At 47.7% G+C, this 57,671-nt stretch carries 57 protein-coding genes and 1 pseudogene (2 of these 58 only partly in view); 15 read left to right on the plus strand and 43 right to left on the minus strand.

Going from position 1 to position 57,671, the window contains the following annotated elements; genetic code table 11:
• A pseudogene (locus OXN82_RS06500) lies at positions 1–913 on the minus strand (nucleotidyltransferase family protein); it reaches 184 nt to the left of the window's first position.
• Positions 914–960: 47 nt separating this feature from the next.
• Between OXN82_RS06500 and pyrC the strand changes: the two are divergent.
• The gene (gene pyrC / locus OXN82_RS06505) at positions 961–2,259 is read left to right on the plus strand and encodes a dihydroorotase (RefSeq protein WP_321211093.1); all 1,299 of its coding nucleotides are present in this window, start codon (positions 961–963) and stop codon (positions 2,257–2,259) included.
• Here the strand turns inward: pyrC and OXN82_RS06510 are convergent, their stop codons facing one another.
• Positions 2,260–9,636, minus strand: a complete 7,377-nt coding sequence (locus OXN82_RS06510; RefSeq protein ID WP_321211094.1) for a hypothetical protein — start codon at positions 9,634–9,636, stop codon at positions 2,260–2,262.
• Positions 9,637–9,848: 212 nt separating this feature from the next.
• On the opposite strand from OXN82_RS06510, the gene OXN82_RS06515 reads away from it, so the two are divergent.
• Entirely contained in the window at positions 9,849–10,031 is a 183-nt protein-coding gene (locus OXN82_RS06515; RefSeq protein WP_321211095.1) for a CooT family nickel-binding protein, read from the plus strand.
• A 155-nt stretch (positions 10,032–10,186) separates the two neighbouring features.
• Here OXN82_RS06515 and mcrA (OXN82_RS06520) read toward each other — a convergent pair whose 3' ends face one another.
• From mcrA (OXN82_RS06520) to OXN82_RS06580, 13 genes are all read right to left on the minus strand, one after another.
• On the minus strand, positions 10,187–11,848 hold the full coding sequence (mcrA, locus tag OXN82_RS06520) for a coenzyme-B sulfoethylthiotransferase subunit alpha (protein ID WP_013296302.1): 1,662 nt from the start codon (positions 11,846–11,848) through the stop codon (positions 10,187–10,189).
• Positions 11,848–12,645, minus strand: coding sequence for a coenzyme-B sulfoethylthiotransferase subunit gamma (gene mcrG, locus OXN82_RS06525; protein WP_013296303.1), 798 nt, complete (start codon positions 12,643–12,645; stop codon positions 11,848–11,850). Before mcrG (OXN82_RS06525) ends, mcrA (OXN82_RS06520) begins: the two co-directional genes overlap by 1 nt.
• 15 nt (positions 12,646–12,660) lie before the next feature.
• The gene (gene mcrD, locus OXN82_RS06530) at positions 12,661–13,146 is read right to left on the minus strand and encodes a methyl-coenzyme M reductase operon protein D (RefSeq protein ID WP_013296304.1); all 486 of its coding nucleotides are present in this window, start codon (positions 13,144–13,146) and stop codon (positions 12,661–12,663) included.
• A 19-nt stretch (positions 13,147–13,165) separates the two neighbouring features.
• Positions 13,166–14,497: a coenzyme-B sulfoethylthiotransferase subunit beta gene (mcrB, locus tag OXN82_RS06535; RefSeq protein ID WP_147671468.1), complete on the minus strand. Its 1,332-nt coding sequence runs from the start codon at positions 14,495–14,497 to the stop codon at positions 13,166–13,168.
• Positions 14,498–14,947: 450 nt separating this feature from the next.
• On the minus strand, positions 14,948–16,186 hold the full coding sequence (gene mvhB, locus OXN82_RS06540) for a polyferredoxin protein MvhB (protein ID WP_321211096.1): 1,239 nt from the start codon (positions 16,184–16,186) through the stop codon (positions 14,948–14,950).
• 23 nt (positions 16,187–16,209) lie between these two features.
• Positions 16,210–17,628: a F420-non-reducing hydrogenase subunit MvhA gene (gene mvhA, locus OXN82_RS06545; protein WP_321211097.1), complete on the minus strand. Its 1,419-nt coding sequence runs from the start codon at positions 17,626–17,628 to the stop codon at positions 16,210–16,212.
• On the minus strand, positions 17,629–18,555 hold the full coding sequence (gene mvhG / locus OXN82_RS06550; protein ID WP_321211098.1) for a F420-non-reducing hydrogenase subunit MvhG: 927 nt from the start codon (positions 18,553–18,555) through the stop codon (positions 17,629–17,631).
• A 12-nt stretch (positions 18,556–18,567) separates the two neighbouring features.
• Positions 18,568–18,993 (minus strand): hydrogenase iron-sulfur subunit, encoded by a 426-nt coding sequence (locus OXN82_RS06555; protein WP_013296309.1) that lies wholly within the window; start codon positions 18,991–18,993, stop codon positions 18,568–18,570.
• A gap of 168 nt (positions 18,994–19,161) precedes the next feature.
• Positions 19,162–20,679, minus strand: a complete 1,518-nt coding sequence (hmdC, locus tag OXN82_RS06560; RefSeq protein WP_013296310.1) for a 5,10-methenyltetrahydromethanopterin hydrogenase cofactor biosynthesis protein HmdC — start codon at positions 20,677–20,679, stop codon at positions 19,162–19,164.
• Between the two features lie 114 nt (positions 20,680–20,793).
• Complete coding sequence (locus tag OXN82_RS06565; protein WP_013296311.1) at positions 20,794–21,204, minus strand: hydrogenase iron-sulfur subunit; 411 nt, start codon at positions 21,202–21,204, stop codon at positions 20,794–20,796.
• A 10-nt stretch (positions 21,205–21,214) separates the two neighbouring features.
• Positions 21,215–22,363, minus strand: coding sequence for a Coenzyme F420 hydrogenase/dehydrogenase, beta subunit C-terminal domain (locus OXN82_RS06570; RefSeq protein WP_321212171.1), 1,149 nt, complete (start codon positions 22,361–22,363; stop codon positions 21,215–21,217).
• A complete protein-coding gene (locus OXN82_RS06575; RefSeq protein WP_321211099.1) occupies positions 22,359–23,384 on the minus strand; it encodes a molybdopterin-dependent oxidoreductase in 1,026 nt (341 codons plus the stop codon). Before OXN82_RS06575 ends, OXN82_RS06570 begins: the two co-directional genes overlap by 5 nt.
• 3 nt (positions 23,385–23,387) lie before the next feature.
• Entirely contained in the window at positions 23,388–23,747 is a 360-nt protein-coding gene (locus tag OXN82_RS06580) for a hypothetical protein (RefSeq protein WP_321211100.1), read from the minus strand.
• Positions 23,748–24,358: 611 nt separating this feature from the next.
• On the opposite strand from OXN82_RS06580, the gene hmd reads away from it, so the two are divergent.
• From hmd to OXN82_RS06625, 9 genes are all read left to right on the plus strand, one after another.
• Complete coding sequence (gene hmd / locus OXN82_RS06585) at positions 24,359–25,393, plus strand: 5,10-methenyltetrahydromethanopterin hydrogenase (RefSeq protein ID WP_321211101.1); 1,035 nt, start codon at positions 24,359–24,361, stop codon at positions 25,391–25,393.
• Between the two features lie 115 nt (positions 25,394–25,508).
• Positions 25,509–26,537: a 5,10-methenyltetrahydromethanopterin hydrogenase cofactor biosynthesis protein HmdB gene (hmdB, locus tag OXN82_RS06590; protein ID WP_321211102.1), complete on the plus strand. Its 1,029-nt coding sequence runs from the start codon at positions 25,509–25,511 to the stop codon at positions 26,535–26,537.
• A gap of 119 nt (positions 26,538–26,656) precedes the next feature.
• Complete coding sequence (locus OXN82_RS06595; protein ID WP_321211103.1) at positions 26,657–27,136, plus strand: DUF3236 domain-containing protein; 480 nt, start codon at positions 26,657–26,659, stop codon at positions 27,134–27,136.
• The gene (locus tag OXN82_RS06600; protein ID WP_321211104.1) at positions 27,133–27,897 is read left to right on the plus strand and encodes a DUF1188 domain-containing protein; all 765 of its coding nucleotides are present in this window, start codon (positions 27,133–27,135) and stop codon (positions 27,895–27,897) included. The genes OXN82_RS06595 and OXN82_RS06600 overlap by 4 nt, the downstream gene beginning before the upstream one ends.
• A gap of 171 nt (positions 27,898–28,068) precedes the next feature.
• Complete coding sequence (locus OXN82_RS06605) at positions 28,069–28,737, plus strand: Nif3-like dinuclear metal center hexameric protein (RefSeq protein ID WP_321211105.1); 669 nt, start codon at positions 28,069–28,071, stop codon at positions 28,735–28,737.
• Between the two features lie 90 nt (positions 28,738–28,827).
• Positions 28,828–29,466 (plus strand): ThiF family adenylyltransferase, encoded by a 639-nt coding sequence (locus tag OXN82_RS06610; RefSeq protein WP_321211106.1) that lies wholly within the window; start codon positions 28,828–28,830, stop codon positions 29,464–29,466.
• On the plus strand, positions 29,463–29,942 hold the full coding sequence (locus OXN82_RS06615) for a FeGP cofactor biosynthesis protein HcgF family protein (RefSeq protein WP_321211107.1): 480 nt from the start codon (positions 29,463–29,465) through the stop codon (positions 29,940–29,942). Before OXN82_RS06610 ends, OXN82_RS06615 begins: the two co-directional genes overlap by 4 nt.
• A 67-nt stretch (positions 29,943–30,009) precedes the next feature.
• The gene (gene sufC / locus OXN82_RS06620) at positions 30,010–30,765 is read left to right on the plus strand and encodes a Fe-S cluster assembly ATPase SufC (protein ID WP_321212172.1); all 756 of its coding nucleotides are present in this window, start codon (positions 30,010–30,012) and stop codon (positions 30,763–30,765) included.
• Entirely contained in the window at positions 30,747–31,979 is a 1,233-nt protein-coding gene (locus OXN82_RS06625; protein WP_321211108.1) for a SufD family Fe-S cluster assembly protein, read from the plus strand. The genes sufC and OXN82_RS06625 overlap by 19 nt, the downstream gene beginning before the upstream one ends.
• A gap of 128 nt (positions 31,980–32,107) precedes the next feature.
• On the opposite strand, the gene OXN82_RS06630 is transcribed toward OXN82_RS06625, so the two are convergent.
• From OXN82_RS06630 to mcrB (OXN82_RS06715), 18 genes are all read right to left on the minus strand, one after another.
• Entirely contained in the window at positions 32,108–32,374 is a 267-nt protein-coding gene (locus OXN82_RS06630) for a PRC-barrel domain-containing protein (protein ID WP_010876775.1), read from the minus strand.
• Positions 32,328–32,957 (minus strand): TIGR00454 family protein, encoded by a 630-nt coding sequence (locus OXN82_RS06635; RefSeq protein WP_321211109.1) that lies wholly within the window; start codon positions 32,955–32,957, stop codon positions 32,328–32,330. The genes OXN82_RS06630 and OXN82_RS06635 overlap by 47 nt, the downstream gene beginning before the upstream one ends.
• 2 nt (positions 32,958–32,959) lie before the next feature.
• The gene (locus OXN82_RS06640; protein WP_321211110.1) at positions 32,960–34,444 is read right to left on the minus strand and encodes a methanogenesis marker 14 protein; all 1,485 of its coding nucleotides are present in this window, start codon (positions 34,442–34,444) and stop codon (positions 32,960–32,962) included.
• 107 nt (positions 34,445–34,551) lie between these two features.
• Positions 34,552–34,983 carry a universal stress protein gene (locus OXN82_RS06645; protein ID WP_237779312.1) on the minus strand — a complete coding sequence of 144 codons (432 nt, stop codon included), beginning with the start codon at positions 34,981–34,983 and terminating at the stop codon, positions 34,552–34,554.
• A gap of 5 nt (positions 34,984–34,988) precedes the next feature.
• Positions 34,989–35,945, minus strand: coding sequence for a calcium/sodium antiporter (locus OXN82_RS06650; RefSeq protein ID WP_321211111.1), 957 nt, complete (start codon positions 35,943–35,945; stop codon positions 34,989–34,991).
• A 184-nt stretch (positions 35,946–36,129) separates the two neighbouring features.
• Positions 36,130–37,062 carry a tetrahydromethanopterin S-methyltransferase subunit H gene (gene mtrH, locus OXN82_RS06655; RefSeq protein WP_321211112.1) on the minus strand — a complete coding sequence of 311 codons (933 nt, stop codon included), beginning with the start codon at positions 37,060–37,062 and terminating at the stop codon, positions 36,130–36,132.
• 15 nt (positions 37,063–37,077) lie between these two features.
• On the minus strand, positions 37,078–37,338 hold the full coding sequence (gene mtrG, locus OXN82_RS06660) for a tetrahydromethanopterin S-methyltransferase subunit MtrG (RefSeq protein WP_013296330.1): 261 nt from the start codon (positions 37,336–37,338) through the stop codon (positions 37,078–37,080).
• Entirely contained in the window at positions 37,338–37,544 is a 207-nt protein-coding gene (gene mtrF / locus OXN82_RS06665) for a tetrahydromethanopterin S-methyltransferase subunit F (RefSeq protein ID WP_013296331.1), read from the minus strand. Before mtrF ends, mtrG begins: the two co-directional genes overlap by 1 nt.
• A 12-nt stretch (positions 37,545–37,556) precedes the next feature.
• Positions 37,557–38,273, minus strand: a complete 717-nt coding sequence (gene mtrA, locus OXN82_RS06670) for a tetrahydromethanopterin S-methyltransferase subunit A (RefSeq protein ID WP_321211113.1) — start codon at positions 38,271–38,273, stop codon at positions 37,557–37,559.
• Positions 38,274–38,285: 12 nt separating this feature from the next.
• Positions 38,286–38,588, minus strand: a complete 303-nt coding sequence (locus OXN82_RS06675) for a tetrahydromethanopterin S-methyltransferase subunit B (protein ID WP_147671450.1) — start codon at positions 38,586–38,588, stop codon at positions 38,286–38,288.
• 12 nt (positions 38,589–38,600) lie between these two features.
• On the minus strand, positions 38,601–39,404 hold the full coding sequence (gene mtrC, locus OXN82_RS06680) for a tetrahydromethanopterin S-methyltransferase subunit MtrC (protein ID WP_321211114.1): 804 nt from the start codon (positions 39,402–39,404) through the stop codon (positions 38,601–38,603).
• Positions 39,404–40,105, minus strand: coding sequence for a tetrahydromethanopterin S-methyltransferase subunit D (gene mtrD / locus OXN82_RS06685; RefSeq protein ID WP_160322964.1), 702 nt, complete (start codon positions 40,103–40,105; stop codon positions 39,404–39,406). The genes mtrC and mtrD overlap by 1 nt, the downstream gene beginning before the upstream one ends.
• Positions 40,106–40,993 carry a tetrahydromethanopterin S-methyltransferase subunit E gene (gene mtrE / locus OXN82_RS06690; protein ID WP_160322963.1) on the minus strand — a complete coding sequence of 296 codons (888 nt, stop codon included), beginning with the start codon at positions 40,991–40,993 and terminating at the stop codon, positions 40,106–40,108.
• An 83-nt stretch (positions 40,994–41,076) separates the two neighbouring features.
• Positions 41,077–42,729, minus strand: a complete 1,653-nt coding sequence (mcrA, locus tag OXN82_RS06695) for a coenzyme-B sulfoethylthiotransferase subunit alpha (RefSeq protein WP_321211115.1) — start codon at positions 42,727–42,729, stop codon at positions 41,077–41,079.
• Positions 42,730–42,748: 19 nt separating this feature from the next.
• Positions 42,749–43,498 carry a coenzyme-B sulfoethylthiotransferase subunit gamma gene (mcrG, locus tag OXN82_RS06700; RefSeq protein ID WP_160322961.1) on the minus strand — a complete coding sequence of 250 codons (750 nt, stop codon included), beginning with the start codon at positions 43,496–43,498 and terminating at the stop codon, positions 42,749–42,751.
• Between the two features lies 1 nt (position 43,499).
• Positions 43,500–44,096 (minus strand): methyl-coenzyme M reductase I operon protein C, encoded by a 597-nt coding sequence (mcrC, locus tag OXN82_RS06705; protein WP_160322960.1) that lies wholly within the window; start codon positions 44,094–44,096, stop codon positions 43,500–43,502.
• Positions 44,097–44,534: a methyl-coenzyme M reductase operon protein D gene (gene mcrD / locus OXN82_RS06710; RefSeq protein WP_147671445.1), complete on the minus strand. Its 438-nt coding sequence runs from the start codon at positions 44,532–44,534 to the stop codon at positions 44,097–44,099.
• 31 nt (positions 44,535–44,565) lie between these two features.
• The gene (gene mcrB, locus OXN82_RS06715; protein ID WP_160322959.1) at positions 44,566–45,897 is read right to left on the minus strand and encodes a coenzyme-B sulfoethylthiotransferase subunit beta; all 1,332 of its coding nucleotides are present in this window, start codon (positions 45,895–45,897) and stop codon (positions 44,566–44,568) included.
• Between the two features lie 306 nt (positions 45,898–46,203).
• On the opposite strand from mcrB (OXN82_RS06715), the gene mmp10 reads away from it, so the two are divergent.
• Both mmp10 and OXN82_RS06725 read left to right on the plus strand, forming a co-directional pair.
• Entirely contained in the window at positions 46,204–47,451 is a 1,248-nt protein-coding gene (mmp10, locus tag OXN82_RS06720) for a methyl coenzyme M reductase-arginine methyltransferase Mmp10 (protein ID WP_160322958.1), read from the plus strand.
• Positions 47,448–48,740, plus strand: a complete 1,293-nt coding sequence (locus tag OXN82_RS06725; protein WP_160322957.1) for a methyl-coenzyme M reductase glutamine C-methyltransferase — start codon at positions 47,448–47,450, stop codon at positions 48,738–48,740. The genes mmp10 and OXN82_RS06725 overlap by 4 nt, the downstream gene beginning before the upstream one ends.
• On the opposite strand, the gene OXN82_RS06730 is transcribed toward OXN82_RS06725, so the two are convergent.
• The 10 genes from OXN82_RS06730 to OXN82_RS06775 all read right to left on the minus strand — a co-directional run bounded on the left by OXN82_RS06730 (position 48,737) and on the right by OXN82_RS06775 (position 56,543).
• Positions 48,737–49,897: a cation diffusion facilitator family transporter gene (locus OXN82_RS06730; RefSeq protein WP_321211116.1), complete on the minus strand. Its 1,161-nt coding sequence runs from the start codon at positions 49,895–49,897 to the stop codon at positions 48,737–48,739. The genes OXN82_RS06725 and OXN82_RS06730 overlap by 4 nt on opposite strands.
• 101 nt (positions 49,898–49,998) lie before the next feature.
• Positions 49,999–50,895: an ATP-binding protein gene (locus tag OXN82_RS06735; protein ID WP_160322955.1), complete on the minus strand. Its 897-nt coding sequence runs from the start codon at positions 50,893–50,895 to the stop codon at positions 49,999–50,001.
• Positions 50,892–51,770 carry a P-loop NTPase gene (locus OXN82_RS06740; protein ID WP_160322954.1) on the minus strand — a complete coding sequence of 293 codons (879 nt, stop codon included), beginning with the start codon at positions 51,768–51,770 and terminating at the stop codon, positions 50,892–50,894. The genes OXN82_RS06735 and OXN82_RS06740 overlap by 4 nt, the downstream gene beginning before the upstream one ends.
• A 162-nt stretch (positions 51,771–51,932) precedes the next feature.
• On the minus strand, positions 51,933–52,187 hold the full coding sequence (locus OXN82_RS06745; protein WP_321211117.1) for a NifB/NifX family molybdenum-iron cluster-binding protein: 255 nt from the start codon (positions 52,185–52,187) through the stop codon (positions 51,933–51,935).
• 1 nt (position 52,188) lies between these two features.
• The gene (locus tag OXN82_RS06750) at positions 52,189–52,986 is read right to left on the minus strand and encodes an Mrp/NBP35 family ATP-binding protein (protein WP_160322951.1); all 798 of its coding nucleotides are present in this window, start codon (positions 52,984–52,986) and stop codon (positions 52,189–52,191) included.
• Positions 52,987–52,998: 12 nt separating this feature from the next.
• A complete protein-coding gene (locus tag OXN82_RS06755; RefSeq protein ID WP_160322950.1) occupies positions 52,999–53,346 on the minus strand; it encodes a NifB/NifX family molybdenum-iron cluster-binding protein in 348 nt (115 codons plus the stop codon).
• A gap of 15 nt (positions 53,347–53,361) precedes the next feature.
• The gene (locus OXN82_RS06760; protein ID WP_160322949.1) at positions 53,362–53,931 is read right to left on the minus strand and encodes a DUF134 domain-containing protein; all 570 of its coding nucleotides are present in this window, start codon (positions 53,929–53,931) and stop codon (positions 53,362–53,364) included.
• 131 nt (positions 53,932–54,062) lie between these two features.
• A complete protein-coding gene (locus tag OXN82_RS06765; protein WP_242451241.1) occupies positions 54,063–55,019 on the minus strand; it encodes a metallophosphoesterase in 957 nt (318 codons plus the stop codon).
• A gap of 94 nt (positions 55,020–55,113) precedes the next feature.
• The gene (locus OXN82_RS06770; RefSeq protein ID WP_013296346.1) at positions 55,114–56,028 is read right to left on the minus strand and encodes a methanogenesis marker 7 protein; all 915 of its coding nucleotides are present in this window, start codon (positions 56,026–56,028) and stop codon (positions 55,114–55,116) included.
• Positions 56,013–56,543 carry a hypothetical protein gene (locus tag OXN82_RS06775; RefSeq protein WP_321211118.1) on the minus strand — a complete coding sequence of 177 codons (531 nt, stop codon included), beginning with the start codon at positions 56,541–56,543 and terminating at the stop codon, positions 56,013–56,015. The genes OXN82_RS06770 and OXN82_RS06775 overlap by 16 nt, the downstream gene beginning before the upstream one ends.
• Positions 56,544–56,612: 69 nt before the next feature.
• On the opposite strand from OXN82_RS06775, the gene comB reads away from it, so the two are divergent.
• Both comB and OXN82_RS06785 read left to right on the plus strand, forming a co-directional pair.
• Positions 56,613–57,266, plus strand: a complete 654-nt coding sequence (gene comB, locus OXN82_RS06780; protein ID WP_321211119.1) for a 2-phosphosulfolactate phosphatase — start codon at positions 56,613–56,615, stop codon at positions 57,264–57,266.
• 16 nt (positions 57,267–57,282) lie between these two features.
• A protein-coding gene (locus OXN82_RS06785; protein ID WP_321212173.1) for a TraB/GumN family protein crosses the window boundary here: on the plus strand, positions 57,283–57,671 show its 5' portion. The gene runs 304 nt beyond the window's last position; 389 of the gene's 693 nt are visible here — the first part of the coding sequence; it begins with the start codon at positions 57,283–57,285; its stop codon lies beyond the right edge, outside the window.

The raw sequence follows: 57,671 nt of genomic DNA on the forward strand, positions 1-57,671 counted from the left end.
GATGGGGGTATGGCCTCCTCGACCTCAGCAAGTGAACGGTATGGTCTTTTCCTTACGATTGCAGATGCTGTTAAATCATCCAAGAGGTTGAGAACCTTAAGTTCATCAATTTCAAGCTGTTTGCGTTTCTGAGTATCCCTGTCGAGAGCCTCAGATCATGCAGGGGTGCCCTTCCCTCCGAGATTTCCCTTTCAAGGACCTCAACCGTCTCAGGGGGAAGCATATGTGTGACTTCACCAATTTCGCCCCTGGATACTGCATCCCGTATTCTGGTTCCGCTCACACCCTCAAGTCTCCTTATGAACATGAACCTGTTTCTGAAGTTGAATCCAATCCTCCCGAGGGCCCCCGCAAGGGATGCTATGACATAGTTGTCCTCCTCAAGTTTACCCTCAAGTACGGTCTCAGAGGTGTCAAGGTCCACTATCCTGTAGGGCCTTGGCACAACCCTGTGGCCCCTTCTGATCCTTTCAAGGACCTCATCAAATCCATCAACCGGCCTGTAGCCGCGGGGTATCCAGTCAGTATCGAGGGCCCTGAACATCCTCGCAAGGCAGAGGGAGTACTGACCTGAACCCATAACACCCATTGGGGGGCCCTCCACCACTATATCAGCCCCCGCCCTGATGGCTATCTCTGCCCTTGCCTGGCGGGTCATTATGTAGGGTACGCCCCTTCCACTCCTCTCAAGGGGCCCCGGTATGATAGCCACAAAGAGGGCGTCTGGTCTGAGCTTCCTGGCCTCCAGCATGCAGTGCCTGTGGCCCCTGTGAAAGGGTGAGTACTCTGTGAAGTCTGCCATGATGCCGGGTTCAGATGCATGGTCACCGTATTCCGGTTTATTAATAGCATCCGCCCTGATGAGTTCAAGGTCCCTCTCAATTACACTCCCTAGAAATTTCTCTGAAGGCATGTTAATTAATATAAAGCCGGGGGTAAATAATTTAAGTGGATGATAGCATGCCAGTTGACCTCTTCATTGAGAACTGCAGAACCGAGAGGGGAACCTTCAATATAGGTGTTGATGATGGTAAGATAGTGAAGATAACCCGTGGGAGAATTGATGCATCTGAGAGGATTGACCTTCGGGGTTATCATGTGCTCCCTGGGCTCATAGATGCCCATGTTCACTTCAGGGACCCTGGGCTTGAGTACAAGGAGGACTTCAGGACAGGTTCAATGGCCGCAGCTCATGGAGGCTTTTCAACAGTTATCGACATGCCCAATACACTTCCACCCACCGACACAGCATCTGAGTTCAAGAGGAAAATAGAGATAGGTGAGCGTAAGAGCATAGTTGACTTTGGCCTGCATGCGGGTTACTCTGACCCCTCAGAGATTGGGAAGATACTCGTATATGGTCCAGCATCATTCAAGGTCTTCATGGAATCCACCGGGGTCATGGAACTTGACCTCCTCTTTCAGAGGTTGAGGGAAATCGGCTCATCTGTACCTGTAACCGTCCACTGTGAACACAGAGAACTAATAGAGCATTCATTAAAGGATCTTCAGAGAAGCAATGACCCCTTCACCTATTCACTTGCAAGACCGCCCCTTGCAGAGGAGGTCTCAGTTTCAGAGGTCCTTGCAGTCTCACACCATCACCAGCACCCTCTGCATGTATGTCACCTCAGCACCAGAAGGGCCCTTGAACTCATTGAGCCATTCAGGGGGCATGTGACGTGTGAGGTTACACCCCACCACCTCCTCCTGAACTCCAAGTACCTTAAGAGGTTCGGTACCCTTGCAAAGACAAATCCTCCCCTTAGACCAGCTGTTGAAGGTCTATCTCCATCACTCCTGGATCGTATCGATATCATTGGCACTGACCATGCGCCTCACACCATCCCTGAGAAGGAGGAGGGTGTCTGGGATTCCCCGCCAGGAATACCTAACCTTGAGGTTGCACTTAAACTTCTACTCACCATGGTAGCGGAGAAGAGGATATGGCTTTCAACCATCAGGAGGATGCTCGCTGAGGGGCCCGCGAGGATCTTCGGGTTGAGATCTAAGGGATTCATAGTTGAGGGTATGGATGCAGATTTCACCGTTATTGATATGCGGCGGGAGGGTGTTATAAGAGGTGATGAATTTTACAGCAGAGCTCATTACACTCCCTTTGAGGGTTTCAGGTACCGCGGGGAAGCCGTGATGACCCTGGTTGGTGGGGAGGTTGTTATGGATGATGGTGAGGTCTTTAAACGCAGTGGAAAATACATAAAATCCGTTTATATAGAAAAGGATGAGAAAAGGATATGATTATCCTCTTCTTGAAATTAATGAACCCGCTGCCACAGTTATAACCCCCATAACAAGTGCAAATATGGGGATTCCTGTTGGTTTCATTGGAATTTTATGATGGGGGACTGGTGATGGTCCTGGTCCTGCTTTATCTGTGACATCTATTTTAACGTATGAGGTATCGTTGGTCTCTACTTGTGAACTTGAACTCACAGTTGCCGTGTTGATAAAGGCCCCTCTCCTCACCATCTGAACTATAATTTCAAGGATGGCTTTTTGACCCGCTGGAAGATCACCTATGACCCATGTTCCAGCTGCATGGTTGTAGGATCCTGCTGTGGCTCTGGAGGATATGTACCTCATTGAGTCAGGAAGTATGTCCCTGACTGTGGTGTTTAAAGCCGTGTCTGGGCCACTGTTTATTACTGTGATGATGAACTTCACATTCTGTCCCAGGCGTACTGCTCTCCTGTCAGCTGTCTTCTTAATTTTAAGATTAGATGCTGGCTTGACTGTAATAGTTGCAGTGGCGTTCTTATTAGGATTCGGGTTGTATACATCACTGGAAACATTCGCCACATTATCTATGCTGATGTTACTTATCACAGCCCTAGCTACGATATCCAAGGTTGCTGTTTCATCTGCAGCCAGATCTCCTACCGTCCATTCCCCTGTGCTATTGTCATAACTTCCCCTACTTGCACTGCTACTCACAAATTCCAATCCAACCGGTAACAGGTCAGTTACCCTAACATTCACACCAGCATCCGGCCCATTGTTCGTGACAGTTAAAACGAATTTAACAGTGTCCAGGTAATCCACAAGCGTCTGGTTAGCAGTTTTAGTGATGGCAAGATCCGCTGCCGGTGACACAAATACAGTCACATTATCCCTGTTATTTGTCAGGTTCTGATCGTATACATCACTGGAAACATTCGCCACATTATCTATGCTGATGTTACTTATCACAGCCCTAGCTACGATATCCAAGGTTGCTGTTTCATCTGCAGCCAGATCTCCTACCGTCCATTCCCCTGTGCTATTGTCATAACTTCCCCTACTTGCACTGCTACTCACAAATTCCAATCCAACCGGTAACAGGTCAGTTACCCTAACATTCACACCAGCATCCGGCCCATTGTTCGTGACAGTTAAAACGAATTTAACAGTGTCCAGGTAATCCACAAGCGTCTGGTTAGCAGTTTTAGTGATGGCAAGATCCGCTGCCGGTGACACAAATACAGTCACATTATCCCTGTTATTTGTCAGGTTCTGATCGTATACATCACTGGAAACATTCGCCACATTATCTATGCTGATGTTACTTATCACAGCCCTAGCTACGATATCCAAGGTTGCTGTTTCATCTGCAGCCAGATCTCCTACCGTCCATTCCCCTGTGCTATTGTCATAACTTCCCCTACTTGCACTGCTACTCACAAATTCCAATCCAACCGGTAACAGGTCAGTTACCCTAACATTCACACCAGCATCCGGCCCATTGTTCGTGACAGTTAAAACGAATTTAACAGTGTCCAGGTAATCCACAAGCGTCTGGTTAGCAGTTTTAGTGATGGCAAGATCCGCTGCCGGTGGCACAAGTATTGTGGCGTTTGCTTTGTTGTTTGTGGTGTTAGTGTCTGTTATGTTGGCTGTGACGTTTGCATAGTTTATTATTGTGGTATTTGTTGTGTTGATTTTGACTGTTATGTTTAGTGTGGCTGTTTCGAGTGGGTCTAGGGTTCCGATGAACCATATGCCCTGGTCTTGGTCGTATATTCCCTTTGATTTTGTGTTGTTTATGTAGATGACTGTGTTTGGTAATGGGTCTTCTACTATAACATAGTTTGCGGTGTCTGGTCCGTTATTTTTAACTTGTATAGTGTAGGTTATGATTTCAAGGTAGTTTGGTGATGTTTTGCTTGGGATTTTTTGGATTTCGAGGTCTGTTCCGAGTATGTGTATGGTTGCGTTTGTTGTTCCATTGTAGAGTCTTTCTTGGCTTATTTCACCGGGTAGTGAGGTGTAGGTTATGTTTACTGTGTTTGTAAGGTTTTTTGCTGCGAGTGATGGGTCGTTGTCTATTGTGGTTGTGAATATGATGGTTGCTTCCTCTCCGAGTTGCAGGATGGGACCTTTGTATATTATTTTGTTTGGTTGTATTGTGATGTTCCATCCTGGTGGGAGTGAGATTGTTTCGTTGTAGTTCATGCCGGTTGGTAGGATGTCTTCTATTGTTATGTCGTAGGCGTTTGATGTGCTTGTTGTGTTATGATTTATTTGTATGGTCCATGTGCATGTGTCTCCTGGGTTTAGGTTTGTTGTCCCGTTTTTTTGGATATTTAGCATTGGTTCTATTATTTTTATTGAGGCTGAGGCTGGTGGGCTTGTTATGTTGTGTGTGCCGTTGTAGTATGTTATGGTGGCGTTGTTTGTGAGTATTTTGTTGTTAATGTTTTCTGGGATGTTTAGTACTGTGATGTTGTATAGTATTGTGATGGTTCCTGGTGCTGTTGCGTTGACTTCTCCGAAGTTTATGGTCCATTTGTTTCCTGTTTGGATTGGTGTTGGGGTTGGATACTGGACTTGGATGTTTGGGTCTATGTTGTATGTGAAGTTTGATGGTTCCAGGCCTGTGGGTATCATATCGTTAACTGTTAGATTTTCTGTGCGGCCTATTGGGATGCTTATGGTTATTCTTTGGGTTGATGTGTTTCCTATGGGGCTTTCTTTGAGGTTTGAATTGTCTATGAATGTTTTTGTTATTGTTGGGGCTGTTACTTGTAGTGCTATGGTTGAATTACCTCTTAGGTTGTTTATTCCACCGTCACCGGTTCTTTCGCCTGTTCCTGTTCCTGGATCGCCTGGAGTTGTATTATTGGTGCCATGGGGTCCTGGGAGGCTTGTACCCTTAGCTTCCATTGTATTTTGTATGGTTGAGGAGAATATGGCGTCTTCTCGGAGGTCTGCTGTGAATGTTATGTTCACGTTTTGTCCTTGTAGTAGACGGTCAATATATGCTGTGAGATTATTGCCTGTGAGGTTGTAGGTTACATTTATTGTGGGGTTGCTTTTTGTTATTGTGATGTTTCTTATGTTTTCAAACCAGGGGTTTATGTTGTCAGTTATGTTTAGATCATATATTGGTGCTATGTTTGTTCCCAGGCTGTTTCCTATTGTTAGTGTGAATTTCACTGGACTTCCTGGTGTTATTATTGTCTGGTTACTTGTTTTGTTAACATAAAGTGCGGGTAGTCTTACTGTAAGGCGTGGGGCTGATGAGGATGTGTTAAGGTTAGTGCCAGCATCATTTTTATAATCCAAGTATGCTGTGTTGGGTATTGACCTTCCGGCTGTGTTGTTACCATTATTTTTCACTACAACTTGTATTAGAAGTCTTATTGTCTCATTTAATCCCTGTGGGTTGTTGTTTGTCACATTTCCGAGGTAGAATCTTAGAGGGCTTAGGGTGGTTTCATTTATGCTCTCAAAATTGTTTATGCCTGAGAGGGTGAAGTTAAAGTTGTCTGCGGTTATATTTCCACTGCTTCTGCTTATGAGTGACCTGCCTGGTATATATTCAATGTATCTTGTGTCTATGGGATCTCTTATTGTTACTTCTGCTGTCACACCAGCTGGTATCGTTATATCAATCCTATAGGTTACAACTTCGCCTATGAATACATTGTTACCTGTTGAGTCTGGCTCTGATGTTGCATTAACAGCTTTTGATATGCTGGGGGCTAAGGTTCTTAATGTGGTTGTGGCTGAAGTATTATAGATTCTGTTGTCGGTTCGTGGAACTGTTGAAGAATCCAGGGAATCATATGTTGCGTTAACCCGGTTGGGGAATGTTGAATTAGATTTAACATTATCCTTTATTGTTACATTAAATTCGAAGATGAGATTCTGGCCTGGGTTTATGGTACCTCCAATGTATTCAACTGTGCCATTGGCTGGATTGTAATTGTAACTGAAAGCTGGTGGTGTGGTAACTTGTGTTACTGTTGTGAGGTTGAAGGCTGTTGAATTCAGCACATCCCATAAATAGACATTGTATGCTGGTGAAAGACCATTATTGGTAACATTGAATCTTATAGTGACGGTCTGCCGCCCCCTGGCAGGGTTAGGTGTTATGGTCTTTGTAATGTTAAGTATCGGTTGGAGTATGTTAAAATTATAATTGGTGGTTATGGGATTTCCTGGGTTAGCATACCAGTTAAGGTTTACAGTGTTGGTTTTCCCTATTATTGGCTGATGTGGATTTGAACTATTGTTCTCAACGCTTGCATTAATATTTAGCCTGAAGGAGTCTGTGCTATTATCATTGTCCAGGTATACTATTGTGGTTCCATTAAAGAGGAATGTGATGTTATTCCCGTTTATGGTTACAGTAGGGGTTGGGAGAGTGCCATTAAATCCTGTGGTGTTGAGTTCATATGAATTATATTTAAGGCCGGTTGGTAATGTTTCAATTATTGTGAGGTTGTTTGTTTCACCTTCTGGTAGTGTTATGGTGATCTGGAATGTTCCCTGTTCTCCGATGGTAAGGTTATTGCCAGATGTCCCGGGGTCTGTGCTTGATATCAGCTCCTTTTTCATGGTTGGATCTGCTATGGTTACAGTTGCATTATCCTCATATAATGATTGGTCAGCGACAAAATTCGGCCCAGTTGGGGTTGATGCATAATAGGTGATCAGGCCAGTGTTATTTATAACTTCTCTTGGGTTCACATTATCAGCGAGTTTAGCTGTGAAGGTTACTATTATGGTATCATTTCCACTTGGGGTTTCATCTGTTTGTGGTATCATTTCAATGTTTATCCCTGTGGTGAAAAGATCTCCTGTGTATGTTACTGGGTTTCCGTTTCCGTCTGTTACACTGATGAGCTGGGGATTTATTAATTTTGGTGTTAGGTTATCTTTGATGGTTACATTATAGGCGTTCCGGTGGCCTATATTTTCTATTATTATCTTGTAGGTTATTGTGTCCCCTGCATCTGCACCTATAAGATCCCCGTTTTCTATGATACCTGAGCCTGTAGTGCTGTTAACATTTTTGGTGATTGTGAGTTTCGGTTCTTGGGTTATAACCTGTTGTATTTTATTATCTGTGAATGATTCGCAGGGACTGTTATAGTATGTGATTTGCATTTGATTTGTAAGGTATAATTCATCAGCGAATGGTTCGTCTGTGGCTGTTACAGTGAATAGTATATGTGCTGTTCTCTCTTGCTGGTCTGTACTATTTATGGGTCCGTATTTGAAGATCAGCATGTTATTTGTGGCGTTTACTTCGAGTTCTGGTGGTCTGCCAAGATAGGCTGTTAGATTATCATCTAATGCTATACTCCATTGCCCTGGACTTGGCATGTTACTTTGCCCTGCATAACTGGTTATCTGATCTGCCTTGAAGAATGGTATTGGGAGGAAGTCTGTTATTGTCAGGTTGCAAATATTTGTTGTGGGTATAATGACCCATAATGAGAATGTTACATTGTCTCCAGGCCTTACCCTGGGTGGGTTGATGTTTGTGTTTCCATTTATGGCGTATATTCTTTTTTCAGGTGCTGGGGCGTTTATGGTGACTGTTGTGCCGCTGGGATCTGATACCGTGTTGTTGTTATGTGAAAGTTTGGCATTAACCTGAACATTATTAGATGTTGAATCCCTGGATTTGAGGTTTGGGAATCCGCTTGGATAATGCGCAGGGTTTTCATAGGCGATATCAATTGTTGTCCTGAATGTTATCGTACCTGTTGTAGGTCCCCTGTTTTCGCTTCTGTTCTCATATAATCCTCCTGTAAGCACCTCATCCAAGCCAATGTCTTTTAATTGCCCGGAAACATTGAATGTTATGGTCCATTCTCCGGTTGCATTATTATGGGTTACATTATAATTTTCTGGTTTGAATGGTGTGCTTGTAGTGTCCCCAGCCTCTGTAATGTTAAGTATTGGTGTGAAGGTTTCGAGGAATGATTGTCCATCACCAACAACATCTGTTATTATCACATCTTTTATCTGGAAGTAATCTGATAACTGGAAATTTAGTGTGTACTCCAGTGTGTCTGTTGGCCTAGTGTATCCTCCATTTATATCTTTTACTGTTTTCTGTATTGGTAATGATTTGAGGTATACTGTATAATTTGAATTTGAACTTACCGTGGTGTTATTGTATGTTCCTGTTCCTGTTACATTGTTGGTTGCGTTGACTGGGGCTCCCGTGTCAGGATCTAGGACTGGATTTGTTGTGTTGTCGAATTCTGGGGCGTAAACCCTATATTTTATGTTTTTGTCAACGCCTATCACTCCAGTTATTGAGGGGAATTTTATTGTTATGTTTCCACCAGGGATTGTTGTGGAGGGTGTGTTAATGACCTCTCCACCTGCAGTGTCAAGCAATTCTATAAATTGTATGTTACAGGGAAGATAATCTGTTATTGTTAAATTTTCTATTGTGGCGCCATCTGCCACGTCCACTTCTATAATGTAATCAAATGGATAGTTTGGACCTGTTGCAGTTTCATCCTCATGCAGAACAGCCCTTTTATTGATCCTTATTACCGAGGGGATGATGGTGATATTTTTTGCTTCACCATAGATGGGTGGGTCGACTGTTGGATCATCAAGGGGGTCATTACCAAACCGGAATATCGGTAGCGCTGTTATATTAAGTGGCAGACCTACTGTTGCATTCAGTGCCATTTTCAGGTTTGTTATCATCTCTGCAGGGGGCTGTTCAGGGGCAAAACTGCCAAATGGGTATTCTATGACAAGGAGACTATAACCTGGAGGACCCAATGTAATGTTTCTTGTGAGGGGATCCAGAAGTTCACCTGAATCCGGGAATATTCCAACATTTACGTATTTTGTCGGGAATCCCAGGTAGCTTGAATTCAGAAAAGTTATCTGTGGGGGGAGTATGAGTTCTACTATGGGTCCAAAGCCTGGTGTAGTGCCATTGTTATCAAAATCGACGTTTATCTGGAAGTTCTCGTTTATGAATGATTCTGAGGGTCCTGTGAGCGTAACTGCCGGCTGTCCAAGTGATAGGTCAACCTTTATGGATGTTTCATTATTTATTTCAATAACCTTAACACTCTCAAGATGTCCTCTGTAGCGTGCATGAAGGGTCACTGTCTTTGATGGGGTAACATTAAGTGTGTATGACCCATGAGAATCCGTTATATTGCTGATGACATGTCCTCCATCTGTATGTGCAGTTACATTAACCCCAGCGATGGTTTCGTTTAAGTTTCTACAGTTATAAACAGTTCCATAAATAATAATATCCGAAGAATTTTGATCATCAAAGGCGTATGTAGTGCCTATCAATGAGAACAAAACAAAAACTGCCGCTGAATATAGTAAATATTTATTTACCAATTTATTCATCCCCACTTTCAAATATATCTACGTAAACCTGTTTAATGTCTTGTTCTGGGATATTTATAAAATTAATTGTATTAATGTGTATATAAAAATTTCCATTTTTTTTTATCCGCAGCTAAGCCCGGATCTACCGCTTAATTACATGATTAATAATGAAAAAATTTATATTGGAAAATCAATATACTCCCAAACTCAATACCAATGGAGGCCATGATATGTGTGAATCAAACCTATACTCTGTGGATGGAGACCTCCTAATGGAGGATGTTATACTCATCGAGGTCCTTGAAGATGGAATTAAAGCAACCGATGTCCTCAACTCAACGAAGAAGTTTGAAGGAAAACTCACAAGGCTGGACCTCGATAAACACAGAATTTACATAAAGCAGAAAAAATAACCTTTTTCTTAAATATATTATTCAATAGATCCACCAACCAGGTCAGGTTAAACAACAGAAACAGGAAATTGGTTTTTGAAAAATTTCTAAATACAGAATTCTCTATCAGTAACTTCTGAAACCTGTTTTTAAAAATAAAAGGTTTTATGCTGGAATTATTTTCCAGCTGGTATGATGAGGTCCCTTTCACCCTCTGGCATGAACTCCCTGAGGGCACCTGCTGCGATTGACTTCCTTGGTGATGTGAAGTCAAAGGCGAGGTCCTTATCTGCAAATGCAACCTTTATGAGTGGGTTTGTACAGAAGGCGTCTCCCCTTGCAGCGTGTGGTGCCTGGGCTATACCTGCGTACTCTGGCTGGTGACCCACGTTCATGGCGTAGTTTGGATAGTTAGGTCCACGGAGTTCGTGTATGAGACCCTCGTCGCTCCTGATTGAGAGGGAGTTGGATGCACCGCACTGGTCCTGCAGGTCGTATCCGTAGAATCCGAGCCTGCTGTGGGCCTCCTTGTGGAGTATCTGGCTGAGGTACCATCCGTTGATACCTGCGTTTGAGTTTCCGGTTGCAAAGGCTGTTGAACATCCTGCTGCTGCGGCTGCAACAGCTGCCCTCTGTGATCCTCCGAAGTGGTCCTCCAGGAGGGTTGGGTATTCCTCGTACTGTTCGAGGCTGTAGAGTGTGACCTCTGTTGAGATGTCCCTGACGACATCCATTGTTGGTTTAGTTCCGCAGATGCCGTACTTGTCATCCACGTACTCCATACCGTAGTAGACGAAGTCGTCAAGGATGTCGTCGGTGTAGGCTGCTGTTGCGTACTGGGTGAATCCGACACCACCTGACATGTAGGATCCGAGCCAGACCTGGTCGTAGAGTGCTGCTGCACCTGCTATGACCTCAAGTGAAACGTTTGCAGGGTCATCTGAAACCCTTGAGGTCTGGACTATGTCTGCGAATGTTCCGAAGGCAACTCCACCTGGCTCGTTTGGTCCCCTTGCCCTCCTTGCAGGCATTATTGTACCCATCTCGATAACGTCTGCGTGTTTTGCGGCGTATGAGAAGTCAGCGATCGCAGCTTCACCTGCACAGAGTTTGTAGGCGGATATGAAACTCATACCGATCTGCATTGCAGACCATCTTGAGACTGTACCGCCGTCACAGGTCCTCACGACTATTGTTGGGACCCTGTTAACCTGGTATGTCCTGTTTCCAATGTAGCTTTTGAGCTGCTCGGCCTGCTCTTCAGGGAACTCCTTGTTTATGTCTATGAGTATCCTCTTGTCCAGTTCATCTGCCAGGTTGTCGTCTCCTGTGAAGATCTTGGCGTAGCAGTCCTCCACGAGTCCCGGGTGGACCTCCACCATGTGCTCCTGGACCACGGCACCGCCTGGGAGTGCGTGGTTGATTGCCTCCATGTACTCGTTGATTGTCTCAGGGGTTACCTCCACACCCAGCCTCTTCTCAAGGACGGCGTGTGCGGTGTCCATACCCACTATAACTGTCCTTTTTATGTCGTCCACCATCTGCTGGATGGCTGCGTTGTTCACGAAGTGGAGGTCGTCACCTTCAACGTAGGCGTCTGTTCCTGAAACCCTGTATGCCATGAGTTTCCTCTGACCCAGTGGCACACCTATGTCAGGGTTGTAGAATGGTATTCCGCCCCTCTTCTCTGCTGCCTTCTTGGCGTACTCTGTGAATTCTTTTTTACGTGCGGACTGTTCCCATCCGCCGAAGCAGTAGAAGTTTGTGTATTTTTCGTCAGGGTCTTCCCCCTCAAACTTCTTCTTTAAAGCCTTAAGGAATAGTTTCTTTTCATCCATTAATCATCACCTAGCCTTTTTCTTAGGTCATCCTTGAATACGTCCATACCGAATCCGCCCAGGGTACGGCCGGTGTGTATGTTTTCAACAACCTCAATTGCCTCTTTATCATCCCTCATAGCGATGTTGTCCTTCCTGTAGATTGTGGTGATCTTCTTGAGTTCATCCTCACCGAGGGGCTGGCCCATGTCCACTGGCTCGTCAAGGGGCCTTCCTACCTGGTCCTTGACGTAGACCACATGGCCCTTCTCCTCATCGAAGACGTACCTCTGGAGGGCGTCGAACATTAGACCGTTTTCATCGAGCCTCAGGGAGTGTCCGTGAACTGTTGCACCCCTTATACCGGTTGTTGCAGGGTCAAAGAGCTCGGTTTCCACCAGTTCCTTTGAGACTCCCTCAAGGTCAAGTTCCCTCATCTCAATGACCTGCCTTCCTGAGAGCGTACCTGTGTCAACACCACGGTACCTCCACATGTAGGTCCTTGCCCTGTCATAGGGCTGGGCAGGTGCATTGTACATGGAGTCTGCAAACTGGATGTACCTGACCCTCACACCTTCCTTTGCACCCTGTATGGGTTCAACCATGTCCCTTACGATGTCCTCCTCGAAGTCCATCTCATCCAGTGGTGGGTGCACTGACTTGTAACTTTCACCGGGGTTTCTGTGTCCCAGGACCTTGACCAGGTCCTCGTCTGATACTTCCCTTAATTTACGGAATTCGTAATCAGGGTCCATGTGTTTTCTTCTGTTTTCAGCTATCTGGGTTTCTCCAGGAGTGTACTGGGCTTTGTAAGACATATCATAACCTCACAATCATTTTATGTTAATAACGGTGTCCTTCACCCTTGAACTTGGATCAGCCATACCTATTATCCTGGGGTCGATTTTGTCCTCAAAGTTGAGACCGTATTTGAGGTAATCGGATATGGTGATGTCCTTCTTTGTGAAGGCACCTATGAATAGCTTATAGGGACAGGGGAGCACTTCCCTCAGGATTTCATCGATTTTCTCCATGTTATCCTCCAGGGCCTCCGGGAGTATCCCGACTATGAGCTCTCCGACCTTAACGCGGAGTTCAACCTCCTCTCCACGCACCCTTATTCTTCTCCGGTCACTGTGTTTAACCTCTGTGCCCCTTGCAGGTCCATAGTAAACCCTGTCGGGTATCGACGGTCCATGAACCAGTACCCTGACTATACCCTCAAGGGCGTAGATGCTGTTCAGCAGTTTCTCAACGGTTTCCGGTTTCAGGAGCCTCTGGGGAAATATCTTCACATCGACGAATCCTGTTTCTGGCATTTCAACTCCCCGTTTAAGCCTATAACTGGTCCTTTACCTCTGCAGCACCTTTTGCAACGTTGACTATTGGTTCTCTGAAGTAGTCTATTTCGCTGTAAACTGATCCTATGAGTCCTGATGTCTTTTCAACTGAGAACATCTGTGTTCCTGCGTCAAGACACATGGCTGCAGCCACGCATGGCAGTGCGAATCCCTTACTGTGCCTTGTTACGACGTGGTTTCCGTGGAATATACCTGGACCTCCTCCGCCGTAGATGGAGTGGCTAAAGAATGAGAATCCTACTGCTGTACCCATGGCCCTTCCGAAGTCCACGCCTGGGAGTCCTGTCTCGTATTCAAGTATGTCGTTGTAGTAGAGCACTGTTGATGCAACGCCCTGGGCTGCCCTTGCTGCTCCCACGTTGACTATTGTTGCTGCGAGGAGTCCTGTTGCTGCGTATGCATTCCAGAGTGCCCAGTCGGCTGGTTCGTAGACCTTGTAGCCTGAGTTCATCTCCCTGGCCACTTTAACGACTCCGTCCTCAACTGCCCTTTCCACCAGTGATGCTATCACTGTACCGACTGTGCCCTTACCGTTCTCCTTAACCAGGTCAAAGAGAAGGTTGTTGGCGTTGAGTCCCTGGTATGCAAGTCCAAGGAGGTGCATCCTTTCGAATGCCCCGACAGCGTCACCTGTTTCGAACATTGCTGTCTGTTCGAGTATGGATGATAGTGCTGATGCGTTGAGTGTGTTCTTTCTTGTGATGGCGACGACGTGGTTTGCCATTATGTTCCTGAGACCGTATCCGAGTCCCTCAAGGAGCACAGGTGGTCCGAGCAGTGTTGAGAGGTTGGCTCCTGTGAAGTCCACTGTCTGTGGGTATCTTCCCATTACCGCTGTTTTAACTGCGTTTGCATCGAACATGTCCACATCGAATTCGTCGATGATTGCCTGTACAACGGCTGCCCCTGTGACCAGTGCTGAGACAGTGTAGTCTGCTGCTACACCCATCCTTGTTGTTGGGACCTGCACCAGGATCTGCTGGCCGTTGTTTATGAGGCGTATGTTTGTGTCGTCGTCCTCTGAGGTCTGGACGAGTTTTTTGACCTTTTCAGCGATTGCCTCTGCGTTTTCAACGATTGGCAGTTCAACTTCCCTTCCGGGGATGAAGTTGGACTTTCCTCCAAGGGCTGCCTTTTTGAGGCTTCCCTCGATTCCGGCCAGGTTCACTGCAACTGACCTTTTCACGTCGCTTACCAGGTTTGCTATTGTCGGGTTTTTAAGGGGGCTTATGGCTTCAAGAGGAACATCCTCCTCAAGGAGCTTACCATCTGCCCCATAGAGATCTATTCTGTCTTCATACATTGGCATGGTATTCACACCTCTTGGTTTTTATTTGTTTATTAATAAAATTTATTAATTTATTATTAAATGTGAGGGGGTTATGGAATCAGGGTTTAAGTGACTTAAGAGGGTTTCATGGTTTTAACAGTGTTCATCTCAGGTTCGATGTCTCTAAATGGACCTTCAGGTTATACCGAAGTTCATCCTCCAACCTCCAGAGCATAGCTCATTATAGAACAAGCCATACTGCACATATCGGTATTAATCTGTATTAATCCAGATATAACCGCTTATGCTTCGTTTTCTGGACATCTATGACTCTATTGAATAAGAAAGAAGGATAATATAAATGTTTTCAAAAGAAAAAAAAGAAAAATTTTAAATATGAAAAATAATTTTTCATAAAAATATTATCCGGAATAATAATATATGGCATGTAAAGTCAGGATCATCCTGAAAACAAAAAAAGAAGTGGGTTTATTTCAGTGACAGTGCACCCTTTGGACAGGCCGGTATGCACTGGTCACAGAGTATACAGAAACCCTTAAGTGGAACCTTCTCATCGGTGAGTTTCAGCATGTCGTATGGACAGGCCTCTATACAGTCACCGCACTGATCACAGAGGGCAGGATTGTACTGGACCCTCTTCCTCTTGACAACCTCACCATCAATGACCTTGTCCATATCCACAAGGCTGAGGGCTCCCTTTGGACAGGCCATGGTACATGCACCGCAGCGTGTGCACATGGCAAACGATGGTTCCTCATCCACCTTCTCATTATCAGGTAGCTTCATACCCTCCTTCGTTACAACCCTTATTGCATCGTTAGGGCAGATGTTGGCACATGCACCGATGAAGTCACATTTTCCTTCATCCCAGACAAGGCCCTCCTCACTTGCAGGTTTGGCGGGTCCGAGTTCCACCTCAAGGTCTATGGCATCCACTGGACAGAGCTGTTCACATAGCCCGCAGGCTGTACAGATGGCTGGAAGTTCGACTGTAAGGTTTGATGACTTTGGAACTATGAAGTCACCCGGGCATGCTTCAACACAGGTGTTACACCCGATACATGCCTCTTCATCAAGTTCAAATTTCTTGATCTCCTTGGACCTCTTCTCTGGTTTCCTGCCTGAGATAAAGACAGCGTTCCATGGGCAGGTCTGTGCACATACACCACACTTTATACAGGTGTCCTCATCTATCTCAATGACACCGCCAACCTCTTCAAGGGTTATGGCGTCCACCGGGCATTCAGGGACACACATTCCACAGCCGACACAGTCAGCGATGAATATGGGTCCTTCGATTTCCAGCTCAACCTTAGCTGGTTCCTTGATGCCCTCAACGCCTATGACTCCAACAGGGCATATGTCAACACACTTCTGGCACATGACACAGAAGCCCTGAAGTGGTATCTTTTTAACCTTGCCCTCTTCAAGTTTCAGGGTCCGGGGAGGGCAGACCTCCACGCAGTCCCCGCACTCGTTACACTTATCAGGGCTGAAGACTATCCTGCCCTGTGTATTACCTGCCTCATCAACCACAAGGTCCTCGAGTTTGAGGGCCCCTGTTGGACAGGTTGCAACACATTTGGGTTCCCCGCCGCAGATGTCACAGTAAATGACATCTTCAGGTGTTACCTTAATGGCTGCAGTTGGGCAAGTCCCCTGACAGGCCCCGCACCTTATGCAGTCCTCTTTATTGACAACTATCATTTTACCACCTTTCTCTGGTGAAATCAGATCCTTTTAACAAGGTCGCCTTCACTGTCGTAAACTTCCAAGGTGGCAAGTCTCATCTGACTGTCAATGGTGTGTGTTGCGCAGGAGAGACATGGGTCGTAGGCCCTTATAACCATCTCCATGAGGTTGAATATCTTATCATCCACTTCAACACCTGGCTTGATGTAGTCCTGGGCAACCTTCTGGATACCCATCTCCATGGCAGGGTTGTTCTGGATTGTTGCAACCACGATGTTTGCCCTGGTGATGAGTCCGTTTTCATCACAGGTGTAGTGGTGTGTGAGTGTTCCCCTTGGTGCCTCAACTATACCCACACCGTCGCCGGCCTGCCTTTCAAGTGAATCAGGGAATTTTTCTCCTGATAGGTCTCCTTCAAGTGCATCGGCTGCACATTCAGCGCATGCGAGGATTTCTATGAGTCTTGCCCAGTGGTACAGGAGTGTCTGCTGTGCGTATCCAAAGTTGTCCTGGAACTCCTTGAAGTAATCCTGTGCCTTTGGAGCTGCATCAGGCATCTTGTCTGCGACGTTGAGCCTTGAGAGTGGTGAGACACGGTAGACACCGTCAGGGTAGCCGAGGTCCTTTATGTATGGGAATTTGAGCCAGGAGTATGGTTTAACGTGTTCAGCGATGGTGTCAGCGTAGTCTGCTGGTTTGAACTCCCTGAACATGTTTCCTTCCTTGTCCTTTATCCTCACTATACCATCGTAGACATCCCATACACCGTCCTTGACAAGACCTGTGTGGTATGTCTCGATGTTACCCAGTGAGTTCACGAGGTCAATGTTCTCCTCGAATATTGGAACTGCAAGTTCCAGGGTGGCCTCTGCAAGTTCAACGTTCCTCTGGGCCTTCTGAAGGAGGTCCTTCTGTGTTTCATCGTCCAGTTCTGTTGATATACCTCCTGGTGTTGAGGAGGTTGGGTGAATTGGCCTTCCGCCTGTGGCCCTGACAAGCTCCAGAGCATTTTTACGTAACTCTATGGCCTGAAGAGCAACATCAGGTGCGTCCTTTATTATCTGGAAGACGTTCCTTGTCTTCCTGTCCTTACCTGCTATGAAGTCAGGGGCTGCAAGGAAGTAGAAGTGCAGACCATGGGAGTGCATGTATGAGCCCCAGTTCATGATCTCCCTCATCCTGTAGGCTGCAGGGAGAATGTCATCGGGTTCGAATCCAAAGCAGGCGTCAACAGCCTTTGCGGCTGCCAGGTGGTGCTGCACGTCACAGATACCACAGATCCTTGGAACTATCCTTGGGGCTTCCTCAATTGGTCTTCCCTGGAGGAACTTTTCGAATCCACGGAATTCCATGACATGGAGCCTTGTGTCCTCAACATTACCTGCATCATCAAGGTGTACGGTAATCTTGGCGTGACCTTCAATACGGGTCACAGGTTCCATTGTGAGTTTAACCATCTATTTACCCTCCTTCTTTATTTTCATTGGTATGAGTGCTGCCGGAAGTGTGAATGTGTAGAATGTTCCAACAATGTCATCCAGCTGTTCAGCCACTTCCTCAGGGTCGACGGTTTTGTCCTCTTCGACCTTGTAGTCAGAGGCTATGGCACTTATCATCTTGGCACCCTGGTCCTCGACACGTGCTGTTGGACCGTAGCAGCCACGGCATGGTATGGCTATGCTCGGGCACTCTGCACCACAGATTGATATGGTTGCTGGGCCCATGCAGATGAGTCCCTGTGGTATGAGACAGAGGTCATCCTCTGGTTTACCAACCTCGAACTGCCTCTTTATGAAGTCCATTGCAAGGCCTTCTGGTGGTTTTTCCCTTGGGCAGACCTCACAGAGGTTTGTGCTTGGCAGCTCTATTTCTTCGCCCTTGAGGAGTGCTAGAACAACCTCAGCGACAACATCAGATCTTGGTGGGCATCCTGGAACTTCGAAGTCAACATCTATGACTTCACCCAGTGGCTTAACCCTTCCCTCAAGGTGTGGTACCTCTTCGGATGGGATGACGCCCTCCTCGTTTGGTGTTGTTATGGAGTTGATGTAGGCTTCCTCTATGACCTCATCCTTGTCCCAGAGGTTCCTGAGACCTGGTATGCCGCCGTATACAGCACATGTACCGTAACTTATGACAAATTTGGCCTTTTCCCTGAGCTCCTCTGCAAATTCCCTGTTCTCATCGTTTACGATTCCGCCCTCAATGATAACAACATCGAGTTCAGGGATTTCATCGTATTTTGTGTCCATTAAAACAGGGCTGAATTCAAAGTCAGCAAGTTCCATGACATCCAGAAGTGCTTCGTGTAAGTCTGCAATGGACAGGTGGCACCCGGAGCATCCTCCAAGCCACATTGTTCCTATTTTTGCCTTTTCAGCCATTTAACATCCTCCTTATGCTTCAGCTAGCTGTTTTTTGATTGGTGATGGACCAAGGGCCCTTATCCTGTCAACCATCATCTTGACGGTTTCAGCGAATTTTTCACCCTCTGATGCGGATATCCAGTCGTGGTGGATCCTTTCCCTGCCAATTCCAAGCTCATCTGCCAGTTTGTAGATCAGTCTCATTCTCCTGTCGAGCTTGTAGTTTCCTGCGTCGTAGTGGCAGTCACCGTGGTGGCATCCTGTTACGAGAACACCGTCAGCGCCTTCCCTGAATGCCTTGAAAACAAACTGTGGCTCTATCCTTCCTGAGCACATCACACGGATAACCCTAATGTTTGTAGGGTACTGCATCCTTGCTGTTCCCGCAGTGTCCGCTCCACCGTAGGAACACCAGTTACAACAGAACATCACAATTTTTATGTCATCTTCAGCCATAGAGTTTCCTCCTTGCTTGGGTTGTACTTATAATTGTACTTGGTATATGGTTTAGGAGTGGCAAGTATAAAGGTTACTTATGAAACAATTTCGAAAATTTTATATGTGTGGTTAAAATTTTTATTATTTTTAATACTGCCATCCCCCCATTAAACCGTTAAATGACGTTCATACAAGGGTCACAGCGTCTCTGAATTTCCCAGAAATTTTTGCAGCGATCTCCGGGATGGTTGTGGACACTATGGCTGAATCAGAATCCCTGTATGCATCCGCGTCACTGGAACCGCCGCATCGGACCTCGGTTTTAATTTCTGATCTGAGGTTGTCCACGCTAACCCATTCAACCCACGGGTCGCTGTCCACAAGTACGAATTCATCCACCATTCCATCAAGTTTCTTTGCAATCACCCATGATACGAATCTTGCGCCGAAGATTGCCACTGTTCCATGTATGTCGCCGTTTCTGGTCATCTCAGCAAGCGTATCCACGTCCCTCTCTATATTCACCCTTTCATAGAGTGGAGTTGAGGGGAGGCATGCCCAGTGGGCGTCACCCACATATGTATGCCCGATGGTTTCTGGATAAACATTCTCTCTTCCTGAAGCCTTCACTGCAGCTGCAAGGGCCTCAAGCTGGGGCTTCTGTACTGGAACAGGTGTTAGAGCAGCCTCAACCTCCTCCCTCATTATCTTCATGACCCTTGGGAGGCCAAACTTACCCCTTCTTGCTGTGCCTGGACTGTAACCACACATGTAACCATGGTGGTTCTTTGGGAATCCTGTTATTATGGCGTTCAGCCCTGCCCTTAGTCCTATGCGGCACTCGTCCTCATATGCACCGTTGGTTGCAACAATTCTGCCTGGTGTGAGGATCCTTGCTGCAGCAACGGCCCCTGCAAAGGCGTCAAGTCTATCAGATGCAAGGTTGAAGGGGCCGCCCTCCAGTACGAAGACATCGACACCCATATCAAGTCCTGCCTCAAAGCCAGATATGAGGTCATCGTATCCGTCTCCAACGAACATTATGGCCTCAACACCCTTACCATGCTTTCTAGCAAGTTCAAAAACCTCGCGTGCCTCATCAAGGGGTGCTGCATGGGTTTCAGCCCCCTGAACCGGTGTCAGGTTAACCGCCACAGAGGAGGCGAGTTCAACCCATTCGTCCCTGTCAGGCAGGCCCTCCCTTTCCTTTTCAAGGAGTCTTGAATGTATTCTTTCGCGGGGACAACCCTCAAATGGGGGTCCCTCAAGGTAACACTGTCCTCCGCATCCGGTTATTGATCTGGGGAACCTCATGGGACCGTATCTTCCAAAGTGGTCAAGGTCCAGGGGGACCTCTGTGGTCTCCCGCACCTCCCTCATGAGCTCCACAGGCCTCATACCGTAGTTCTCGGCTATATCTGCGAATGCATAGGCACATACGTGTATTGTTGCACCTATCGTGTCTGAAAGGATGCAGTTTCCAATAAGGTCCATCCTCTCAAGGTCAGATGCGCAGGTGCCCACGATGATCTCTGTGAGGTCACAGCCCAGGGGGAACCTCTTGAAGGTGGCCCCCAGCTTAATCTTATCCTCCCTTGAAAGGTCAGAAATTGCATCCACCACCTCGGTGACATCCCTGTCCATTTTCATGATTTCCCATGCAGCTTCAGGATTATCCACTGCTTCCCTGATGATATCGTGCATATTGTTTCACCTTTTAGGTCACTGTGATTCACTCTGATACTGGATGTTATAAATTTTGACAAAAATTATGGGTTAATAAGAAAATGCTGCTTTAACCCATAATTTTAATACCCGTTATTTTCCTGCCCTCTTCAGTGGCCCAAGGTATTTTACAGTCTCATAGAACTCCTGCATTGTCTTCTGAAATTTTTCACCCTCCGATGCCGATATCCACTCCCACCTGAATCTTTCCTTATCTATGCCAAATTCAGGGAGTATGTCCTCAATGAACCGGGCCCTTCGTTTCCATTTGTAGTTACCTGAATCATAGTGGCAGTCCCCTATGTGGCATCCTCCCACAAAGACGCCGTCTGCACCCTCACTGAAGGCCTTTAGTATCATCGAGGCGTTGACACGGCCTGAACACATCACCCTTATGATACGGACGTTGGGTGGGTACTGCATCCTCGCTGTTCCCGCGGTGTCTGCTCCGCCATAGGAGCACCAGTTGCAGCAGAATCCAACTATCTTTGGCTCGAAACTCATCATATCACCCCTAATCCTTCTCCCCGCTGTACATTGGGGGCAGTTCTTGGCTCACCCCTGCTGTGAATCCTGTTCTGTCACGGTATTTTTTCTGTATCCTGTGGTAGATCCTTGCAATGGGTATGTCCATGGGGCAGGCATCCTCGCACTGGCCGCAGTTTATACAGCTGAACCCCATGTGGGAGAGCCTCACTCCCTGGAATGTAAGGGGGTCAGGTGCCTTTTCATCTGATTCCATGAGGTAGTCATTTTCAAGTTCACATTCCCTGCAGAAGCATACCGGACAGGCGTCCCTGCATGCAAAGCAGTTTATGCAGCGCTTCCAGTACTCACCCCATTCATCCAGTGAGGGGTACTCCTCATCAAGGTATTTATCCTGAAACTTCCTTGCCATGCTGATCATTGCATTTTCGATTTTCTCCCTTATCTTCACCATCTTCTCAGAGGGTTCCCTCACCTCAATGTATCCGCTGCTGCGGGCACCTTCAATGATCTCCTGACCTCTTTCAGTGTTAACCTCTATGAAGGTCCATCCGTCCTCTGCACCCCAGTTTCCACAGGCTAGGTCAGCGTTACGCGGAACCATTATTTCGCAGCGCTGACAGTTCTCACGTCTGCCGAAACCCTCCTCCTCAAGGTAATCGATTGATATCTCCCTGTGGCTTCCGTCCTTGAGTTTCACTATGAATTTACCCCTGTCGATCTCCTCACTAACAACATCATCAGGGTCTATCTCATAGAAGGTCTCTATCATCTCCCTGGCAGATACAGGGGCAAGGGTTCCGCCGCAGTTCAGTCCTATCTTATATACCTTATCCGGGTCTATCTGATGCCTCTTCTCAAGTTCCATTATGGCCATTGCATCACAGGGTTTTACAGCGACAGCCAGCCTCATGTCACCTAGATAGCGGGAGATGAGGTCCCCGAACATGGTGGGTGCGCAGTGCAGGGAACCGCACGTTGACGCTATGCCTGACGAATCCTCAAGCAGGACTGGGATCCCATCGTACACATCATCTCCCCTTTCCAGTGTTAGTACAGCATCCACGACTTCCTTATCCAGCATGTATTTGAATATGGCGGTCACCCCTCCGCCACATTCTCCTCTTCTCTGAATCTCCTCATCTGTAGCCCTTGCAAGGAGGTACTTCATCTTAATCACCTGCCGTGAGTATTCTTTCAAATATTTCCATGTCTGAGAGGACCCCCTCGGGTGCCTGCAGTGCGGGTTCCAGTTTCACCGTGTATCCCGCTGTGCTGGTGTATGAACCCGATTTTTCACACCATGCTGCCGTTGGAAGGAAAATATCAGGTATCATGCCTTCGGTTTTTATGGACTGGAGAATGAGTTTTCCTGATACCTCCACTGGCTCTGCAGCTGCACCGGGATCTATTAACCAGACAGAATCAAACTCCCCTTCATGAACCGGTGGGAGGTGCTGCATCACACCCCTTGTGTTGAAGTCCTCAAAGATGGGTAGAACATCAAATTCATTTTCAGATGAGACCTCAAGAACTGGCCCTGTGATTTCCGGTATTTCATGTGTTATTATAATCAGAGACCCTCCTGGAAGTTGCTGGAGATCATCCAGGAGCTCCCTCTCATCTGAGAAGATTCTGTGAAACCCTGAATTTACCGCCGTCCTTGTGTCATCCCTTCTGTCATAGGATCTCACCTCTGCCCCGGCGGCCATCGCATGGAATATCCTCCTACCTATGAGTGGGGCGCAGGTTATGGCATCTCCTATGACTGCAATGTTATCATAGTCTCTGATCTTTCTGATATCAATTTCAGGGTAATCAAATTCAGGAAATGCCGTTATTAAACCTGATTTTTTTACATCAAATTTTTCTATGAGTTCCCTGAGTTTAAGTGCCTCCTCATTGGTGAGGGTTCCCGTTGTCAGGATGGATATGTCTGATGAAAGAAGTTCCTTTAGGTTATCCAGTGCCTCATCCCAGTTCACTCCACTCAGTTTCCCTGATTTTTTAACTCCAGGGGATGTTACTCTGTCCATCAATGGGATTTCATAGCAATCCCTGCCGGCCCTGCAGGTCTTTCCCTCATTGACAGGGTGTCTCCTGTAGGGGTAGGTTCCCACAGGTGTGCCGCCCATATCCACAAGATTCACACCACAGCCTGCACTGCAGGAAGGGCATAAAGTGTGTTTCACCATCATTATCTACACCTCCAGATTTTTCACCTTGCCCCGGAACTCGTCAATACTGAAAAGCTCATTCTGGACGCTGACGGTCCTATCACGGGTTATGTTGAATAACTCAACCATGATGTTAAGCCCCCGATCGAGCAGAAGTTCTGATAGGTTTCCGGGCAGTTTTTCAGAATCTTCAAGAACTATTTTTCCCTCTATTTTGAATTTCAGGGGTATTCCACTTCCTGATTCTCCATAAAATATGTATCCCACCGATTTATTTCCAAAATCTGTGTAGTCAATTTTCCAGTCCATGTCAAGGCTCAGGGTACACGATTTTGGATTTTTCTCAGGGCGAAAAAGTCCAATCCTCTGAATCTGGATTTCCATACTTTCACCACGACCTCCGGTTTTATGTTTATCATAAGTATCTGCTAATAAGTATTACAAATATAAATGTTTCTAAAATAAAAAAGTGTTTAAAATGACTCAAAAAGTATTATATAAGATTTAAATGTTTATTTTTTTAATTGAATACTTTTAAAACGATTAAAAATCATAAAATAACGTTTGAGTGAGTTATAAACCTCGAATTAATATTTAAATCCCTTTAATTAATTCATAATAAATATTTATTTTTTATTATTTATCCTGTTAGCGAGGAGAATAAGGCAAAATAAGGGTTAAGCACCCCACTTTAACCTTAAGGATGCCTTTTTGATCTTCTGAATGAAATTAGAACCCGAGATTTAGAAAATTCTAATATTAATATTTTAATAATTATGAATACCTCTGGTCTGCCCCCCAGTAAAAACAACACTGAATAACGTTCCTGTGGAATTTAATCTGGGACCCGCAGGTAACGGTTGCCCCTCCAGATAAAATAATTCTACTTATAAGCTTTTTGGTTTAAAAATTATCAAAAAATATATTTATAGTGGAAACCGATTAATCTGTACTACTAATAATATGAGTAGTATTACAAAAATGGAGTGATAGATATGAAACTTGCAATACTAGGTGCAGGATGTTACAGGACCCACGCGGCCAGTGGAATAACAAACTTTTCCAGGGCCTGCGAAGTCGCTGAAATGGTTGGAAAACCAGAAATAGCCATGACCCATTCCACAATAACAATGGGTGCTGAGCTTAAAGAACTCGCAGGTGTCGACGAAGTCGTTGTTGCAGATCCTGTATTCGACAACCAGTTCACAGTCATAGACGACTTCGCCTACGAGGACGTCATAGAGGCCCACAAGGAGGACCCTGAAAAAATAATGCCACAGATCAGGGAAAAGGTCAACGAAGTCGCCAAGGAGCTACCAAAACCACCAGAAGGTGCAATACATTTCACACACCCTGAAGACCTTGGATTTGAAATAACAACAGATGACAAAGAGGCCATCGCAGACGCAGACTTCATCATGACCTGGTTCCCAAAGGGTGACATGCAGCCAGACATAATAAACAAGTTCATAGACGATATAAAACCTGGCGCAATCGTCACACACGCCTGCACAATTCCAACCACCAAGTTCTACAAGATCTTTGAACAGAAACACGGTGACCTGGTAACCAAACCTGAAACACTCAACGTAACATCCTACCACCCAGGTGCCGTTCCTGAAATGAAGGGACAGGTATACATTGCAGAGGGCTACGCCTCAGAGGACGCTATAAACACCCTCTTTGAACTCGGACAGAAGGCCAGGGGTAACTCATACAGGTTACCAGCAGAACTCCTCGGACCTGTCTGTGACATGTGCTCAGCACTGACAGCAATAACCTACGCAGGTATACTCTCCTACAGGGACTCAGTTACACAGGTACTCGGCGCACCTGCAGGTTTCGCGCAGATGATGGCCAAGGAGTCCCTCGAGCAGATAACAGCCCTCATGGAAAAGGTTGGAATAGACAAAATGGAGGAGCACCTCGACCCTGGTGCACTCCTTGGTACAGCTGACTCCATGAACTTCGGAGCATCAGCAGACATACTCCCAACCGTCTTTGAAATCCTCGAGAAGAGGAAAAAATAAGAGGAAAAAATAACTGGGCAGCAGCCCAAAAAATTTATTTATTTTTTTAACCAACTGATTTATGCTGATCCAACTGACTTTTATAACCTTCCAAGTAGCTGAAACTGGTGTTAAATTGATGGATAAAATACTCAAAAAGGCGGCTGAGGGATACCCCCTCGATGATAGCGAGATTATGCGGCTATTCCAGATAAATGACCCGAAAGATTTTGCCCTTCTCATGGAAACGGCGTTCAGCATCATGAAGGAGCGCAGGGGGGTTATCAAGCTCACATCCACCGTCCACATAACAAATATCTGCCAGGTGCGGCCAAGGTGTGGCTACTGTGGATTTGCCGCTGGAACATCACGTAATGGATACTACACTTCATTCTTCAAAACCGATGATGAGATCCTTGAAGCCGCCAGGATAATAGAAAAATCTGGAATACCCAGGGTCAGCTGCTCAGGCGCCCATGGATTCAACGGTGAACACGCCGTCAAGGCTGCGGAAATAGTGAAGGAGAACACCTCCCTTGAAGTGCTTATAAACGTTGGATCCGACCTTAACAGGGCTTCAGTTGAGAAACTTGCGGATTACGGTACTGACACGGTATGCTGTAACCTTGAAACCGTCAACAGGGAACTTTTCAGGCGGGTTAAACCAGGTGAGAAGATAGAGGATCGGATAAGAGTCTGTGAACTTGTATGTGAAAGTGGAATAGAATTATCAAGTGGTCTGCTCATAGGTCTTGGTGAGAGTTACGCTGACCGCCTTGCACACCTAAGGTTCCTTGGTGGATTTGAAACACTTGGAGAGATACCCATCATGGGATTCAACCCCTACCCTGGAACCCCAATGGAGAACCATCCACCCTGCCCCCTTGAGGAACAGATGAAGACCATAGCCATCACACGTATCATGTACCCTGATATAAGGATAACGGTTCCAACACCCACCATAGGTCCCGAAAATGTCCGCTTCTCCCTCATGGCAGGGGCAGATAACCTTGCAACTGTTATACCCGACGGTTACCCTCATGATGTTAAGGGGGTCGGGTCCCCAAGGTACGGAAACCTCAATGATGTGCTGAGGGTTGTGGATGAGATGGGACTGAAGCCCCAGATATCAGCGAACCCCGCGGCTGATGGGGTTGCGATCTGATTTATTAATACGAACGGGTTTAGTCATCATAGCCCATACCCTTATCTTATCAATACAGCGGTCTGATCTTTAATAGCCCTTGAATACCCCTGAGTCTTATCATATACAGTGGTGTGGTCATGTTAGAGGATATAATAGCCAGTGCATACCTTGAGTCTGCAGAGGATCGTCGCAGAGGAGACCGTGAGGAGGAAGTTAAAGCTGTAAGGGACTACATTAGCGGCGCTCAAAGGATTGTAGTGCCGAACTGGAACCGGGAGAAGGTTGATGTGATAAATGAGGTCCTCAGATCCTTCAACCTGAGGGAAGCAGAGCACCTTCAGTTCAACACCAACTGGGCGGACCTCACAAGGATGCCAGCCGTTACAAAGGCCCTCATGGCACTTGACATATCAGGGGCAGACCTTGTTATTGCACGGGGGCGGCTGGGGGTTCCTGGTTCTGGATCGCTCCTTGTAATCATGGACTCCCGGGGGAGGATCCTTTCAGCGGCCATGTCCCCCCCACACGTTATACACGAAATGGAAGTTCAGGATGCGGTGAGATCCGAGATGACCCATGCCCTTGAGCGTATAGGCTTCAGCAGAGGATCAGAATGAAGCGCCATGAAACCGGTATAACCGAGACCGTTAAAACATTCTTCTCCACATACAGGGTACAAGACATAATCAATCACATATCAGCAGTTAAATCGGCCGCAGTTATTGAATGGCTCACTGAAATCGACATGACCCCTGAAAGTGCCCTTATAATCGGCTCATACTTCACAGGTGCAGCGATTGCAGGTTCACTTGACTGTGATGTGACCGTTGCAGATATAAACCCCCAGACACGTTTTATCCTTGATGACAGCGTGAAGTTCCATGGAGGTGTTATGGACCTCAGGGGTCACTGGGACCTCCTTGTTGATACCACGGGTCTCGGGGGTGTCACAGAGGATGAACTGAGGGGCATAACTGCAGAAGCGTTCATCGTTGAGGACCCAACATCAGATGGCAGCGATGAGACTATAAGGAGATTCAACAGGACATATGATAGACTTGGAATGGTTGAATCAGACATTTCAGGGGCCCTCCACACCTATGGCATTGGCGCCAAGACCTCGGGTACAATGACGCTTACAGTGGAGGTTCTGAGGAGGTCGATGGCCGATGCACTTGAATTTGAAGGTGTGCTCTATGCAACAGCAACCCTTGAATTCTTTGAGAGGATACTCTTTAAGGAGGGGGATCCTGAAAAATTCCTGAGACACCTTGAATCCCCCTCCCTCATGGTTTCATCACTTGAAGATCTGGACTGTGATGGAATCATAGAAGGGAACCTTGGGATGATAAAATCAAGGATCCTGAATAACAGGTGATACCTCTTCAGCCCACTTGAAGGTGATGCAGTTAACCAGCAAGACCACATACTGCTCATCCCATTGTTCAAATGTGATAATATCAGAAAGAATCAACGAACTCCCCAGTGCATCCGTAAGCACCTAACGTTCAAAGGTGATAATATCAGAATAGAGTCATTTATAGAGTTCATGGAGAGCCTGGCACCGCCTGAACTTGCACTTCCAGGTGACAGGATAGGATACCATGGCCCCGAAGTTGAGGTTGAATCTGTCCTGGTGCTCATGGACTACCTGGATGATGTGCCTGTGGATGGGTATGACCTCCTGGTCCTTCACCACCCACCCCAGGTTGAACCTCCGCTTCCATACTATGTTGCACATTCCAACTGGGACGTTGCCGATGGTGGTGCCTCTGATGCCCTCGCAGATGCCCTTGGAGTGGACGTTGAATCCTTCCTTGACCCTGAAACAGGGCTGGGACGAATATGTCGTGGGGACCTTACATTTGAGGAGCTCATGGAAAGAATACATGATCTGAGGCCAGGGGCGGTGAGGGTCGTAAACCCCAGAGAATACCTGGACAGGGTGGCTGTTGTATCAGGTTTCGGTCTCTCAGACAGGGACCTCATAAAAAGGGCCTTCTCTGAGGGAGCCCCTGTTTATCTATCAGGTGACCTCACCCATGCCTCGGCGATTCTTGCAAGAAACCTCAACATGACACTCATCGATGCAGGTCACCATGCAACAGAAATGCCGGGACTCCTTAGGCTGCGTGATATGATAGAGGACCTCGGGCTGATGGTGGACCTTATTGATACCGGTACTCCCTGGACAGAGTACCGCTATGAAACATTCTAGTACTGAGGGGATAAAGGAAATCCTCTCAGACTACGAAAGGACAGAGTACCGCTATGAAACATTCTAGTAGTGCACAAACGGGTGATATGATTGGAGATCTCTGAACTTGAAGGTAAAAAGGTGCCCCATGGAGAGGTCACGCTTGTCGGTGCCGGGAGACTGGGCTTCCGCACCGCCCTCAACCTCATGCAGATCCACCGTGGGGGCCCTGAAAGGATAAAGGTCATCGACGGCCAGAGGGTATCTGCAGATGACCTGATATTCCGCCTCATGGGGGCGAAGATAGGTGAATACAAGGTGAAGTTCATTGAATCCCTCGCCTGCGATGGCTTTTCAAGGACCGTTCAGGGCATACCCGAGTACATCACAGCCAATAACCTGGACCTCATAGGCGGGGATGTGGTCTGTGTGGAGATCGCAGGGGGTGATACCCTGCCCGTCACCGCAGAGATAATCAGGTACGCCCAGAAGAAGGGTGCTGCCACCATCAGCACCATGGGTGTATTCGGGATAGGTGAAGAGGACGTCTCAGTGGTGGATATAGATGAAGCTGACCCTGAAAACCCCATTGCAGCATATCTGCAGGCTGCGGGTATCCGTGAGCACATCCTTGTGGGCACAGGTAAACTCATAAGGGACTGGGAGCCTGTAACGCCCCATGTCCTGGACAGGGTCTCGGAGGTTATGACGGCAGAAATACTCAAACTCCTTCGGGGTGTCCAGAGATGATAAGGGTTGCCACAGCAGAGTGCTTCACCCATGGCATCGTTGCAAGGGAGATACACGCCTACTCCATGGGTTACCCCATGAACTACCACTGGAGGGTTGACGCTGAGGTCTCACTCGTGGCTGGCCTCTTCATACCCACCCTTTCAGGTATCCGTAGCATCCTCAGATTTGAGCCTCCAGAACCCTCTGCCACCCTCAACGACATAAAGGTTTACACTGAAAAGGAGGACGAAAGGGTGGCCCTCATGATGGCCCGCTCTGTCAGAAGGCTAACAGACGCGGATATAGGTATAGGTACAACTGCAGGTACAGGGAGGGGTGGTATTGCCGTTGTATCAGATGAGAGGGAGGAGGTTATAAACTCTGATGTGGAGGCAGACCTCAGATTTTCAGGGGCTGATGAAATCCTTGCAAGGCAGGAATCAGGGATAAGGAGGGCGCTGGAGTTATTTGAATCCTTTATCAGCCCCCCATAATATCAAAAGTTATTTATTGTATCCATGTTATACTATTCTAAGGGAAAAATAATAGGTGGTGGTTTAACTGCTTCTTGAAATAACCGACCTTGCGGTCGAGGTTAGCGGAAAACAGGTCCTCAGGGACATAGACCTCTACATCGACAGGGGCGAAACACATGTCCTCCTGGGACCCAACGGCTCAGGGAAGAGCACCCTCTTTATGACAATCCTCGGCTTTCCAAAGTACAGGGTCACAGATGGCCAGATACTATTCAAGGGAAAGGATATAACCGATATGAGTACAACCGAGCGGGTGAGGATGGGTATCGGTGTGAGCTTCCAGAACCCCCCTTCCATAAGGGGTGTGAAGCTCATGGACCTCCTCAAGGTTGAAAGTGGCCTCAGCACAGAGGATGAGCTGACACCCGAACTCAGGGAACTTGCAGCGAGGATGAAATTCGATGAGAGCTTCCTTGAAAGGGATGTTAACCTTGGATTCTCAGGGGGTGAGGTGAAGAGGTCCGAGATACTCCAGCTACTTGCACAGAAACCTGACTTCATAATGTTTGACGAGCCAGACTCCGGTGTTGATATAGAGAACGTTGAACTCCTTGCAGAGGAGATCAACGTCCTCCTGGACAAGGACAAGAAGCCTGGTATGAGGCAGAAGGCGGGGCTCCTCATAACCCACCTGGGCTACATACTGAACTTTGTGAATGCCGACACTGCCCATGTCCTCATGGACGGCCGTATTGCATGTTCAGGTAACCCCCAGGAGATAATTGATGATATAAGGAAGGATGGATTCAAGGGGTGTGTTGAATGCTGCGGGATACACTGAAGAAGGCTGAGAAGGCAAAGGACAAGAAGGCGCTCTATGGTGAGGACATCGACCTTGAAAGGTTCATAATGGAAGAGGCTGGTGAACACGAGGAGGTGACAAGGGCCAAGGAGGTCCCCAAGGAGGTCCAGGAGACCCTCCTGAGGGTTGGCGTGGACCCTGAGGAGAGGGAACGTGCAGGTACATTCATACAGGTTGACCAGTCAGGCATCTGCACCACATGCGCCTCAGAGTCCATCGAGATCATGGGCATGAATGTTGCCCTTGATAAGTACAGCTGGCTCAAGGACTACATGTGGAAGGCAGTGGCAGTTGACACCGACAAGTACACGGCCACAACGGCCCTAAGGGAGGCTGAGGGAGAGATGGGGGGCTACTTCATAAGGTCAAAGCCCGGTGCACGTGAGGTATTCCCGCTTCAGGCATGCATGTTCATCGGAGATGAGAGGGTAATGCAGACTGCCCATAACATCATAATCGCCGAGGAAAATTCCGAGCTTCACATAATAACAGGCTGTGCAACTGGTGAGGATGTGAGTTCAGCTCTACATGTTGGTGTATCCGAGTTCTACCTCAAACCTGGCGCCAAGATAACATTCACAATGGTGCACAACTGGGCTGAACAGGTTGAGGTGCGCCCACGAACCGGTATAATGGTGGGTGATAACGCGACCTACATAAGCAACTACATACTCACAAGCCCAGTGAAGAGCATCCAGTCCTACCCAACGGCCTACTGCAGCGGTGAGAACTCAAGGGTTGTGTTCCAGTCAATACTTGGTGGGCAGAAGGATTCTGTCCTTGATATGGGATCAAGGGTCATCCTTGAGGGTAAGGGCTCAAGTGCAGAGATGGTTTCACGTGCGGTTTCAAAGGATTCATCCCAGATATACTCAAGGGGGCACCTGGCTGGTCGCGTGCCTGAGGTCAAGGGGCACCTTGAATGCCATGGTCTTGTACTATCAGATGACTCCATGATATACGCGGTCCCTGAACTTGAGGGAAGTGCGACCGACCTTGAGATGTCACATGAGGCCGCCGTGGGTAAGATAGCCGAGGAGGAGGTCATGTACCTGACCTCAAGGGGTCTTACAGAGGAGGAGGCCGCCTCAATGATTGTGAGGGGATTCCTGAGTATGGATATAACTGGCCTTCCACCTGAACTGGCGGCTGAAACAAAGAGAATGCTTGATATGAGCCTCAAGGGTATGTGATATTGCTGGGGATGGTCCAGCAATACTCATTTTTTAAATAATAAGTTAAGAGAAGGAACGGATATTAAACCATCTATTCCTTAAAGAATAAGTTAAGATACGGGGCTAACGAATCAGATAATATCAACTTATTCTGCAATTATTATGAACTCGCCAACCTTCTCAACCTTCCCGAACGGGACAAGGAGATAGTCACCCTTCTTCTTGGCGCCCTTGACTGTCACGTTTCTCCCGCTGTCAACCTTAATGACAACGTCGGTTATTTTTCCAGTTTTATCGTTGATTATGAGCTCCTCAAGCTCCCCAAGGATACGTGCATTGTTGGTTGCAACCTGGTAGCCCTTTATTTCACTCCAGTACTTCTCTTCCCCTTTTATGAGTTTCTTCTCTTCCATCATTCTCACCTAATTTTTCCAGGACATGCAGATCACTGCAGCTATTTATGTTCACTGCCAGCTCCAGCATGGAAACCTCAAGGATCCTCTGATCTTGTACTCTGTTTTTACTCATTAATATATTTACCCCGCAGGGTACTAATCCATCCATTGAATCTGAAAACTCGAGCCCATGCGTTCTGCAGAGTTTTTCAGGTACAGCCACGCAGAGGGCCTCCTCACCACCCGCCAGGTACTCCCCTATTATCCAGTCAATGGTTGATGGGGAGATCAGCGGTAGATCCGCATTTATAACCAGAACAGGTTCATCCCGGGATTTTTCAAGGTGCGAGAGGATCTCCTGGAGGTCCTCAACGTAACCCATCCCTGATGTCCTGAATACGGCGTATCTCCCCCTTACATGTTCCTCTGTGAGGGGTGTGTTAGGGCTCGTTACAACTATTATCTCATGGACGCTCCTGGAAGAATCAAGGCTATCAAGCACGTAATCTATCATTGGCCTTCCAGATATTTCAAGGAGGGGTTTTTCACATTCAAGTCCCAGACGTGTTCCCCTCCCACCAGCCATTACAAGGGCCAGCATTATCATTCAATCCATTTATCCTCTTTCTTTGACTGGAGCTTTCTTCTCATCCCCAGTATGCATGGGCCGTTCTGCCTTCCGCCGAGTGGGGTATGGGGTGTTCCCATGGAGTTCATGCACCTCGCCATGACAGCGGCGCCGAGTGCAAGGGCATCGGATACAAATATGCAGTCTTTGAAGCGATCACCCACATATTCCAGTATGAGTCTGGGTTTTGTGCCTGTTATACCTGCCCTTCCTGTAACCCCAAGGACCGAGCCCTCCTCGATGACACCCTCATCAAATGCCTCATCTATCAGCCTCTTGACTATCAGTGCACTCACATGGTCCAGTGTGGCAAAGAGTGTATGTATGCCGTCCTCCTGGTATATGTTATGTCCAATCTCTGTCAGTTCCTGAAGTTTATCCCCGTTCTTACCGGCGTCGCACCCTATCAGAGTTGTCCCTGCGCTGTATGCAGCCTCTGTATCCACAGGGACTGTACCGAACCTTTTCCTGTTTACGGGCACCTTTCTTATATCGATTATTTCATCGTGTATCATCTCAGCGTGTTTCCTGGCATTCTTCCAGTTGGCTCCCTTCAGCACGGATTTCTTGTAGAGGTCAAGTGCGGCCCCACCCCTGCAGTCCACCATTTCGGTTCCTCTGATTATGGCGTCGGATATTGCACCTGCAAGGCCGCAGAAGTTTCCAATTGTCCTTGCGTAGGGTTCATCGGAATTGACTATTCTGCCTGCAAGGGTTGTCCCGAAGTCCAGGGAGACGCAGGGGTTTCTGTAATCAACAGTTGTCCACTTTGAGCCCACCTTGATACCCGCGGTTACAAGTTCGCCCTCCATCTCATTTGCAACGACCTCCCTTCCTGTTGGGGGTATGACACTTGCAACCGCACCATCGAATATGACCCTGTCAAGGTATGAGAAGTCCCTGAGGCGTTTGGGGATGTTCTCTATGGAGAGGGCTGGGGCCATTTTCCTTGGGGGTATTCCTGCTGCGAGACAGCCATCTGCAAGGGCTATTATGAGTTTACCCACCTCCTCAGGTGATCCAAAGCCGGCTGTAACACCAGTTGACCTCACCACAAAGTCAAGGTCATTTTCTATGTCAACCTTAGCCCTTCTGAGGGACTCATGTATTGTGTCCCGCACCAGTTCAGAGACAGATTCCTTTGTGAGTTCAACACCCCATACCGTCTTACCGAATACCTCCTCGCCCTCCTTAGGGGGTCTTATGTCACGGGTCATCTTCACGGTCTCATCAAGGAGGTATGTTCTGCTTGTGTTGAGGTTGGTGGCTGTCAGTATACACTTGGTTGTTGTGTTACCCAGTTCAACCGATGCCACGATGTAGTAGACGTCCGGGCGCATTGAGTAACCGGACCCCACGGTTTTCTTTGTGAATGGTGCTGTTTTTGTATCCTCTATGCTTATGAATCTGCTCTTTGCAATAATTGGCTTTGGACCAAATAGTCTGCTCAAAAATGACAACTGATTACCCCCTGATTTAATGTAATATTGTATCCGGGGGGATAATATAAATTTTATGAATAAATCCAGATGAAAAATAATAAAAGGGAGTGTCCGGTGGGCTTTACCTAAACCGTCCTCACCAGGTGAATGGTGCAGGGTGCGTAATGTACCACCTTCTCTGACACACTGCCAAGGAGGTGCTTGTCAACCAGGCTCTTACCTGTACCCATTATGATGACGTCAACGTCCTCCTCCTCTGCAAGTTTAACTATTTCATCTGCAGGGTCACCCTCAAGCATAACTCCCCTGAACTTCACGTTGGGGTTCTCCGGACCTGTGAGTCCCTTCTCCATGTCCCTGAGGATCTCCTTACCCCTCTCTGTTAACTCCTTAACCATCATCTCCTTAACCTTCTTTGGGGTGAGGAAGGGTACAGAGGTATCAACCACGTAGAGGCATATAACCTCCGCCTCCCTTCCATGGAGGAGGTCCAGGGTGTGCTCTATGAGTTCGTCCATGTATTCTCCCATTGTTGGAACCAGAATTTTCCTGTACATTTCAATCACGCCAGTACAAAGAGTCTCATGACAACGTATGATATGTATACTGCAAGTAAGATTATGCCTCCACTCCTTTTAAGTTTCATGTCCCCCTGCTTTATAAGGAGCACCAGGAGTACCGTCACAAGTATCATGACCGGTGCGTCAAAGCTGAGCGAGAGAGGTTCAACAGGCACCGGGGCTATGAGAGCAGGGACACCTATACCCACAAGTATGTTGAAGGTGTTGCTTCCAAGTACCGTGCCTATTGAGAGCTCATGGAGGCCCTTCACTGCAGATGAGAGTGTAACCACAAGTTCCGGTATACTTGTACCTATGGCCAGTGTGAAGAGACCCATTATCATGGCTGGTATCCCTGCAATGTCTGCAAGTTCCACACCACTGTATACCAGGATTCTGCAGCCTATAACAAGACCAGTGAAACCTACAACCGTAAGGGCAAGTTTTTTAAGGTCAAGTGGTTCCCTCTGAGTTTCATGGGAATTCTCATCAGAATATGATTTCTGGGCCTTTAGGAGTCTCCAGAGGTAAACAGAGTAAAGAAGCACCATTGCAGCCGCTGCAAGCCTCCCTATATTCCCGAAGAACATGAAAAAGAGTAGTATCAACCCTGTCATGAGGGTGGCGCTGAAGTCCCTTTTCAGTCCATCGGCGTTTGTCTCTATGACCCCTGCAACCAGTGCAGATATCCCGAGTATACCTGCAATGTTCCATATGTTTGAACCTATGACACAGCCAACCCCTATGTCTGTACTGCCTGAAAGTGAGGCTATGAGGGCCGAACCAAATTCAGGCAGTGACGTTCCAATGGCAGATGCTGTGACACCCAGTACGACCTCAGATATGCCCAGTGAGGATCCAAGATCCACAAGGTTGTCCACAAAGACATCTGCAGATTTTATAACCAGAATCAGTGAGACCACCAGTGCAGCTATAAGAATCAATACATTTCCAATCAAGTTATCACCACTGAAAAACTTTCTTCCATTCCCTCAAGACCAGTATATTAATTGCATATTGACACTTAAAACTTTGTGTCGGAAATATGTTGCCGTTTTCTTCTATTTAAAACATTCCATTATAATAAAAATAAATTATTTAGTAATAACAACAGTTGAAAAAAAATGAAATTTCTGGCTGCTCCTAGAGCAGCTTGAAGAATGGGTGGTCTTCCACAGCCTCGGTGCCTATGTCCTTGGCTGCTTCGCTTATGAATATGTCGGCCATTGCACAGGCTGGGAATGCCATTTTGGCATTTTCTATTGGGCCGTACAGTATGAAGTCACCACCGGCCATCTGCTGGATCAGGTTGGATCCAACGTCACATACAGGCCAGGCTTCTTTGTGTTCCTTCTTGTACTCACGGAGCCAGTCCCAGGCTGATGGCACGTTGTGGATACCGCTACCAACAGGGTATCCCCATTTGCTCTTAACTGCAAATGAGGTCCTCACAGCAACACCTGCACCCTGACCGAGTGGTGTAACTGCAACGTCCATGAGGTACTTGTCGATACCACAGTCGGCGGCCATTTCAAGAAGACCCTTGTCTATTGTACCTGCACCGTCTTCCCAGATTCCAATTTTACCCTCAACTGTGGGGTCCATTGGGTTGAATCCCAGGACGATTGAAGCTGAGAGTTTTGTGTTCTTGAGTGCCTCAAGTTCTGACTCGTCGGCGGCCATGTTGACTGAGTTGTAGATGGCCCTGTCCTCAAGGCCAACTTCATTGGCGTACTCTGCACCGGCGATCCTTGCCTCACGGGATGTTGAGTCTATGAAGAATGGTGCGTCTGTGATGTCACCCACGAATTCAAGGTACTTGACTATTGCCTCAGGTGTCTGACCGAAGGTCTGCACGATGTGTGGGTTACCTGTGACATCTGACATCTCTTCCTGTGTCTTTATGAGGGTCTCTGCCTTATCCTTGTCAAAGACACCTGCCTTTTCATCCTCAATGATGCTGTGTCCACCATAAAATATTGTTCCTGCTAGTACGGTTGGGTACTCTCCTGGCTGACCACCAATCTTGGTTCCAGCTATGTCCAGTACGATCTGTTCCTTATCAAACCTAAACATATGTAAACCTCCAAGCTATAGTCCGAATAGGGATTTTAAAAGTCCTTTTAACAATCCTGCAAACAGTATGTTGGTTACTGCAAGGATAATCAGACCTATCACAATACCATATAAAATACCAATATCTCTACCGATCTGCTGTCCTATGCGCTGTGAGTACTCACCGACAGTGAACTCCACTTTCTCCTCTATTTCATCCAGTTTCTCATTGGCCTTGTTGAATTCATCAGCAGAGACAAGTACGCGGGGTATTGTGGTTTTTTCTTCCTCTGACATCAGATCACCCCTAATATGCTCATCATTGCAGGCACACCAACAAGGAGGACAGCCAGGAGGAACCCTATGGCTATACCTGAAATCCTTGTGGCTATGAGGCCCGCAAATAACCTGCCATCTCTACCGATGAGCTGGTTTCGGTATTTTATGTCCTCTACAACGTTTTTAATGCCACGTATATTGGGTTTGTTGGATAGTATAATCATCTGGAAGCCTCCCTAGACCAGTAGAAGTATACCCAGTGTCAGGGTGAATGCAAGACCTATCATTATACCCTGAACCTTACCTGAGTACATACCGGCGAACATTCTGTTGGTGGAACCTATCATTTTAACCTGTGTCTGGATGTTCCTCATCCTGGCCTCAATAAGGGCTGTTTCTGGTGCCACAGGTTTTACCTCTTCGCCTTCCTCTTCTTCTCCGCCTTCCTCGACCTTTATGATCATGGCCTCTTCTTCGAATGCACCAGGGTCCTTCTCGATGCATTCCTTGACCTTGGTCTTGATGGCGTCGGCGTCCTCAACGTCTATGAGGTTGACGATCTCGAGCTGTTTCTGGAACCTCTCAATACCCTCATCAGGTATGTTTTCAATGTATGGGATGGCACCGGTTGCACCGATGATGTTCCTCTTATCAGGGTCCACACCGTTCTGGTGCAGGGCCTCAATGCTCTGCCCGGTTATGTGGCCCTGGACCTCTGAACCGCAGAGTATGAGGAATCTGATGTTGGGGTTTGATATGAGGTTGGCGATCATCTTTTCGATACCGAGGTTCTCTGTCTTGCATGGCCCTGCAATGGCAGCGCCGGCCTCCACTGGTATGTCTTCGATGTGTGAGGCGAGGGTGGTGGCAGCCACAGGACTTTCAGGGTCGCCCACGATGTAGTCACCGTTGACCACAGGCCATCCTTCAGCAGGTGATTTCTTTTCAACCACTTATAACACCTCCTATAAGAGCAGGGCAAACAGGATGATCAGACCAAGTATGAACCCGTAAACCATATTGGTGAGTTTACCTGCTGTCAGGTACACTCCTTCCCTTCCAGGGTAGGAACCCTCAGGGATGGTTGTTGGGTCCAGTGAGTTAATCAGATCATCAGCTGTAGCCTCTAATGCAGCTATCTGTTCGTTTATTTCATCCATGGATAATATTATGACTTCCCTTCCAAGGGCAGCCCCTATCATACCGGTGGAAGGATCAAGGGTCAGGTTGTATTCCGGAGCGATCTTAACAAGTGGTAACATTTCCATTTTTAAAGCCTCCTAGTGCTCTTCCTCCTTAGGCCAGAGACCTGACCATTTCACGGATGCGGCTTCCTCTAAGGATGCGCTCACGAATGCCCTGAATGCCAGTATCCAGCAGAGTGCACCGACAAGTGAAACAACCCACCAGCCAGGGTTGAGTCCTATTCCAAGTAGACCCACAACGGCCATGGATATGAACCCTGTTGATGCTGCAAGTTTCAGTGTCCTTGTCTGGTTCTCATTTGGACCAAGACATGCGTTGAATGGGTGCTGGATTGCCATTGTGTTGAGTATGAATAGCAAGCCTATGAATCCTGTTGTTATGACTGATGTGAGCATTGCCTGCAGTGTGTAGCTACCTGCAATGGCTGCTGAGAATCCAAGGACTGAAAGTGCTGCTGCACCTGAGATCTCCGCAGTGCACTTCTCGAGGATTGGGATTTTCATCTTAACTATCTTCTTACCCAGTACAGCCACAACCACACCGAGTATCATTGCCAGTATCAGTGCAACAACAGGTACTGCAAGGGCAGGTACCACAAACACTGATGCCAGTCCAGCGACCACACCAACTATACCTATTGCAACTGACATGTACCCGATTGATGGCACACCGGTACCGAGACCGTAACTTGCAACCCTCCTTATGGCGTCTGCACCCCATACTATTGCACAGACTGCTCCAAGGGAGGCCAGAACTGGTCCTATGACCGGGTTAACTGCGGATGCGTATATTCCTGCAAGTCCGCCCAGTATTCCAAGTGCCATGAGCCTGCTCTCAGGTATGGCTGCGCCGGCTGGTCCTCCAGCTGCTACTGACATTAGAAGACACCTCCGTATACGAGTAATGTTGAAAGGGCCCCTGCAACAATGGAGGCTATGAGACATGCAACTATTCCCCTGCCGATCCTCTTGAACTTAGGATCGTGGAAACCTTCTATTGTACCTCCAATGTTATATGATGCAATAACCGCGTTTATGAAGAATATGCCCACGGCAAAGATTGCTGCAACACCTGCAGCACCCATTGCACCATATGACAGGGTCCTGAGGGCCTCGTTGAGTGCCCAGTAGATGAGCCCACCTCCGATTCCACCGAGGGCTCCTCCTATTATACCGCTGACAAAACAGACCGTTGGAAGACCATGCCCCTCGGTACCCGGGGTGACGTATTTTTCCTGTTCCATGCCTGTTATTGGGTCAACGCTGACCTTTGCAGATACCGGAACGGTACCCACACCAAAGACGTAGATCAGGTTACCCACCAGCATGGTGATACCCATCATGAGCATTGAACCAACTGCGCCGGCAGCCATTATCATGAGGGGTGACTGTCCGGTCATTGCTGCGGCGGTTATGAGTCCTGTAAGACCTGCACCCGCAGCAAGCATGGCTGTACCGGTACCCACACCTGTTGCTGTTGCCATGGCTGCTGGTGCACCACCCACAGGTACGAAGTGCACGCCTCCACCTATGAGTACTCCTCCAGCGGTTATAGCTCCTATCAGTAATAATGGATCCATTTATTCTTCCTCCTTGTATGGTCCATACCTGTTCCTTGCAAAGACTTCAAGCCTGTTGTTGAGGATTATCAGTAACAAGACTATTATGAGACCAGATATTATTCCACCGGTTATACCGAAGACTATTGTGTTCCAGAAGCTGAGGAATACTATTGCACCGAAAGCGAATCCTGTTAGAGGTCCACCGTACTTTGCACAGAAGTGAACAACGTCCATTGAGTTTCTTGCTCCGAGCTCTGCCTTTGTTGTTATGTCACCGTGAATCGCAACAGGTATACCTCCACCGAATGGGTACTGCTGGTACTCCCTTTCAGCACCGTAGTGGACGTCCCCTGTTGATGAACCGATTGCACCTATTGTTATACCCCAGAGCACTGCAAGAAGTGGCAGTGGGAATGGGTGTGCAAATCCAGGGATCGGTAATGTCATGAGATATGATAATCCTACAATACAGAATGTCACGATAAATCCATGCCCTGCAATTGGGCCTAAATGCTGAACCAGCATGTCCATGAAGAGTGGCTGGTTGAACTGGGACTGGCTGACAATTCGTCCCATGTGGGATGTTACAGCGTAGGTTGTGTGTACCATTGCAGCGATTACAGCACCGATTGCAATGGCCATTATCACAGGCAGCTGTACTGAATTCATAAGGACAAATGCAACTGAACCAGCAATTCCGCACCAGGTTCCGTAGGCAACGGGTTCCCCTGAAACGGCCTTGTTGATTATTCGGTGCAGGTGTCCCATCTGTGGTGCGAGCTGAACCTGTGAGTTGGGGTTACTCTGGGATCCTACGTCAGACTCTAAGTCCTCTGCGGCTCCTGCTATGGTTGCAGCTGCACCCATGAGAGCTACAACACCTAAACCTGTTATCATAGGGTCCATATTTCTTCCTCCTTTTATTTTTTTGAATAAAAAAAATTAGGTGCATTACACTTAAAAAGTTTGTGTAATGCACCTTCGTTAATCTATTTTGCAGGTGTTATGAGTGCTCTTTCACCGGCTGGTTCGAACTCTCGCAGAGCACCTTTGGCGAATTCGCCACGGACGTTGGTGAAGTCGAAGACGAGGTTGTCGTCTGCAAAGGCTATTTTCACCAGTGGGTTGAACACGAAGGCGTCTCCACGGGCAGCGTGTGGTGCCTGTGATATACCTGCGTATTCACCCTGGTGTCCCACGTTCATGGCGTAGTTTGGATAGTTAGGTCCACGAAGCTCCAGTGGCAGTCCCTCGTCGCCCCTTATTGAGAAGACGTTGGATGCACCGCACTGGTCCTGGAGGTCGTAACCGTAGAATCCTAGCCTTGAGTGCTGTTCCTTGTGGAGGTACATTGAGAGGTACCATCCGCTGAGACCTGTCTGGGCGTTTGCTGTTGCGAATGCTGTGGAACATCCGGATGCAGCTGCAACGACTGCTGCCCTCTGTGATCCACCGAACTGGTCCTCGAGGAGTGCTGGGTATTCCTCGTACTGTTCAAGGCCGTAGAATGTGACCTCACTTGCAACGTCCAGGACGGTGTCCATGGTGTTTGGTGCCTCACAGAGTCCATACTTGTCCTCCACGTACTCCTTACCGAAGTAGGTGAAGTCGTCAAGTATGTTGTCTGTGTATGCTGCTGTAGCGTACTGGGTGAATCCAACACCACCTGACATGTATGATCCTAGCCAGATCTGGTCGTAGAGCATTGCACCGGTTGCCACAACGTCCAGGGTCACCCTGACAGGGTCCTCATAGTTGACCCTTGAGCTCTGACAGATGTCGGCAAGGTAACCGAATGGTACACCACCAGGCTCGTTTTCACCCCTTGCACGTCTCACAGGCAGGTATGTACCCATGTGTATGACTTCAGCGTGTTTTGCAGCGTATGCGAAGTCACCTGTTGCGGCTTCACCTGCTGCCTGTTTGTAGGCTGAAATCATGGACATACCTATCTGCATGGCGGACCATCGTGAGGTTGTTGCACCGTCACAGGTCCTTGAGACTATGGTTGGGATCCTGACGACCTGCCAGATTCCGTCTCCAACCTCTGCCTTGAGGGTTTCTGCCTGGTCTTCTGGGAACTGTTTGTTGATGTCTATGACGAATGCAGGGTCGATCTCATCTGCTATTTCGTCGTTACCTGTGAATACCTTGACGTAACTGTCTGCCACCAGTGCAGGGTGGGTTTCCACCATGTGCTCCTGTACGACAGCTGCACCTGGCATTGCGTGGTTCACTGTTTCAAGGTAGTGGGTTATGGTCTCAGGTGTGACCTCCTTACCCAGCCTCTTTTCTATAACAGCGTGGGCGTGGTTCAGACCGACAATAACGGTCCTCCTTATGTCGTCCCACATCTGCTGCATGGCAGCGTTGTTTACGAAGTGGAGGTCGTCCCCTTCAACATAGGTATCGGTTGTTGAAACCTGGTAGGGCATGAGCACCCTCTGACCAAGTGGGGTACCTATGTCAGGGTTGTACTGGGGTATGCCCCTCTTTGCTGCCACTTCTTTACCAGCGTTCACAAACTCGGTTTTTCTTTCTGACTGTTTCCAGCCACCAAGTGTGTAGAATGTGGTTTTCTTCTCTTCAGGGGATTCTTCAAATTTTTTCTTTAAAGCGTTTATGAACAATTTGTCAGCCATAATCTACACCTCCCCCGGATTATTCTGGGTTGAACCCTCCTTGTGATCTTAAAACGTGGATTCTCTGCATGATCTCCACGGCTTCTGTATCATCACGGTAGGCTTCACCATCCACACGGTAGATGGTTGTTTTTTCCATCAGGGTTTCTTCATCCAGTGGTTCACCAAGATCCACAGGTTCGTCCAGTTCGTCGCCGATCTGGTTTTTGACCATTTCGACTCTGCCGGTGTCCCTGTTGTAGATCTGCCTTCTGAGCATGTCGAACATCATACCGTCCTCATCGAGACGCAGTGAGTGTCCGTGGACAGATTTACCCCTGACACCTGACCTTGCAGGGTCAAAGAACTCTGTTTCAAGGAGTTCCTTGGATATCTTTTCAAGGTCCCTCTCCCTGGTCTCTATGATCTGACGACCTGATAGTGTACCTGCGTCTGCACCCCTGTACCTGCAGAGGTATGCCCTTGATCTCACATATGGCTGGGCCGGGGCGAAGTACATTGAGTCTGTGAACTGTATGTATCTAACCCTGTCACCGGCCTTTGCACCGTCTATTGGTTCGACCATTTCTCTTATTGCGTCCTCTGGTTCATCCATCTCTTCAAGTGGTGGGTGAACACTTGGGTATTCTTCCCCTGGGGCCCTGTGACCCAGAATCTTTACTACATCTTCATCTGAGATTTCTCTCAGTTTTTCAAGTTCGTATTCAGGGTTACAGAAATTCCTTCTGTTCTGAGCAACCTTAGTTGTTCCGGGATAGTATTGTGCCATATCATGCACCTCCTAAAGCTAACTTAACCTTTCTTATAATCTCATCCAGTTTTTCCTGGGGACAGGTTTCTCCTCTAATAACTCCACTCACGATGTCGACGATTGTTCCCTTGGTTTTTGGTTCATCTGGCATTACGGCCCTGGTTTTGACACCTATCTTCGCAAAGTCCTCAAAGTCAACCGGGTATTCGCATATGACTATGCATGGGCGGTCAACGTTTCTGAGTATGAGGCGTGCCTTGTAGGTGATGTGATTCTTGACGCCGCCAAGGTGCACCACAAGGAGTCTGTGCCGCTTCATCTGCTCGACTTCAGCAGGTGTTAATCCAAAGAGGCTTCCTGCACCGGCACTTGGAGCGTCCTGTGGAACCCCTGCGCCTGCGTTGAGTACCAGGGTACTGGTCATTATGTTTGCTTCCCTCAGGGCAAATGTTATCTCGCAGACAGGCTTGGTTATGTGGCGCCTGCCGGGTGACATTGCCACTGCCAGAACTTCACTTCCGCACTGGGCAAAGGTGCCCCTCTGGGCTATTCCTCCGCCTTCACCCATACCCATTGTCTCTCTACAGTCAACCACGTGAGTGCACTTTCCGATCATCTAATGCTCCTTCTTCCTTTTTATTATTGTGGCCCTTTCACTGAGCCTGGCGTTCTGATCCGTGAGACCGATGAGTTCATCAGGAATCTCATCAAGGTTCTCGCCGTACTTTATCTCATCTGTGACGGTTTTCTGTGTTCTTATGTATTTGCCAGGAGTAACATCATATCCAAAGGGCAGGAGATCCTCGCAAACCCTCTTGATATCGGTTATTGTCTCCTCGTCCTCCACTTCAAGCAGCACACGGCCAGTTTTAACCTGAAGTTCAAATTCCTGACCTTTCACGTTGATTATGCGCCTGTCAGGGTGGTCCTCTGGCGGTAGTCTCTGTCCGTGGATCACCATTCGCTTAACGCCATGGATGTCCTCAAGGCGGTTAAGGAGTTTCTCTGTGGTGTCGGCCCCTAGCAGCCTGTGAGGAAATATCTGAACGTCCATTGGTTTTTTGCCCCCAGTTCTGAGAGATTATTTAGATTTCGTTTTTAATCTCAGCTGCTGCCTCCACAACATATTTGAGTGGTTCTCGGAACTCGTCAACCTGGCTGAATACTTCTTTTATGAGTCCAGAGGTTGCTTCTGGTGAGAACATCTGGGTTCCTGCATCCAGTGCCATTGCGGCTGCCACGCAGGGTATAGCGAATCCCTTACTGTGCCTTGTAACGATGTGGTTTCCGTTGAAGATACCTGGTCCACCACCACCGTAGATGGAGTGGCTGAAGAATGAAAATCCTACAGCTGTACCTTCCACTTTACCGAAGTCCACGCTTGGCAGTCCTGTTTCGAATTCTATGAGGTCGTTGTAGTAGAGCAGAGTTGATGATACACCCTGAGCTGCCCTTGCTGCACCCTGGTTAACCATTGTGGCTGCCATGAGTCCGGCTGCGGCGTAGGCGTTCCACATTGCAAGGTCGTCTGTACCGTAGACCTTGTAGTCTGTGAGTTCCTTCTCAACTTTTATGACACCGTCTTCCAGGGCCCTTTCAACCAGGTCTGCTATGACTGAGCCAACTGTACCTTCTTTACCGTTGGCCTTAACAAGGTCAAAGACCAGGTTGTCTGCGTTCATTCCCTGGTATGCAAGTCCAAGGAGGTGCATCCTCTCAAATGCTCCTACAGCGTCACCCATCTCGAACATTGCTGTCTGTTCAAGTATTGTTGATAGTGCTGCTGTCTGGAGTGTGTTTTTGAGTGTGGCTGCAACAACATGGTTCACCATGATGTTCCTAAGTGCGTATCCTGGGCCTTCCAGTTTCTGTGGAATGTCCAGCATTGTTGCTATGTTTGCCCCCATGTACTCCACAGACTGTGGATATCTTCCCAGAACGGCTGCTTTAACCATGTTAGCATCGTACATGCTAACATCAAACTCGTTGATTATGGCCTGGACAAATGCTGTGGCGGTTACGAGTGGTGCTGCAGAGTACTCTGCTGCAACATCGAACCTTGCACTTGGGACCTGTACGAGTGCCCTTTTACCTCCGCCAAGGAGTTCGACGTTGGTGTCGTCGTCCTCAGTTACCTGTATCATTTCCTTTGCAGCGGCTGCTATTGACTCGGCGTTCCCGACAATGTCGAGATCGAGTTCACGGCCCATTATCTTACAGGCAGGTCCGCCGACCTTCGCTGTCTTCAGGGCGTTTTCTATACCTTCAAGGTTCACAGCCACTGTCCTTTTAATCCCCTGTACTATGCTTTTAATGGCGGGGTTCCTTAATGGACTTAGAGCTTCTAATGGCACCTGTTCTTCGACGAGGTTGCCTCTGTCGTCGTACAAGTCGACCTTATCCTCAAACTTCGCCATTTTTTCCCTCCTAGCAATCAGTTCCGTATACTAAACATCCAAGACCCCCCCTTTTCAGGAAAGGCAAGAAGGCCCTTGGAGGGTGTTAAAACACCCGTTTTAGTATACGGTGCATATTTAACTTGATCATAATTAATTAAGATTTCTTTCTGAATCAAGTCGAAAGATTTATATGTATCAACACGTTTTCTTCGGGTTTTATGGATTTTTTGTATGGCTGCGTTGATTTTTATGATCATGCACGCCGCAGGTATGATGGCCGCAGGGTAATAAATTATATTTAAGGCACTGCACAGAAAGAGGCACATGCAGATAATAGCTGATTTGGGTGGTATACCTGGCAAGGACTGCAGGGGATTCTGCAGGTACTGTTACTTCAGAAAGGTGGGGGAATTTGAACCCTTTGGCTGCAGGAACTGCTCCCCGGGGAGGGTGGGCTGTGAAACCTGTGGAACTGATGTTGCAGAGAGGGGGAGGGAATTTTTACCACCATTCCTTGTCATGGGTAATGTGCAGACAACACTGATGATGCAGAACCTTCAGGATAAGGACCTTAAGATAAACATCAGCGGTGGGGGTGATGTGAGTTGCTACCCACACCTTGAGGAGCTGACATCTGGGCTCAGTGAGTTTGGGATTCCCTTACACCTGGGATACACAAGCGGTAAGGGCATGGATGACCCTGAACTGGCATCAAGATTAATCAGAAATGGTGTGGATGAGGTAACCTTCACGGTGTTCTCAGCGGACCCCCTCCTGAGACAGGAGTGGATGCGCGATAGGAACGCTGAAAATGCACTGGAAGCCCTCAGGATATTCTGTGAATCCTGTGAGGTCCACGCCGCTGCAGTGATCATACCCGGTGTGAATGATGGTGATGACCTCCTTGAAACCTGCTCCAGACTTGAGGAGTGGGGGGCCACAGGATTCATAATGATGCGGTTTGCAAACTATGAGCACCAGGGGCTGATACTCGGCAATGGGCCAATAATTGAAGGTATAGAACCTCACACAGTCCAGGAATTTGAGGACCTTGTGAGGATGGTTGATCGGGAGTTCAATCTCAGGGTTACAGGGACACCTGTCTGCGACCCTGAAAACGGGACTCCATTTGTCCTTGCAGATGACTCAAGCAGGGAGTACCTTGAGATCCTCCCTGAAATCAGGGGCGAGGCAACCATAATCACAGGATCCATTGCAGCCCCCTACATAAGGAGGATAATAAGGAACCTTGGGGCAGATGACATGGTGAATGTTGTTGGTGTTGAGAAGGACATAGCATGCCTCATCACCAGGAAGGACCTCGAGGGTGTGGACCTCAGCGAACTTAAGGAAACTGTGATAATCCCTGGCAGGGCATTTGTCCATGAAATGCAGGCAAAGGAGGTTCTAAGCCGCGACGGAACCGACCGGATAGTCATAAGGGGCCCTGAAAGGCTCACCGTTGATGGGGAGATGAGCGGTACGCTGTCCCAGTATGATGTTATAGAGCGGGAGATGGAAGCATTCTATGAACTCATACAGGCCATAAATTTCTTCGGTGCTTCTGAATGACTCGTGTGGTTGTTTTAACACCAGAGCACTACACCTACGGTTCAATGGTCATTGCCGGTGTTTTGAGGGGCCTTGGATACAGTGTTGAACTCAGGAAGGGCCTTGATGGTGCCGGCGCAGATGTGGTGTTCATAAGCCTCCAGTCGACCATCCACCTCCTGAGGTACAGGGATATTATTAATAATATAAGGGGTTTCCGGGTGGTGGGGGGTCCCGTGAGCATGGACCCTGAACTTGTACTCCGCTACCTCGACGTTGACCTTTTAATTCAGGGTGAGGGTGAGGATAAGGTGGAGATGGCCATGGAGGTTGCATCTGGAAGTTTGGATGCGTCTGAAATGCCTGGAGCAGCATTTAAATCCTCTGAAGGGTTTATAATCAATGAGCCAACCCGCTGCTCCATGAAAAGGGCCCTCCCATTTGTGCCTGCAGATATCTCACAGGAGAACATAAGGGGTGCCAGTGTCTACATTGAAACCCACAGGGGCTGCCCAGGTAACTGCACATTCTGCCAGGTCCCGGCATTCTTCGGCCGTGAGGTCCGCAGCAGGCCCCTGGAGGATATCATAAGGGAGGTCAGGGAAATGAGGAAATCCGGGGCCCGGAGGTTTGCAATAAGCGGGGGAACCGGAACACTCTACGGGAGCAGCAGGTTCAGGGGTATTGATGAGGATGCATTCACCGAGCTCCTAAGGGACATAAGTGAAATCACAGGGCCCAGAAATCTGACTGTACCTGATATACGGGTTGATATGGTGACCCCTGAGATCCTTGATGCCATATCAGAGTACACCAATGGCTGGGTGTTCTATGGTATAGAGTCAGGGAGCAGAAGGATTCTCAGAAGGATGAAGAAGGGCATCAAACCCGGGGATGTTATTGAGGCTGTTGAACTTGCCAGGGAACATAATCTGAAGGTTGCAGGGTCATTCATAGTGGGGTACCCCGGTGAAGATGAAAGGGACCATGAGGAGACCCTGGAACTTGCAGATGAACTCATGCTCGACGACTACTTTGTGAGCATCGCTGAACCGATACCCGGCACGGAACTTGGTGATGAGGTTAAGGGTCTTGAAGATGATGATAACCCTGTATTCATGGAGCCATCAGACAGGAAGTTCAGGAGTCTGGCTGAGGAGAGGGCATTCAGTTTCATGCTTGATTCATACGTATTCAGGAGCATGCCCATCCCTGTAACCGATGAACTCCTGAGGTCACTCCAGAAGGAAGCCAGGGATCAGCAGAAGCATATAGAAACTGTTACACGTATGTTAAAAAATGAGATCTAACCATGTGCAGACCCTGAGTTCTGAGAAAATTTTCTGGATGCATTAACTATAACCTCCTCCAGGGAGGAACCATCAGGAGGTGTTGTCCCAAGGAGTGCCCTTCCAAACACATATGATGGCCCTTCGGAGATTTCTTCAAGCACCAGAACATCAACACCCTCTTTTTTCAATAATTCAGCTGCTTTAATACCTCTTTTTGTTTTAAGGGATCTTGTAGTGTTTTCAATTATTCTAAAATCTATTATACGCCCTTTAAGCGTTTTTGCAATGATAAAAAATTTCGCTTTCCCAAAATGTGATGTTATATGTGATTTCAAACCGCGATCATCTTCAAGGGGCACGGCCACCACCAGATAATCCCTTTTGAATGTTTCTGGTTGAATGGTTATATGATCAATTGAGGGCACTGCTGTCTTCACCTCCCTTTTTATCCTGGAAATAATTTCATCCACATCCTCCGTTGATAGGTCCCTTGAAACTTCAATATGGAGTTCACCGAAAAGGTAGGGTCCTGATTTTCTAATCTTAATGTCATGGACTCCCTCAACACCCTCCATCCCTATGACAGTTTCCCTCAGGAGCTCCCGAGAATCCCTATCTATGCAGGCATCAAGAAGGACAAGTACATCGTCCCGGGTAAGTTTTAAGCCCATGTAAATTATAAGTGCCGAAACTATTATTCCAGCAATACCCTGGACGCCGCTTAACCCGGCGTACTCTGCGAGTATTGATGTGAAGACCACGAGGGATGATATGACATCAATGTAGCTGTGTCTGCCGTCATTTAAAAGTGCTGTTGAATTTATTTCCCGTCCCACCCGCTCTTTATAGGCTCCTATAAGGTATGATGCCACAATTGCCGCAAAGGTTACTGCAAGACTGATGAAGGGCATTGAAATCTCTGCAGGAGGACTTCTGATGTATTCCAATGAATCAATAGCTATTTCGATTCCTGTGAAGATAATTATCAGCGAAACAATTAAAGATACCAGTGTTTCGACTCTGTAATACCCGTAGGGAAAGAGTTCATCTGGCTCCCTCTGGGATAATTTAAGGCCAAATAGCACGGCCGCCGATGCGAATAAATCTGCCAGGGAATGAAAGGCATCTGCCAGAAGTGCTACATTTCCTGAAAGATAACCTACCACACCCTTCATCGTCGTTAAGATTATGTTTAAGATCACAGAATACCCTGCAGCCGATGCTCCCCTTTCAAGTGATCCCTCAGCAGCCATAGAATCCCTCATAAAAATCCATCTCAGATTACTCCTGTATCTGAAAGGAGATTATCAGTTATCCCCGAGAAGTGTTTCCTCAGTTCAGGTTTATGTAGCACCGCAGGGGTGAGGTTAACAAGGGCATCCACAAAGCCCAGATCATATGGTATCCTTCCAAGAACATGGATGCCCTCATCAGCAGCCATTTCCTCTATTTCCATGGCAATATCAGGGTTTATATCCCATTTATTAATTATTATACTTTTTGGAACTCTGAAATGATTTACAAGGTTCAATGCACGTCTTAAATCACCCATGGATACTCCTGTGGGTTCTGTGATAATTACAGCATGATCAACACCCTTGACTGAGGATAAAACAGGACACCCTATGCCTGCGGCAGAATCAAAAATGGCAAGTTCTGATTCATTTGATTCTCCTACAGCAGATGTCAGTTTTCTCACTTCATCAACTATTCTGCCGGAACCTCTCTCACCGGGTTTAAGGCGTCCTGTCACAACATGAAATCCATACTTCGACCTGAATGAACATATCTGACCGCTTTCTACCCGTCTGACCTCAATCGCATTATCGGGACATATGTATTCACATGCACCGCATCCCTCACAGAGAAGTGCATTTATTTCGGGTACAGAAAGTTTTCCGTTCCACTCTATAGCCCTGAATCTGCAGACATTTACACACTTCCTCCGCCCTTTGCATCTTTCAGCCACGAATGATGCCCTTTCAGACGCCTCTACCGGACTGCAGTTAAATCTGACATTTTCCAGCCCTGTTATGAGTCCAAGGTTCGGGGCATCGACGTCGCAGTCCCCCAGGACAATGTTCATCCTCTCTTTAATTAAAATCGCCATTGAGGCCGTTATACTGCTCTTTCCAGCCCCGCCCTTTCCTGAGAGGACGCATATTTCCTTCAAATCAGACACCTCATCACAAGTAGATCCACGATCTCATTTATTTCCCGGAGCTCATGGGGTCTTCCCTCAGAGTAGGCCCTCATTGTTTCCTCTGAGTAGGGTATCCTTGCAGCCACAGGGACCTTTTTTTGGTGTGCAACGTCATAGACGATATCGGGATCGCCCACCCCATAACGGTTAATTACAATCATTGACTCAAGGCCCATCCCATCAAGGAGAGCCAGAATCAATTTCAGGTCGTGAACACCAAGTGGTGTTGGCTCCGTCACTGCTAGGGCCATATGGCTCCGCATAAGGGCACGTATCACATTGCAGTGGAGTCCTGCGGGTGTGTCAACGATAATAAAATCAAAGTCCCCCTCTTGTTCGGCCTTATCCATGAGGGCATCCACAACCGTCGCGCTGGATGCTGTGCCGATGATACTTTCACCTGAGAGGAGCCTGAAATTTTCCATTACCCTTTCTGAGCCCCAATCAGGAATTCCCTCATAAATTGAACCTATTACCTTATCACGGGTTTTTATGGATCCTGTTGGACATGCAAGGACGCAGGTCCCGCAACCATTACATCTGTCCTCAAAGAGGGTTGGAGGCATTCCATCCACATGGAAAAGGGCGTTTTCCCTGCAAACATCTGAACACCTTCCACACATGGAACATGTTGACTCCACAAAGCAGGGTACCTCAAGGGTCACGTCATTACTTTTTTCTCTTATGATGGGGAGAATGACATGGTCGTCAGGGCATTCAACATCTGCATCAACCAGTAAAACTCTGAATTCATCCGCCATGGCAACTGCCAGGGAACAGGCAACAGTTGATTTACCTGTACCGCCTTTTCCTCCTGTTATGGCAACCTTGAATGGTCTCTTCATTTGAATCCCCTGAAAAGAACCATCAGAACATTCTCCGAGAACCCCTACCATATCCTTTTCCGCCGGAACTTGCAGGAGAATTTATCTCAGAGAGTTTGCCCCCGGTAAAGAGTTTAAGGTTTTCCTCTACAGAACCCTCAACCGAGCTGTAAAGTTTTATGCCTAGCCTGTTAAGTATTTCAAAGGCATTTGGGCCCATTGCCCTGCTATAATCACATCTACTCCTTCATTTGCAAGAAGCTGGGCGGTTTTAATACCTGCTCCCCCTGAAGCGGATGTGGCCCGATTTTCAATACTCCTTACTGAAACTATTTTTCCAGCCTCCAATTCAGCGATAACGAAGTTGGTGGCTCTGCCAAAAAATTTGCTTGAATCTGAAGTTATATCGCTTCCAGAGGAAGCCACAGCTATTTTCATGTCAATCAGCACCTATCAAATCTTTTATATTCTCAAATATCCTTTTAATCTCATTTTCAGTATTGGAGATGGAATTTTCAGATGAATTTACGAAGGGCATTTCACCAAGAAAGGGTATATTGAATTTCTCAGAGAGCCATCTGCCTCCCTCTTTACCAAATATATGAAGTTTTTTCCCACATTCAGGACAGATCAAGTAGGACATGTTCTCAACTATCCCAATGATAGGGATGTTAAGTTTCCCTGCCATGTTTATGCACTTCTCAACATCGTGAAGTGACAGTTCCTGGGAGGTTGTGACGATTATAACACCATCAATACGGGGTATTGACTGCAGGACAGTTAGGGGTTCATCTCCTGTTCCTGGAGGATTATCAACGAGGAGTACATCCACATTGCTCCAGTCTGTATCGGCGAGCAGCTGTCTTATGGCACCCGTCTTCTTTGGGCCCCTCCAGATTACAGGGGTGTCAGTCGCTGGAAGAAAGAATTCTATTGAGACCACACTGACTCCGCCAGGAGCTGTCACTGGATTTATTCTGTTTCCCTGAAGGGTGACCTCAAGTTCTTCAACACCCATCATCCTGGGTACATCTGGCCCGTGTATATCTGCATCCAGTACACATACCCTCTGGCCATTTCTCTTGAATTCTTCAGCCAGTTTAACTGTGATGGTGGATTTCCCAACCCCTCCCTTGCCACTCATAACCACAATCTTATGCTTTATCGTGGACATGGCCTTTGATATTCTAATATCCTGTTCCATTATGGCCAGCTTCTGAGCATCTTCGCTATCCATTGCAGGGCCCCTCTAATGTCCATTGCATGTGTTTTCAGCGCCACCAAGTTCTCCTTTTTTAAAACTGTTCAAGGCTTCGGCTACTGTTCCTTTTGCTCCTGTCAGCACTTCAACCCCATTATCTCTGAGAATCTCGGCCGCCTTTGATCCTAGATTCCCGCATATAAGGATATCTGCATTGGAGTTCAGCAAGATTTCTGCTGGTGTGAGATTGCCGCCGCCATGCCTTCCCCTTATTTCCTTTATTTCAAGTTCATGTGTCTTATCGTCATAAAAAGCAAATAGGGGCGTTTTACCGAAATGCTGAGAAATCGCTGAACCCATGCCCCTTTCCTCCATTACAGGTATGCATATTTTCATCATGGCCCTCCGTTTTCAGTCGGCTCCACACATTGGTGCACCGCACTCTGGACATTTCTCCATTCTGCATGGAACTCCAGGTGTTTTTGGTGCCTCGTATCCGCATTCAATGCATTTGCAGACACGTGGTGCTCCACGTCCAGCGCCAAAACCTCTTCCGAAGCCGCCCCTTCCCATCCTTGGTAGTGTATCTGCTGATACCAGCGTTATGTTTTCTGAATCACAGTCGGGGCACTTTTTGTATTCCTTCTCAGGTGAGATCCACTCAAACTGGCAGTCCATGCACTTGTATCTTCTTCTGTCTGTGATGTAATCACCTCCTTTCAGTACTATTGGTCTGCCCTCGACCAGTGCCTCTGCTATCTTGGCCCGTGCGGATGTCAGTGTCCTGTGAAATGTTGGCTGTGATATACCCATGATCTCAGCGGCTTTTTTCTGTTTTATGTCATGGTAGTCCCTTAAACGGACAGCCTCAAATTCATCTAGGGTTATCTCAACCTCCACTTCTTCTTCACTGGCTTCCGGGGAAAATGCAACCACACGGGGTTCTCCCAGGATTCTTCTGTATCTTCTTGGCCTAGGCATGTTTTGAATATATATTCAAAACTTGTATTTAAACTTTTCCATCAGGGGTCAGAGAACATAAAAGCCAGTCACCTAAAAAACCAGCCATCACCATAAAACCAGCGAAATAATGAATAACATTCAATTCATCCTTAATCTCCATTGAAGCCATGATCAGAGGGAATAAGTTCAATAACCGTAACCTCACAGGATGATCCTATACGAAGAGGTGGCCCCCATGTGCCTGTGCCCTGTGAAACGTATAGAAAACGTCCTGAATCCTCATAAAGGCCGCTGATAAAGGGGAACATCATGCCAACAAGGAGGTTGAATGGATAGAACTGCCCACCATGCGTATGGCCGGATAGCTGGAGGTCAACACCCCTTTCCCTGGCGTAATCCCAGTCAACAGGAAGGTGATGAAGAAGTATGAGGGGCCTCTTCGGATCAAATTCCATTATATCAAGGATCGCAGAAAGCGAATGCCTCTCCATCGAATAACCCACACCTGCAACCTGCACCCCCCTGAAATCAACAACACGCTGATCAATACACATGATACCCGCCCCCTCCACTGCGGACCTGAAGTCCCCTGAATAGGTGTCATGGTTGCCAGAAACAAAAAATACGGGCACATCTGCCTGAAGCTCGGAGAGTGTTGACGCTTCAACGGGCCTTGAACCATCCAGGAGGTCACCTGTTATGAGGACGGCATCCGGTCCTACTTCAGAGATAAGAGATGAAACCCTCCGGAGGAAACCCCCTGACCTCACAGTCCCCACATGAAGATCTGAAAGCTGCACCAGCCTCAGTTCATCGCTGCATGGAAATGGGATCCTCACAGTCCTTACCTCAATATCCAGGGCCCTCACCAGCCCATAGGAAACCATTATGATTGAGAATGCCGCCGCAGGGATAGGGGAGAAAGGAATGCCTGGAACAAGTGATGCTGCAAAGGTTACCCCAAGGCCAATAAGTATGTAAACAGCCATTCCCACCCATATCATGGAGACCACATAGGCAGCCCTTGAGATAAAGGATGAGTATACCCTCTCGGAGATTATGGCCACCGGTAGAAGAAGTGTAAGGGGGAGGCTCAGAATTCCCATACCAAGAGATTCCAGGACAGTAAAATTAAGAAGATAGTATCCTGAGGAGAAGATCAGGATAAATATCAGGACCTGGAACTCCCTCCTCATGGGATCACAGTATGGAGCTTTCAGGTAGCAACTTAACGAGGATGTAGTCGTACATCATTGACTTCCTGATCTCAGATATGTCGCCCAGCCGGTAATCAGAAACCCTCACATCTGCTATCTCGTCGTGGTAGCGGTCATAGTTGAGTTTCACCCGGACCCCATCAAGCTGGCTGGTTACGGGTGTTGGGGAGTAGACCTCCTTAACGGCAGGCACCTGGTTCTCAATCTCAGTCTTAACAAGTATTGAGGGAACAAGAGGTGGGTCCGCTGCCATTTCACGCCTCCTCCTGTCAAGTATATCCTCGACCACCTCAACAAGTTTCCGGAGGGCCCTTATATCCTCACCCCTCTTCAGCCTCCTGGGGATCCTTCCGAGGCCCCCAACATAGGCATCGGCACCTGGAAGCTCGCTGAGGTCAATCTTCTCAGGGGACCCTGTAACCACCACCGGGATGTTTATGTCACTGAAAAGGTGGGCCTTATCCTTTATGCACTGCTCAAAACTTCCAAGGGCAAAAACTGCAAGGTCATGTTCCTCTATGAGTCTTTTTTCATCCTCTGATATCCTGGATATACCCTTACCTGCTCCACGGGCAAGGCCTATCATGTTGTCCTTGGCACCGTATCTCCTGAGGTATTCGGATATATCACAGGCCGAATGGGGTAAATGATGCCTCGCAAGGGTGGGTGAGACGATAGCTATCTCGGTACCTGCCATCGGGGCAACCTTAACCTTCCCCAGGAGCTCCCTGGCCTTTTCCCTCACCTTATCCACATCCTCAATTGGGACGGCCAGTGTGAGTATGAGGTCCATCTGAAGCATGTTTTCCTGGAGCACAAAGCCGCCGAGGTCCTCAATCAGTTCCTTCATCTCCTCATGGCGGTGCACACCGCCCTGATAGGTTAAAGTTTCGTACATAATTTCCTCTCCAGATACATGTACCTGAATAAAGCCCTCTTAACAGGGTCCACTGGAAGGTTCCTGTGTGAGGGAACCCTGATGCAGTCAAGTTCCATGTAATCCGGGCATACCGTGAAATCTTCATTCAAATCAACAATGGTGAAGCCCATGTCCTCCACGATCTCCGTTAAGAAATCTGAATAAACCCTTACTTTTATTTTGCTGTTCATCTCCCGCAACCCCGCAGGGTCATGCCACCAGGGGGAGCAGACCTCAAAGTTTATCTCATCAACTGAGGAGTACATGAGGCTTCCAGGATCCACGTCCTGAACAGCCCTGAAAACAGTTCCTATGGCCTCCCTTATCTGGGGGAATGTGTTGAGTTTAAGTTTAACCGCCCCGGCAACTGATGTCTCAGATAGCACAAATAAAAGGTCTGCATCCTCATCCTCAGGTTCGCGGGTCACATCGTACCCCATGACGCCTGCAATCCTCAGTATGCCCTCACACATTGGTGTTGTAAGAATCCTCATTGAGTCACCGGTGAAGTCTATAAATACCTCATAAATAAATCTCTCTATAATCATTTATAAGGTGTGCTGATGAGGGTAAGTCTCAGCTTTGAAAAACCAGAGGGCAGTGGACTCTGCATAATGGTGGACCTTCTGAGGGCAAGTGCAACCATAACCTCTGCCCTAGACAGTTTCAGGGAGGTCATCCCTGTTGGGGACGTTGAGGAGGCAATGGAGTACTCCAGGATGGGCTATGTGGTGGCAGGGGAGCGTGGTGGTGAGACCCTGCCAGGGTTCCTGGCTAACTCCCCACTGGAGGTGAGGGAACATTCAGGTGATGCCCTTGTGCTAACCACCAGTAACGGTACAAGGATCCTTGAGTCAGTTGAATCACAGGCCCTCGTGGGCTGCCTCAACAATCTGGATGCAGTCGCTTCAGCTGCAAGGAATCTTTCGGATGAAGTTGAGGTGGTCATGGCAGGTGTTAATGGCCGATTTGCAATAGAGGATTTCCTCTGCGCCGGTGAAATAATACGTGCCATTGGTGGTGAGTTCGAAGAGTACGCTGAGGCCTCAGTACTTGCAGTCCAGGACAGGTCCATGGTTGATGATGCCATAAGAAAATCCAGGTCAGCCAGGAGGCTAAGGGAACTTGGTTTTGCCGGTGATATCGAATACTGCCTCAGAAGGAATATAACAGAAAACGTACCTGTATACATGGACGGCAGAATATCGCTGATCTAGGGAGGCTGCAGTGGACATGAATCTGGATGAACTGAAGATAATAGGTACCGCACATGTATCTGGAGAAAGTGTTGATGAGGTGAGAAGAACCATACTTGAGATGAAACCGGACGTTGTTGCAGTGGAACTTGACCCCGGGAGGTACAGGAGGCTCATGGACGAAAAAATGGGGATCAAAAGGGATGAACCCTCCCTCAGGGACGCCCTCAGAAGTGGAAACATTGGCGTCATCCTTGCAGGCTGGTTTTTAACCTATTTCCAGAGGAAGATCGGTGAGGATATAGGTGTTAAGCCGGGAAGCGAGATGCTTGCGGCGATAGATGCCGCCCATGAGGTTGGTGCAGGGGTTGCCCTCATTGACCGTGACATAGGGGTGACCATGCAGCGGGCGATCGAATCCATGAG

Origin of the sequence: Methanothermobacter sp. DP (assembly GCF_026692625.1) — an archaeon.
Lineage (GTDB): Archaea > Methanobacteriota > Methanobacteria > Methanobacteriales > Methanothermobacteraceae > Methanothermobacter > Methanothermobacter marburgensis.

What these genes read in the sequence shown, in the direction of transcription:
- OXN82_RS06600 (WP_321211104.1), top strand. Translation starts at nt 27,133, where the DNA reads ATGAAGCGCCATGAAACCGGTATAACCGAGACCGTTAAAACATTCTTC.
- OXN82_RS06555 (WP_013296309.1), bottom strand. Translation starts at nt 18,993, where the DNA reads ATGGCTGAAGATGACATAAAAATTGTGATGTTCTGTTGTAACTGGTGT.
- mtrC (WP_321211114.1), bottom strand. Translation starts at nt 39,404, where the DNA reads ATGTCAGTAGCAGCTGGAGGACCAGCCGGCGCAGCCATACCTGAGAGC.
- mtrF (WP_013296331.1), bottom strand. Translation starts at nt 37,544, where the DNA reads ATGATTATACTATCCAACAAACCCAATATACGTGGCATTAAAAACGTT.
- OXN82_RS06630 (WP_010876775.1), bottom strand. Translation starts at nt 32,374, where the DNA reads ATGGAAGAGAAGAAACTCATAAAAGGGGAAGAGAAGTACTGGAGTGAA.
- OXN82_RS06765 (WP_242451241.1), bottom strand. Translation starts at nt 55,019, where the DNA reads ATGGGAATTCTGAGCCTCCCCCTTACACTTCTTCTACCGGTGGCCATA.
- mmp10 (WP_160322958.1), top strand. Translation starts at nt 46,204, where the DNA reads ATGCAGATAATAGCTGATTTGGGTGGTATACCTGGCAAGGACTGCAGG.
- OXN82_RS06755 (WP_160322950.1), bottom strand. Translation starts at nt 53,346, where the DNA reads ATGAAAATATGCATACCTGTAATGGAGGAAAGGGGCATGGGTTCAGCG.
- OXN82_RS06510 (WP_321211094.1), bottom strand. Translation starts at nt 9,636, where the DNA reads ATGAATAAATTGGTAAATAAATATTTACTATATTCAGCGGCAGTTTTT.
- mcrB (WP_147671468.1), bottom strand. Translation starts at nt 14,497, where the DNA reads ATGCCAATGTATGAAGACAGAATAGATCTCTATGGGGCAGATGGTAAG.
- OXN82_RS06635 (WP_321211109.1), bottom strand. Translation starts at nt 32,957, where the DNA reads ATGCTGGCCCTTGTAATGGCTGGTGGGAGGGGAACACGTCTGGGACTT.
- OXN82_RS06595 (WP_321211103.1), top strand. Translation starts at nt 26,657, where the DNA reads ATGTTAGAGGATATAATAGCCAGTGCATACCTTGAGTCTGCAGAGGAT.
- mcrC (WP_160322960.1), bottom strand. Translation starts at nt 44,096, where the DNA reads ATGATCGGAAAGTGCACTCACGTGGTTGACTGTAGAGAGACAATGGGT.
- OXN82_RS06615 (WP_321211107.1), top strand. Translation starts at nt 29,463, where the DNA reads ATGATAAGGGTTGCCACAGCAGAGTGCTTCACCCATGGCATCGTTGCA.
- OXN82_RS06605 (WP_321211105.1), top strand. Translation starts at nt 28,069, where the DNA reads ATGGAGAGCCTGGCACCGCCTGAACTTGCACTTCCAGGTGACAGGATA.
- OXN82_RS06770 (WP_013296346.1), bottom strand. Translation starts at nt 56,028, where the DNA reads ATGTACGAAACTTTAACCTATCAGGGCGGTGTGCACCGCCATGAGGAG.
- mcrG (WP_013296303.1), bottom strand. Translation starts at nt 12,645, where the DNA reads ATGTCTTACAAAGCCCAGTACACTCCTGGAGAAACCCAGATAGCTGAA.
- OXN82_RS06760 (WP_160322949.1), bottom strand. Translation starts at nt 53,931, where the DNA reads ATGCCTAGGCCAAGAAGATACAGAAGAATCCTGGGAGAACCCCGTGTG.
- mtrD (WP_160322964.1), bottom strand. Translation starts at nt 40,105, where the DNA reads ATGGATCCATTATTACTGATAGGAGCTATAACCGCTGGAGGAGTACTC.
- OXN82_RS06565 (WP_013296311.1), bottom strand. Translation starts at nt 21,204, where the DNA reads ATGAGTTTCGAGCCAAAGATAGTTGGATTCTGCTGCAACTGGTGCTCC.
- OXN82_RS06775 (WP_321211118.1), bottom strand. Translation starts at nt 56,543, where the DNA reads ATGAGGATTCTTACAACACCAATGTGTGAGGGCATACTGAGGATTGCA.
- mcrA (WP_321211115.1), bottom strand. Translation starts at nt 42,729, where the DNA reads ATGGCTGACAAATTGTTCATAAACGCTTTAAAGAAAAAATTTGAAGAA.
- OXN82_RS06625 (WP_321211108.1), top strand. Translation starts at nt 30,747, where the DNA reads ATGCTGCGGGATACACTGAAGAAGGCTGAGAAGGCAAAGGACAAGAAG.
- mcrB (WP_160322959.1), bottom strand. Translation starts at nt 45,897, where the DNA reads ATGGCGAAGTTTGAGGATAAGGTCGACTTGTACGACGACAGAGGCAAC.
- OXN82_RS06580 (WP_321211100.1), bottom strand. Translation starts at nt 23,747, where the DNA reads ATGGAAATCCAGATTCAGAGGATTGGACTTTTTCGCCCTGAGAAAAAT.
- OXN82_RS06745 (WP_321211117.1), bottom strand. Translation starts at nt 52,187, where the DNA reads ATGAAAATAGCTGTGGCTTCCTCTGGAAGCGATATAACTTCAGATTCA.
- mtrG (WP_013296330.1), bottom strand. Translation starts at nt 37,338, where the DNA reads ATGTCAGAGGAAGAAAAAACCACAATACCCCGCGTACTTGTCTCTGCT.
- OXN82_RS06740 (WP_160322954.1), bottom strand. Translation starts at nt 51,770, where the DNA reads ATGAAGAGACCATTCAAGGTTGCCATAACAGGAGGAAAAGGCGGTACA.
- pyrC (WP_321211093.1), top strand. Translation starts at nt 961, where the DNA reads ATGCCAGTTGACCTCTTCATTGAGAACTGCAGAACCGAGAGGGGAACC.
- mvhG (WP_321211098.1), bottom strand. Translation starts at nt 18,555, where the DNA reads ATGGCTGAAAAGGCAAAAATAGGAACAATGTGGCTTGGAGGATGCTCC.
- mcrD (WP_147671445.1), bottom strand. Translation starts at nt 44,534, where the DNA reads ATGGACGTTCAGATATTTCCTCACAGGCTGCTAGGGGCCGACACCACA.
- mtrE (WP_160322963.1), bottom strand. Translation starts at nt 40,993, where the DNA reads ATGGACCCTATGATAACAGGTTTAGGTGTTGTAGCTCTCATGGGTGCA.
- OXN82_RS06515 (WP_321211095.1), top strand. Translation starts at nt 9,849, where the DNA reads ATGTGTGAATCAAACCTATACTCTGTGGATGGAGACCTCCTAATGGAG.
- OXN82_RS06575 (WP_321211099.1), bottom strand. Translation starts at nt 23,384, where the DNA reads ATGATGGTGAAACACACTTTATGCCCTTCCTGCAGTGCAGGCTGTGGT.
- mcrA (WP_013296302.1), bottom strand. Translation starts at nt 11,848, where the DNA reads ATGGATGAAAAGAAACTATTCCTTAAGGCTTTAAAGAAGAAGTTTGAG.
- OXN82_RS06645 (WP_237779312.1), bottom strand. Translation starts at nt 34,983, where the DNA reads ATGTACAGGAAAATTCTGGTTCCAACAATGGGAGAATACATGGACGAA.
- mcrD (WP_013296304.1), bottom strand. Translation starts at nt 13,146, where the DNA reads ATGCCAGAAACAGGATTCGTCGATGTGAAGATATTTCCCCAGAGGCTC.
- mvhB (WP_321211096.1), bottom strand. Translation starts at nt 16,186, where the DNA reads ATGATAGTTGTCAATAAAGAGGACTGCATAAGGTGCGGGGCCTGTCAG.
- hmd (WP_321211101.1), top strand. Translation starts at nt 24,359, where the DNA reads ATGAAACTTGCAATACTAGGTGCAGGATGTTACAGGACCCACGCGGCC.
- mvhA (WP_321211097.1), bottom strand. Translation starts at nt 17,628, where the DNA reads ATGGTTAAACTCACAATGGAACCTGTGACCCGTATTGAAGGTCACGCC.
- OXN82_RS06750 (WP_160322951.1), bottom strand. Translation starts at nt 52,986, where the DNA reads ATGGATAGCGAAGATGCTCAGAAGCTGGCCATAATGGAACAGGATATT.
- OXN82_RS06730 (WP_321211116.1), bottom strand. Translation starts at nt 49,897, where the DNA reads ATGAAGGGTGTGGTAGGTTATCTTTCAGGAAATGTAGCACTTCTGGCA.
- hmdC (WP_013296310.1), bottom strand. Translation starts at nt 20,679, where the DNA reads ATGCACGATATCATCAGGGAAGCAGTGGATAATCCTGAAGCTGCATGG.
- mcrG (WP_160322961.1), bottom strand. Translation starts at nt 43,498, where the DNA reads ATGGCACAATACTATCCCGGAACAACTAAGGTTGCTCAGAACAGAAGG.
- comB (WP_321211119.1), top strand. Translation starts at nt 56,613, where the DNA reads ATGAGGGTAAGTCTCAGCTTTGAAAAACCAGAGGGCAGTGGACTCTGC.
- mtrH (WP_321211112.1), bottom strand. Translation starts at nt 37,062, where the DNA reads ATGTTTAGGTTTGATAAGGAACAGATCGTACTGGACATAGCTGGAACC.
- OXN82_RS06675 (WP_147671450.1), bottom strand. Translation starts at nt 38,588, where the DNA reads ATGGAAATGTTACCACTTGTTAAGATCGCTCCGGAATACAACCTGACC.
- OXN82_RS06725 (WP_160322957.1), top strand. Translation starts at nt 47,448, where the DNA reads ATGACTCGTGTGGTTGTTTTAACACCAGAGCACTACACCTACGGTTCA.